Annotated in this window: 55 protein-coding genes and 1 other RNA gene (2 of these 56 cut by a window edge); 27 read left to right on the top strand and 29 right to left on the bottom strand. The window is 71.3% G+C overall.

The window, feature by feature from the left end:
• The 3 genes from ICW72_RS16375 to ICW72_RS16365 form a co-directional block, all read right to left on the bottom strand.
• Window positions 1-556 carry the 5' portion of a sigma-70 family RNA polymerase sigma factor gene (locus ICW72_RS16375; RefSeq protein ID WP_223880638.1) on the bottom strand. Its footprint begins 14 nt before the window's first position, so the window shows 556 of its 570 coding nt (coding positions 1-556); its start codon is at window positions 554-556; the stop codon falls past the left edge of the window.
• 107 nt (window positions 557-663) lie between these two features.
• The gene (locus ICW72_RS16370; protein ID WP_191083684.1) at window positions 664-1452 is read right to left on the bottom strand and encodes an enoyl-CoA hydratase/isomerase family protein; all 789 of its coding nucleotides are present in this window, start codon (window positions 1450-1452) and stop codon (window positions 664-666) included.
• Window positions 1449-4397 carry an Rne/Rng family ribonuclease gene (locus tag ICW72_RS16365; RefSeq protein ID WP_191083683.1) on the bottom strand — a complete coding sequence of 983 codons (2949 nt, stop codon included), beginning with the start codon at window positions 4395-4397 and terminating at the stop codon, window positions 1449-1451. Before ICW72_RS16365 ends, ICW72_RS16370 begins: the two co-directional genes overlap by 4 nt.
• 653 nt (window positions 4398-5050) lie before the next feature.
• Between ICW72_RS16365 and ICW72_RS16360 the strand changes: the two genes are divergently transcribed.
• Together ICW72_RS16360 and ICW72_RS16355 are read left to right on the top strand one after the other, a co-directional pair.
• A complete protein-coding gene (locus tag ICW72_RS16360; RefSeq protein WP_223880637.1) occupies window positions 5051-5866 on the top strand; it encodes an N-acetylmuramoyl-L-alanine amidase family protein in 816 nt (271 codons plus the stop codon).
• Window positions 5867-5898: 32 nt separating this feature from the next.
• Window positions 5899-7074 (top strand): sodium/glutamate symporter, encoded by a 1176-nt coding sequence (locus ICW72_RS16355; protein ID WP_191083681.1) that lies wholly within the window; start codon window positions 5899-5901, stop codon window positions 7072-7074.
• Between the two features lie 64 nt (window positions 7075-7138).
• Here ICW72_RS16355 and ICW72_RS16350 read toward each other — a convergent pair whose 3' ends face one another.
• Complete coding sequence (locus tag ICW72_RS16350) at window positions 7139-7924, bottom strand: DUF2189 domain-containing protein (RefSeq protein ID WP_191083680.1); 786 nt, start codon at window positions 7922-7924, stop codon at window positions 7139-7141.
• A gap of 251 nt (window positions 7925-8175) precedes the next feature.
• On the opposite strand from ICW72_RS16350, the gene ccoN reads away from it, so the two are divergent.
• From ccoN to ICW72_RS16300, 10 genes are all read left to right on the top strand, one after another.
• The gene (gene ccoN / locus ICW72_RS16345) at window positions 8176-9615 is read left to right on the top strand and encodes a cytochrome-c oxidase, cbb3-type subunit I (RefSeq protein ID WP_223880636.1); all 1440 of its coding nucleotides are present in this window, start codon (window positions 8176-8178) and stop codon (window positions 9613-9615) included.
• A 14-nt stretch (window positions 9616-9629) separates the two neighbouring features.
• Window positions 9630-10361 carry a cytochrome-c oxidase, cbb3-type subunit II gene (gene ccoO, locus ICW72_RS16340; RefSeq protein WP_191083678.1) on the top strand — a complete coding sequence of 244 codons (732 nt, stop codon included), beginning with the start codon at window positions 9630-9632 and terminating at the stop codon, window positions 10359-10361.
• Window positions 10362-10375: 14 nt separating this feature from the next.
• A complete protein-coding gene (locus ICW72_RS16335) occupies window positions 10376-10531 on the top strand; it encodes a cbb3-type cytochrome c oxidase subunit 3 (protein WP_191083677.1) in 156 nt (51 codons plus the stop codon).
• A 4-nt stretch (window positions 10532-10535) separates the two neighbouring features.
• On the top strand, window positions 10536-11405 hold the full coding sequence (gene ccoP / locus ICW72_RS16330) for a cytochrome-c oxidase, cbb3-type subunit III (protein ID WP_191083676.1): 870 nt from the start codon (window positions 10536-10538) through the stop codon (window positions 11403-11405).
• A 7-nt stretch (window positions 11406-11412) separates the two neighbouring features.
• Window positions 11413-12903: a cytochrome c oxidase accessory protein CcoG gene (gene ccoG / locus ICW72_RS16325; protein WP_191083675.1), complete on the top strand. Its 1491-nt coding sequence runs from the start codon at window positions 11413-11415 to the stop codon at window positions 12901-12903.
• A 67-nt stretch (window positions 12904-12970) separates the two neighbouring features.
• Window positions 12971-13372 (top strand): FixH family protein, encoded by a 402-nt coding sequence (locus tag ICW72_RS16320; protein ID WP_191083674.1) that lies wholly within the window; start codon window positions 12971-12973, stop codon window positions 13370-13372.
• Window positions 13369-15696: a heavy metal translocating P-type ATPase gene (locus ICW72_RS16315; protein ID WP_191083673.1), complete on the top strand. Its 2328-nt coding sequence runs from the start codon at window positions 13369-13371 to the stop codon at window positions 15694-15696. Before ICW72_RS16320 ends, ICW72_RS16315 begins: the two co-directional genes overlap by 4 nt.
• Window positions 15696-15857, top strand: a complete 162-nt coding sequence (gene ccoS / locus ICW72_RS16310) for a cbb3-type cytochrome oxidase assembly protein CcoS (protein ID WP_184382752.1) — start codon at window positions 15696-15698, stop codon at window positions 15855-15857. Before ICW72_RS16315 ends, ccoS begins: the two co-directional genes overlap by 1 nt.
• Window positions 15857-16042, top strand: coding sequence for a hypothetical protein (locus ICW72_RS16305; RefSeq protein WP_191083672.1), 186 nt, complete (start codon window positions 15857-15859; stop codon window positions 16040-16042). Before ccoS ends, ICW72_RS16305 begins: the two co-directional genes overlap by 1 nt.
• A gap of 42 nt (window positions 16043-16084) precedes the next feature.
• Window positions 16085-16282: a hypothetical protein gene (locus ICW72_RS16300; protein ID WP_191083671.1), complete on the top strand. Its 198-nt coding sequence runs from the start codon at window positions 16085-16087 to the stop codon at window positions 16280-16282.
• Here ICW72_RS16300 and ICW72_RS16295 read toward each other — a convergent pair.
• Window positions 16263-16718: an Lrp/AsnC family transcriptional regulator gene (locus ICW72_RS16295; protein ID WP_191083670.1), complete on the bottom strand. Its 456-nt coding sequence runs from the start codon at window positions 16716-16718 to the stop codon at window positions 16263-16265. The genes ICW72_RS16300 and ICW72_RS16295 overlap by 20 nt on opposite strands.
• A 104-nt stretch (window positions 16719-16822) precedes the next feature.
• Here ICW72_RS16295 and ICW72_RS16290 point away from each other — a divergent pair, with 104 nt between their 5' ends.
• Genes ICW72_RS16290 through ICW72_RS16280 form a run of 3 tightly spaced genes read left to right on the top strand, consistent with a single transcriptional unit; the run spans window position 16823 to window position 21694 of the window.
• A complete protein-coding gene (locus tag ICW72_RS16290; RefSeq protein ID WP_191083669.1) occupies window positions 16823-20164 on the top strand; it encodes an indolepyruvate ferredoxin oxidoreductase family protein in 3342 nt (1113 codons plus the stop codon).
• The gene (locus tag ICW72_RS16285; protein WP_191083668.1) at window positions 20164-21300 is read left to right on the top strand and encodes an acyl-CoA dehydrogenase family protein; all 1137 of its coding nucleotides are present in this window, start codon (window positions 20164-20166) and stop codon (window positions 21298-21300) included. The genes ICW72_RS16290 and ICW72_RS16285 overlap by 1 nt, the downstream gene beginning before the upstream one ends.
• A gap of 52 nt (window positions 21301-21352) precedes the next feature.
• Window positions 21353-21694 carry a hypothetical protein gene (locus tag ICW72_RS16280; RefSeq protein ID WP_191083667.1) on the top strand — a complete coding sequence of 114 codons (342 nt, stop codon included), beginning with the start codon at window positions 21353-21355 and terminating at the stop codon, window positions 21692-21694.
• A 1-nt stretch (window position 21695) separates the two neighbouring features.
• Here ICW72_RS16280 and hisN read toward each other — a convergent pair whose 3' ends face one another.
• The gene (gene hisN, locus ICW72_RS16275; protein WP_191086297.1) at window positions 21696-22475 is read right to left on the bottom strand and encodes a histidinol-phosphatase; all 780 of its coding nucleotides are present in this window, start codon (window positions 22473-22475) and stop codon (window positions 21696-21698) included.
• The gene (locus tag ICW72_RS16270) at window positions 22472-23023 is read right to left on the bottom strand and encodes a c-type cytochrome (protein WP_191083666.1); all 552 of its coding nucleotides are present in this window, start codon (window positions 23021-23023) and stop codon (window positions 22472-22474) included. Before ICW72_RS16270 ends, hisN begins: the two co-directional genes overlap by 4 nt.
• A gap of 169 nt (window positions 23024-23192) precedes the next feature.
• On the opposite strand from ICW72_RS16270, the gene ICW72_RS16265 reads away from it, so the two are divergent.
• Window positions 23193-24041, top strand: coding sequence for a prephenate dehydratase (locus ICW72_RS16265; RefSeq protein ID WP_191083665.1), 849 nt, complete (start codon window positions 23193-23195; stop codon window positions 24039-24041).
• A gap of 8 nt (window positions 24042-24049) precedes the next feature.
• On the opposite strand, the gene ICW72_RS16260 is transcribed toward ICW72_RS16265, so the two are convergent.
• From ICW72_RS16260 to ICW72_RS16240, 5 genes are read right to left on the bottom strand one after another with little or no spacing between them, the layout of a single operon-like run.
• A complete protein-coding gene (locus ICW72_RS16260; RefSeq protein WP_191083664.1) occupies window positions 24050-24901 on the bottom strand; it encodes a hypothetical protein in 852 nt (283 codons plus the stop codon).
• Window positions 24902-24917: 16 nt separating this feature from the next.
• Window positions 24918-25199: a phosphoribosylamine--glycine ligase gene (locus ICW72_RS16255; RefSeq protein WP_191083663.1), complete on the bottom strand. Its 282-nt coding sequence runs from the start codon at window positions 25197-25199 to the stop codon at window positions 24918-24920.
• Entirely contained in the window at window positions 25196-26119 is a 924-nt protein-coding gene (gene nudC, locus ICW72_RS16250; protein ID WP_191083662.1) for an NAD(+) diphosphatase, read from the bottom strand. Before nudC ends, ICW72_RS16255 begins: the two co-directional genes overlap by 4 nt.
• 43 nt (window positions 26120-26162) lie before the next feature.
• Window positions 26163-26309: a hypothetical protein gene (locus ICW72_RS16245; RefSeq protein ID WP_191083661.1), complete on the bottom strand. Its 147-nt coding sequence runs from the start codon at window positions 26307-26309 to the stop codon at window positions 26163-26165.
• Window positions 26310-26350: 41 nt separating this feature from the next.
• On the bottom strand, window positions 26351-26491 hold the full coding sequence (locus ICW72_RS16240) for a hypothetical protein (protein WP_191083660.1): 141 nt from the start codon (window positions 26489-26491) through the stop codon (window positions 26351-26353).
• Window positions 26492-26824: 333 nt separating this feature from the next.
• Between ICW72_RS16240 and ffs the strand changes: the two genes are divergently transcribed.
• The 4 genes from ffs to recR all read left to right on the top strand — a co-directional run bounded on the left by ffs (window position 26825) and on the right by recR (window position 29732).
• Window positions 26825-26921: signal recognition particle sRNA small type (gene ffs, locus ICW72_RS16235), an RNA gene on the top strand.
• Window positions 26922-27034: 113 nt separating this feature from the next.
• A complete protein-coding gene (locus ICW72_RS16230) occupies window positions 27035-28822 on the top strand; it encodes a DNA polymerase III subunit gamma/tau (RefSeq protein WP_191083659.1) in 1788 nt (595 codons plus the stop codon).
• A complete protein-coding gene (locus ICW72_RS16225) occupies window positions 28823-29146 on the top strand; it encodes a YbaB/EbfC family nucleoid-associated protein (RefSeq protein WP_184382725.1) in 324 nt (107 codons plus the stop codon).
• Window positions 29147-29150: 4 nt separating this feature from the next.
• Window positions 29151-29732, top strand: coding sequence for a recombination mediator RecR (gene recR / locus ICW72_RS16220; RefSeq protein WP_191083658.1), 582 nt, complete (start codon window positions 29151-29153; stop codon window positions 29730-29732).
• A 97-nt stretch (window positions 29733-29829) separates the two neighbouring features.
• On the opposite strand, the gene ICW72_RS16215 is transcribed toward recR, so the two are convergent.
• The 9 genes from ICW72_RS16215 to rpe all read right to left on the bottom strand — a co-directional run bounded on the left by ICW72_RS16215 (window position 29830) and on the right by rpe (window position 40289).
• Window positions 29830-30801: a sulfotransferase family 2 domain-containing protein gene (locus ICW72_RS16215; protein ID WP_191083657.1), complete on the bottom strand. Its 972-nt coding sequence runs from the start codon at window positions 30799-30801 to the stop codon at window positions 29830-29832.
• A gap of 219 nt (window positions 30802-31020) precedes the next feature.
• The gene (locus ICW72_RS16210) at window positions 31021-32349 is read right to left on the bottom strand and encodes an aspartate aminotransferase family protein (protein WP_191083656.1); all 1329 of its coding nucleotides are present in this window, start codon (window positions 32347-32349) and stop codon (window positions 31021-31023) included.
• A 22-nt stretch (window positions 32350-32371) separates the two neighbouring features.
• Window positions 32372-33223 carry a nucleoside transporter C-terminal domain-containing protein gene (locus ICW72_RS16205; protein WP_223880635.1) on the bottom strand — a complete coding sequence of 284 codons (852 nt, stop codon included), beginning with the start codon at window positions 33221-33223 and terminating at the stop codon, window positions 32372-32374.
• Window positions 33118-33606, bottom strand: a complete 489-nt coding sequence (locus tag ICW72_RS20790) for a Na+ dependent nucleoside transporter N-terminal domain-containing protein (protein WP_223880634.1) — start codon at window positions 33604-33606, stop codon at window positions 33118-33120. The genes ICW72_RS16205 and ICW72_RS20790 overlap by 106 nt, the downstream gene beginning before the upstream one ends.
• Window positions 33603-35084 (bottom strand): DNA recombination protein RmuC, encoded by a 1482-nt coding sequence (gene rmuC, locus ICW72_RS16200; protein WP_191083655.1) that lies wholly within the window; start codon window positions 35082-35084, stop codon window positions 33603-33605. The genes ICW72_RS20790 and rmuC overlap by 4 nt, the downstream gene beginning before the upstream one ends.
• 219 nt (window positions 35085-35303) lie before the next feature.
• Window positions 35304-36881 (bottom strand): bifunctional phosphoribosylaminoimidazolecarboxamide formyltransferase/IMP cyclohydrolase, encoded by a 1578-nt coding sequence (gene purH / locus ICW72_RS16195; RefSeq protein ID WP_191083654.1) that lies wholly within the window; start codon window positions 36879-36881, stop codon window positions 35304-35306.
• A gap of 3 nt (window positions 36882-36884) precedes the next feature.
• The gene (locus ICW72_RS16190) at window positions 36885-37994 is read right to left on the bottom strand and encodes a glycosyltransferase family 4 protein (RefSeq protein ID WP_191083653.1); all 1110 of its coding nucleotides are present in this window, start codon (window positions 37992-37994) and stop codon (window positions 36885-36887) included.
• A gap of 4 nt (window positions 37995-37998) precedes the next feature.
• Complete coding sequence (locus ICW72_RS16185) at window positions 37999-39633, bottom strand: heparinase II/III family protein (RefSeq protein ID WP_191083652.1); 1635 nt, start codon at window positions 39631-39633, stop codon at window positions 37999-38001.
• Entirely contained in the window at window positions 39630-40289 is a 660-nt protein-coding gene (rpe, locus tag ICW72_RS16180) for a ribulose-phosphate 3-epimerase (RefSeq protein ID WP_191086296.1), read from the bottom strand. Before rpe ends, ICW72_RS16185 begins: the two co-directional genes overlap by 4 nt.
• A gap of 131 nt (window positions 40290-40420) precedes the next feature.
• Here rpe and atzD point away from each other — a divergent pair, with 131 nt between their 5' ends.
• Window positions 40421-41527 (top strand): cyanuric acid amidohydrolase, encoded by a 1107-nt coding sequence (atzD, locus tag ICW72_RS16175; protein WP_191083651.1) that lies wholly within the window; start codon window positions 40421-40423, stop codon window positions 41525-41527.
• On the opposite strand, the gene ICW72_RS16170 is transcribed toward atzD, so the two are convergent.
• The 7 genes from ICW72_RS16170 to ICW72_RS16140 all read right to left on the bottom strand — a co-directional run bounded on the left by ICW72_RS16170 (window position 41517) and on the right by ICW72_RS16140 (window position 49973).
• Window positions 41517-41963, bottom strand: coding sequence for a VOC family protein (locus tag ICW72_RS16170; RefSeq protein WP_191083650.1), 447 nt, complete (start codon window positions 41961-41963; stop codon window positions 41517-41519). The genes atzD and ICW72_RS16170 overlap by 11 nt on opposite strands.
• A 5-nt stretch (window positions 41964-41968) precedes the next feature.
• Window positions 41969-44395 carry a DNA topoisomerase (ATP-hydrolyzing) subunit B gene (gyrB, locus tag ICW72_RS16165; protein WP_191083649.1) on the bottom strand — a complete coding sequence of 809 codons (2427 nt, stop codon included), beginning with the start codon at window positions 44393-44395 and terminating at the stop codon, window positions 41969-41971.
• 131 nt (window positions 44396-44526) lie between these two features.
• Window positions 44527-45648, bottom strand: coding sequence for a DNA replication/repair protein RecF (recF, locus tag ICW72_RS16160; protein WP_191083648.1), 1122 nt, complete (start codon window positions 45646-45648; stop codon window positions 44527-44529).
• 220 nt (window positions 45649-45868) lie between these two features.
• A complete protein-coding gene (dnaN, locus tag ICW72_RS16155; protein ID WP_191083647.1) occupies window positions 45869-46999 on the bottom strand; it encodes a DNA polymerase III subunit beta in 1131 nt (376 codons plus the stop codon).
• A 485-nt stretch (window positions 47000-47484) separates the two neighbouring features.
• Window positions 47485-47988, bottom strand: a complete 504-nt coding sequence (locus ICW72_RS16150; protein WP_191083646.1) for a type III secretion system chaperone family protein — start codon at window positions 47986-47988, stop codon at window positions 47485-47487.
• Window positions 47989-48280: 292 nt separating this feature from the next.
• Window positions 48281-48637: a DMT family protein gene (locus tag ICW72_RS16145; RefSeq protein WP_191083645.1), complete on the bottom strand. Its 357-nt coding sequence runs from the start codon at window positions 48635-48637 to the stop codon at window positions 48281-48283.
• Between the two features lie 58 nt (window positions 48638-48695).
• Window positions 48696-49973: an AmpG family muropeptide MFS transporter gene (locus ICW72_RS16140; protein ID WP_191083644.1), complete on the bottom strand. Its 1278-nt coding sequence runs from the start codon at window positions 49971-49973 to the stop codon at window positions 48696-48698.
• A gap of 45 nt (window positions 49974-50018) precedes the next feature.
• On the opposite strand from ICW72_RS16140, the gene ICW72_RS16135 reads away from it, so the two are divergent.
• The 6 genes from ICW72_RS16135 to ICW72_RS16110 all read left to right on the top strand — a co-directional run bounded on the left by ICW72_RS16135 (window position 50019) and on the right by ICW72_RS16110 (window position 54433).
• A complete protein-coding gene (locus tag ICW72_RS16135; protein ID WP_191083643.1) occupies window positions 50019-50648 on the top strand; it encodes a histidine phosphatase family protein in 630 nt (209 codons plus the stop codon).
• Window positions 50649-50828: 180 nt separating this feature from the next.
• The gene (locus tag ICW72_RS16130; protein WP_191083642.1) at window positions 50829-51599 is read left to right on the top strand and encodes a lipid-binding SYLF domain-containing protein; all 771 of its coding nucleotides are present in this window, start codon (window positions 50829-50831) and stop codon (window positions 51597-51599) included.
• Window positions 51600-51695: 96 nt separating this feature from the next.
• Window positions 51696-52535, top strand: a complete 840-nt coding sequence (locus ICW72_RS16125; RefSeq protein WP_191083641.1) for a sugar phosphate isomerase/epimerase family protein — start codon at window positions 51696-51698, stop codon at window positions 52533-52535.
• A gap of 118 nt (window positions 52536-52653) precedes the next feature.
• The gene (locus ICW72_RS16120) at window positions 52654-53157 is read left to right on the top strand and encodes a YcgN family cysteine cluster protein (protein WP_191083640.1); all 504 of its coding nucleotides are present in this window, start codon (window positions 52654-52656) and stop codon (window positions 53155-53157) included.
• A complete protein-coding gene (locus tag ICW72_RS16115) occupies window positions 53154-54089 on the top strand; it encodes a dihydrodipicolinate synthase family protein (protein WP_191083639.1) in 936 nt (311 codons plus the stop codon). The genes ICW72_RS16120 and ICW72_RS16115 overlap by 4 nt, the downstream gene beginning before the upstream one ends.
• A 62-nt stretch (window positions 54090-54151) precedes the next feature.
• Complete coding sequence (locus tag ICW72_RS16110) at window positions 54152-54433, top strand: cupin domain-containing protein (RefSeq protein WP_269749821.1); 282 nt, start codon at window positions 54152-54154, stop codon at window positions 54431-54433.
• A 36-nt stretch (window positions 54434-54469) separates the two neighbouring features.
• Here the strand turns inward: ICW72_RS16110 and ICW72_RS16105 are convergent, their stop codons facing one another.
• Window positions 54470-55073: the 3' portion of a M35 family metallo-endopeptidase gene (locus tag ICW72_RS16105; protein ID WP_191083637.1), read on the bottom strand. It continues 53 nt past the right edge of the window; 604 of the gene's 657 nt are visible here — the last part of the coding sequence; the start codon falls outside the window, past its right edge — the gene reads right to left on this strand; the stop codon is at window positions 54470-54472.

The raw sequence follows: 55073 nt of genomic DNA, 5'->3' as shown, positions 1-55073 counted from the left end.
CGGTCAGCCGGCGCCGCAGACTGTGCAGGGCGCGGTGGGTGGCGACCTTCAGCGCGCCGATGCTCATGCCCGAACGCGCGCTCGCCTCCTGGAGCGAAAGCTGCTCGATCTTCGTGAGTTGCAGCGCGGTGCGCTGGGCCTGGGGCAGCCCGCCCACCGCCTCGCGCAGCTGGCGGGCGGCCAGGCGTTCCTCGGCCTCGCCTTCGGCGCCCAGCTCGGCCGCGTCGTCCAGCAGGGTCTCGCGCGCCACCTGACGGCCGCGCCGGCGTGCCCGGTCGAGCGCCCGGCGCTCCGCGATGGCGGCCACCCAGGGGCGGAAGGGGCGCGCGGGGTCATAGGTGTGGCGCACGCGGTGCAGGGTCAGCAGCGTGTCCTGCACGGCGTCCTCGGCCTCGGTCGCGTCGCGCAGCCGGGCGCGGCAGATGGCGCGCAGCAAGGGCAGGCATTCCGCCAGCAGCGTCGCATAGGCCGCCCCATCCCCCTCCTGGGCCGCGCCCATGAGGGCGGACCAGCGCAGGTCGCGCGCATCGCGCGCCGCCTGTCCGGAGGCCAGCATCAGACAAAGAGGTTGGGCATGGGACATGGAGCCTAGCCCGGTTTCGCGGCGTTCACGCCATGTTTTCGGCGCGGGCGCGGCGGAGGTTACACCCCCCGCCGAAGAATTCAGCCCGCCCAGGCGGGGCGGCGCTTCTCGCGGAAGGCGGCGATGCCTTCCTCGGCCTCGGGGCCGGCGGCGGTGCGGGCGAAGGCGGCCACACCCGCCTCGGCATAGCCCTCGGGCGAGATGGGGCCGAGGGCCGCCAGCAGCCCCTTGGTCTCGGCCAAGGCGCCGGGGGCGCCTTCGCGCAGGGCGGACAGCACCTCGGCCAGCAGGGCGTCGAGGGCCGCGCGGTCCGCCACCACCTCGTGCAGCAGCCCCATGCGGAAGGCGGCGGGCGCATCCACAACCCGGCCTTCCAGCACAAGCCGCGTGGCCTGGCTGCGGCCCATGCGGCGCACCAGCCAGGGCAGGATTTGCGCGGGCACCAGGCCGCGCCGCACCTCGGGCGCGGCGAAGCGCGCATCCGCCGTGGCGAAGGCCAGGTCGGCGGCGCAGACGAAGCCGAGGCCGCCGGCATGGGCCGCGCCCTCCACCGCCGCGATCACCACCTGCGGCAGGGCGGACAGCTTGCGGAAACGCTCGCCGATGGCGCGGTTGCGCGCCTGGCCACCGGCCAGCCGTTCCTCCGGGCTGCCCTGCCCGACCTCGGAGAGGTCGAGCCCGGCGCAGAAATGCCCGCCCGCGCCGCGCAGCACCACGGCGCGCGCGTCACGGTCGGTGGCGAGGGAGGCGATCACCTCGTCCAGCGCCTCGCCCATGCCGCCGCCGATGGCGTTGCGCCGCTCGGGCCGGTTGAGCGTGACATGCACGACCGGCCCCTCGCGCGAGACCAGGACGGGCGGCGCGCTCATTTCTTCCACCAGCCGCCACGACGCGGGGCGGCGGCGGCCACTTCCTCGACGGGCTTGGGCATGATGGCGGGGCCGATGACAGGGCCGGTGGGTTGTTCGGGCGCCGCGGGTTCGGGGGCGGGCGCCGCGACGGGTTCCGGAGCAGGCGCCGCCACGACCGGCGCTTCCGCCACGGGGCTCTCCACCGGGGCGGCCTCGGCCACCGGCGCCGTCTCGGGCGCTGCCTCGGCCACCACCTCTGCGGGTGCCACGTCAACGGGCGCCACCTCGGCGGCCGCGACGGCTTCCGCCTCGACCATCAGCGTCACCGTCTCAGGCGCCGCCGAGGGCTCAGGCGCCGCCGCGGGCTCAGGCGCCGACGCGGGGCGAGCCCGGGGCGCGCGCGCGGCGGCCAGCGCCGCCTCGGCCGCGGCTTCGGCCGCTTCCATCGCCGCCATCAGCCCGTCCGAGGTGCCCGCGAAGGGGTCGGCCGGGGTGGGGCCTTCGTAGCCCTTGGCCTCACGCGTGGCAGGGGCGGGGGAGCCACCCTCAGGCGCCTCGCCCTCGCGCCGGCGGCGACCGCCACGACGGCCGCGACGGCGGCGGTTGGCCTCCTCCTCGCCCTCGGCGGAGGGTTCGTCGGGCGTGGCCTCGGCGTCCGACGCCTCGGGGGCCGCCTTGGCCTCGGGGGCCTCGCCCTCGCCGTCCGCCTCGCCCTCACCTTCCGGGCTTCCTTCGGAGGCCTGCCCGGCATCGCCATTCTCGCGGCGGCCACGGCCACGGCGGCGACGGCGGCGGCGGCCGTTCTCCTCGCCATTGGCGGAGGTGGTGGCGGCTTCGGCCGGTGCTTCGGCCTCGCCCTCCTCGGCCTCTTCCTCGGCTTCCTCGGGCTGGGGCGCGAAATCCATCCGCAGCGCGCTGGGCCGCTCCTCGGCCGGCGGCGGCGGCGGGGCCTTGCTGCGCTCGATGCGCGTCTCGGCGCCCATCAGCGTGTCGTCGGGCTCGAACAGCACGGTGACACCCCAGCGCGCCTCGATATCGGCCAGGCGGTCGCGCTTGCGGTTCAGCAGATAGAGCGCCACGGCGCTGGTCACGCGCACCGTGATCTCGGCGGCGCGGCGCTTGGCGCACTCTTCCTCGACGGCGCGCAGCGCGGCCAGCGCGCTGCTCTCGATGTTGCGGACCACGCCGCGGCCCTGGCAATGCGGGCAGGTGATGAAGGTGGTCTCGGCCAGCGAGGGCCGCAGCCGCTGCCGCGACATCTCCAGCAGGCCGAAATGGCTGATGCGGCCCACCTGGATGCGCGCGCGGTCATGGCGCAGCGCGTCCTTCAGCTTCTTCTCGACCAGCGCGTTGGCGCGGTTGCTGTCCATGTCGATGAAGTCGATCACGATCAGCCCGGCGAGGTCGCGCAGGCGCAGCTGCCGCGCGATCTCCTCCGCCGCCTCGATGTTGGTCTTGAGCGCCGTGTCCTCGATGTTGCGCTCGCGCGTGGAGCGGCCGGAGTTCACGTCAATCGCCACCAGCGCCTCGGTCTGGTTGATGACGATGTAGCCGCCCGACTTCAGCTGCACATTCGGGTCGTGCATGGCATCCAGCTGCGCCTCGGCCTGGAAGCGCGAGAAGAGCGGCACGGCGCCGTCGCGATAGGCTTTGATCTTGCCCAGGTGCTCGGGCATCAGCATGCCCATGAATTCGCGCGCCTGGGCGTAGGCCTCGTCGCCCTCGACGAAGATCTCGTCCATGTCGCGGGCATAGCCGTCGCGGATGGAGCGCTTGATGAGGTCCGCTTCCTCATAGATCAGCGCGGGCGCGGTGCTGGCCAGCGTCCGTTCGCGGATGCCGTCCCACAGGCGCAGCAGGTATTCGCAGTCGCGCCGGATCTCGGGCTTGGGCCGCTGCGCGCCCGCGGTGCGGACGATGAGGGACATGCCCTTGGGCATCTCCAGCTCCTCGATCACCTCGCGCAGGCGGCGCCGGTCGGCGGCCGAGGTGATCTTGCGCGACACGCCGCCGCCGCGCGGGGAATTCGGCATCAGCACGGAGAAGCGCCCGGCCAGGGAGATATAGGTGGTGAGCGCCGCGCCCTTCGACCCGCGCTCCTCCTTCACCACCTGGATCAGCAGGATCTGGCGGCGACGGATGACCTCCTGGATCTTGTAGTTCCGCAGGAAGCGGGGGGAGGAGCGGCGCTCGCGCGCCTGTTCCTCGGCCTCGGCCTCCGCATCGCCCTCGGCATCGCCTTCGTTCACGCCGATGGTCTCGGGGCGCGGGCTGTCGGAGGGGGGCAGGATTTCCACGCGGCCGGAGGGCTCCTCGCCCTCCTCCTGGCCGTCGCCGCCCTCGCCCTCATCGGCGCCGGCCTCGGCCACCACGTCGTCGGGCAGGGTTTCCTCGCCGGCGGCCTCCTCGGCGTCGCGGGCGCGGGCGGCATCCTCGGCGGCGAGTTCGGCGGCCAGGGCCTCGGCCACCTCGCCCTCGGGCAGGTCCTCGACGGGCGCTTCGGAGCCCGGCGTCGCGTCCAGGATGGCCTGGGCGGCGGCGCGGCGCTGCTCGGCCATGGCCTTGGCGGCGGCGCGCTGGCCTTCCTTCTGGGCTTCCTTTTGCGCCTCGCGCTGGGTCTCCCTTTGGACGCGACGCTCTTCCTCGCGGGCCTCGGCCTCGGCTTCCTCGCGGGCCTCGGCCTCCTGCGCCTCGATCAGCTTCTGCCGGTCGGCGACGGGGATCTGGTAGTAGTCGGGGTGGATTTCGCCGAAGGCGAGGAAGCCGTGGCGGTTGCCGCCATATTCGACGAAGGCGGCCTGCAGGCTGGGTTCGACCCGGACCACCCGGGCCAGGTAGATATTGCCCTTCAGCGGGAGGCGATTGGCGGCCTCCAGGTCGAATTCGTCAACGCGGTGGCCATCCATGACGACCACCCGGGTCTCCTCCGGGTGGGCGGCGTCGATCAACATGCGCTTGGTCATGCGGGAAAAACTCCGCGCGCAGGCCCGCCCGGCGCAGGGCCAGGGCAGGGAGGGCGCGCAATGGGAAGGAAGGGACGGAGTCCGGGCGGGATTGGCCATCCGGCGATGTCGGGGACATCGGGCGTCTTTCCTCGCTCGGGGGCCTGCCGTTGGCGGTGCCGGCGCTGCGCGCGCGGCGGGCTGGCAGGCCCAATGGCTGCACCCCCACTCATGTGCGCCCGACACGGGCGGGCGATAGTGCGGCAGGCCCCGCCGCGGACGGCAGGACTCATGCACCGCGGATGAGACCGGCGGAACAGGTCACGGATTGTGGTGGATGCCTGCCCGGCCCGCCCCCCTTGTCAGGGATGGCGCCGCCGGTCTCCCTTCCGGGAGGGGGCATCGGACCAGGCCGCGACAGGGGTGGCGCGTCTGCCGCCTGCCCCGTTCCGCCCGCAACACCTATCGCTGGGGCGGTTCACCTTACGCGCCGCGCCCCCGTCCCACAAGGCGCCCATTGCCATCGCGCCCAGGTTTTCCCCTGGCCCTGCCCAGCCAACGGGCGGTTTGCCCGGCGCGAAGGCAGCCGAAGGTGGATTCCGGGGGCGCTTCAGGCTAGACTGCCCCCTGGCGTGATCGGGGGGTCACGCCGCCGCGCTGGGGGGCGCGACCATATGAAGGATATGCATCGGCGGGCCTGGCTCGCCGCCATGGCGGGGTTGGCATGGGGCGCCTCGCCCGCCGCGGCCCAGCGCCGCCCGGCCGCCAGGCTGCCCGTGGTGGTGCTCGATCCGGGCCATGGCGGGGCCGATCCGGGGGCCATCGGCCCCGGCGGCACCCAGGAAAAGCGCATCACGCTGGCGCTGGCCATCGAACTGCGCCGCCAGCTCCTGGCCGGCGGCCGCTGCCGCGTGGTGCTGACGCGCGGGCGCGACGTCTTCGTGCCGCTCGGCCGCCGCGTGCAGGTGGCGCGGGACCAGGAGGCCGCGCTGCTGGTCTCGCTGCACGCCGATGCCGCCCCGCCGGGCCAGGCCTCGGGGCTGCGCGGCGCCTCGGTCTACACCCTTTCGGAGGATGCCTCGGACGCGCTGGCCGCCGCACTCGCCCGGCGCGAGAACCTGGCCGACCGCGCGGGCGGGCTGCGCCTGCCCTCCGTCTCGCCCGAGGTGCAGCGCATCCTGCTCAGCCTCATGCGGCAGGAGACGCATGCCGCCTCCACCCGTGTCGCCCGGCTGGCGGTGAACGCGCTGGAAGGCGATTTCCAACTGCTGAACCAGCCGCACCGCCGCGCGGGCTTCGTGGTGCTGAAGGCGCCCGACGTGCCGGCCGTGCTGGTCGAGGGCGGGTTCCTCTCCCACCCGCGCGACGAGGCGCTGCTGAACACCCCGGCCCACCGCGCGCGCCTGGCCCGCGCCCTGGCCGGCGCGGTGAACCGCTATCTGGCCGGCCCGCGCGTGGCGGGTGTGGAGACGCTGGCCGCGCCGGTGTAAGTGCTCTCCCTGACAAGGGGTTGAGGAATTTCATGGCGCTGGACGCGGTGGGCAGCCTGGCGGTGGCCGCCCTGGTCATCCTGCTCGGCCGGGCGCTGCACCGGGGCTTTCCGGCGCTGACACGCTGGCACATCCCCGAACCCGTCTCGGGCGGCACGGCCTGGGCGCTGGGCGTGGCGCTGCTGCATCTGGCGGGCGCGCCCGTGCCCGAGACCAGCGCCGCCATCCGCGAGCCCATGCTGCTGGCCTTCTTCGCCACGGTGGGCCTCTCGGCCGACCTGCGGCAATTGCTGCAAGGCGGCGCGCTGCTGGCCCGCTTCGCCCTGCTGACCGTGGCGCTGATCCTGGCGCAGAACGCGCTGGGGGTGGGGCTGGCGCTGGCACTCGGCCTCGACCCGCTGATCGGGCTGCTGGCGGGCTCGGTCACGCTGGTGGGCGGGCATGGCACGGGGGCGGCCTTCGGGGCGCTCTTCGCGCGCGACTACGGCCTGCCGGCGGCGCTGGAACTGGCGGTGGCGGCCTCCACGCTTGGCATCGTCATCGGCGGGCTGCTGGCGGGGCCGGTGGCGCGCGGGCTGGGGGGCGGCGCTTTCGGCCCGGCCGGCGACGATTCGCCCCCGCCCCCGCCCCGCCGCCCGGATGAGGCCGCGCTGGCGCCGACCCTCGCCCTTGTGCTGCTCTGCGTGGCGGCCGCCCTGGCGCTGGTGCCGCTGGCGCGGAACTGGCCGGTGACTTTGCCCGATTTCCTCTGGGCGCTGCTGGCGGGCGTGCTGTTGCGGAACCTCATCCTGGCGCCACTGCGCCAACCGCCTCCGCCGCCCGCGCTGGAGGCGCTGTCGGGTGTCACGCTCGCGCTGTTCCTCGCACTCGCCATGGCGGCGCTGCGCCTGTGGGAGCTGGTGGCGCTGGCCGGCCCGCTGCTGCTGCTGCTGGCGGCGCAGACGCTGGCCACCGCCCTCTTCGCGCGCTGGCTGGTGTTCCACGTGATGGGCCGCGACGCCGAGGCCGCGGTCTGCGCCGCGGGCTTCTTCGGCTTCGCCATCGGCTCCACCGCGACCGCCGTGGCCACCATGCGCGAGATGGAGAACCGCCACGGCCCCATGCCGCGCGCCATCCTCATCGTCTCGCTCACGGCGGGGCTGTTCGTCACGCTGGCGAACGCCCTGCTGCTGAGCCTGATCCTGGTGCTGCCCCTGTTCGCCAGATAGCAGCAGGCGCCCGATCGTCCTCGGTGGCATCACCGAGGACGTGAATCGGCCGCCTGAACGGCTCCTACCGCGCGACGAGGTCCTTGTAGGCGTGCCAGGTGGCATGCCCGATCAACGGCATCACGATCACGAGGCCGAGGAAGAAGGGCACCAGCGCCAGCCCGGTGAACACCACGATCAGCCCGGCCCAGAGCGCCATGGCCCGCCAATTCTCCATCACCGCCTGGATGGAGACGGTGGCGGCCTCCAGGAAGCTCACCTCCGGCTTGTCCAGCAGCATCGGGATGGAGATGGCGGCCACCGCGAAGGTGACCGCGGCCAGCACGAAGCCGAAGCCCGTGCCCACCACCAGGAAGGGCAGCAGCTGATCGCTCTGCAGCATGGCCAGCGGCAGCTGCGCGAGGCTGGGCGCGAAGTTGATGCCGAAGAACAGCGCGAAGAGCAGCCCCGCGATGCGCGTCCAGAACAGGTGCAGGACCAGCAGCGTCACGCCCATCATCGCGATCTGCGTGGGGTTGCGGCGGAAGCCCGCGACGGCCTCGGCCAGCGTGACCGCCTCGCCCGCCGCGCGGCGGCGGCTCACCTCATAGAGGCCCGCGGCCAGGATCGGCGCCATGATGAAGAAGCCGGCCGTGGCGGGCAGGATGGCCCAGGCGGTGCCGATCTCGAACAGCAGCAGGGCCAGCACCCAGCCGGCCAGGGTCAGCACCGCCCCATAGGCGAGGCTGATGGGCTTGTTCGCCATCATGTCGCGCCAGCCCAGCGTCAGCCAGGTCCAGGGACGGTCGGTCGCGATACGTCGGATGCGGCCCGTGATGGGCATCACTTCGGCGGTGGTCTCGGTGCTCATGTCGGGTGGCCCTGCGCTGCTCGGCTTGCGCGCCGCTTATAGCATCGCCGCATCGCACCATGCGGTTGATCCAAATCAAGGACGTTGACGGAGTGGGATGCTTGTTTCCGGCCGCATGGAGAACAGCCCGGCCCGGTGGCCGCGCGCCTCCATCGCCCCGGCGGCCGAGACGCGCCGCCTGATGAGGAAGGACAGCAAGGATGGCCACGCTGAGCGCCACGCAACCAGGGGCCATGTCAGCCCCGAGACCCATGCCCGACTACGTGGACGGCCCCATCCGCGCTTTCGCCATCGCCACCATGTTCTGGGGCATCGTGGGCTTCCTGGTGGGCGTGGTCATCGCGTCCCAGCTGGCCTGGCCGCTGCTGAACCTCGACCTGGAATGGACGCATTTCGGCCGGCTGCGGCCGGTCCACACCAGCGCGGTGATCTTCGCCTTCGGCGGCAGCGCGTTGATCGGCACCAGCCTCTACATCGTGCAGCGCACCTGCCGCGCGCGGCTGTTCGGCGGCGAGGAGATGGGCTGGTTCATCTTCTGGGGCTACCAGTTCTTCATCGTCTCGGCCGCACTCAGCTACGTGCTGGGCTACAGCCAGGGCAAGGAATACGCCGAGCCCGAGTGGTTCATCGACATCTTCCTGACCGTGCTCTGGGTCACCTATCTGGTGGGCTTCGGCGGCACGCTGGTGAAGCGCGAGGAGCCGCATATCTACGTGGCCAACTGGTTCCTGCTCGCCTTCATCATCACGGTGGCGATGCTGCACATCGGCAACAACATCTCCCTGCCGATCCATTGGGGCAGCGGCTTCTCCTACTCGGCGCCGGCCGGCGTGCAGGGGGCGATGATCCAGTGGTGGTATGGCCACAACGCGGTGGGCTTCTTCCTGACCGCGGGCTTCCTCGGCATGATGTACTACTTCATCCCGAAGCAGGCGAACCGGCCGATCTACAGCTACCGGCTGTCCATCGTGCACTTCTGGTCCATCATCTTCCTCTACATCTGGGCCGGCCCGCACCACCTGCACTACACCGCCCTGCCCGACTGGGCGCAGACGCTGGGCATGGTGTTCTCGGTGATGCTGTGGATGCCCTCCTGGGGCGGCATGATCAACGGGATCATGACGCTGTCGGGCGCCTGGGACAAACTCCGCACCGATCCGGGGCTGCGCTTCTCCGTCACCGCCGTCGCCTTCTACGGCATGTCCACCTTCGAAGGCCCGGTCATGTCCATCCGCGCGGTGAACAGCCTGTCGCACTACACCGACTGGACCATCGGGCACGTGCATTCGGGCGCGCTCGGCTGGAACGGGCTGATCACCTTCGGCGCGCTCTACTGGCTGGTGCCGGCGCTGTGGTCGCGCGCGAAGATGTACAGCACCCGGCTGATCGAGTGGCACTTCTGGTTGGCCACGCTCGGCATCGTTCTCTACATCACCGCGATGTGGGTCTCGGGCATCATGCAGGGCCTCATGTGGCGCGCCTATGACGAGCTGGGCTTCCTTCAATACAGCTTCGTCGAGACGGTCGCCGCCATGCATCCCTACTACGTGATCCGCGTGCTGGGTGGCGTGCTCTACCTGACCGGCGCGCTGCTCATGGCCTGGAACGTCTACAAGACCATCACCGTGGCCGAGGCGCCCGAGGCGGAGCGCGACCTCGCGCCCGCGCCCGTCCGCATGGCCGCCGAGTAAGGAGAGCCCCCGCCATGCTCAAGAAATTCAGCCATGGCATGATCGAGCGGAACATCCTTCTGCTCGGCGTGCTCACCCTCATCACCGTCTCGATCGGCGGGCTCGCGCAGATCGTGCCGCTCTTCACGGTCGAGACCACGATCGAGCGCGTGCAGGGCATCCGCCCCTACACGCCGCTCGAACTGATGGGCCGCAACATCTATGTGCGCGAGGGCTGCTACGCCTGCCACAGCCAGATGATCCGCCCCTTCCGCGACGAGGCCGAGCGCTACGGCCACTACTCGCTGGCCGCCGAGAGCATGTATGACCGGCCCTTCCAGTGGGGCTCCAAGCGCACGGGGCCGGACCTCGCGCGCGTGGGCGGCCGCTATTCGGATGACTGGCAGGCGGCGCATCTGCGTGACCCGCGCGCGCTGGTGCCCGAGAGCATCATGCCGCCCTACGCCTTCCTCGACCGGCCGCTCGACACGCGCAACATCCAGCAGCACCTGCGCGCCCAGGCGGCGCTCGGCGTGCCCTACACCGCGGAGATGATCGCGAACGCGCGGGCCGACCTGGAAGCCCAGGCGCGCCCGGATCGCGACGCCACGGGCTTCCAGTCCCGCTACGCCCGCGCCCGCCAGGCGGCCTTCGACGGCAACCCCGCCGTGGTGACCGAGATGGATGCGCTGGTCGCCTACATGCAGATGCTCGGCACGCTCGTGGATTTCCGCGACGTGACGCCCGAGCAGCTGCGCCAGCAGTAGGAGGAGCGGCACCCATGCTCGTCGAGCTGCAATGGCTTTTCTCCACCCTCTGGGTCGTGTGGTTCTTCGTCCTCTTCGGCGGAATCCTGATCTGGACCCTCAAACCCTCGCGCCGCCAGGACTGGAAGCGGCATGGCGAGATGATCTTCCGCGACGGCGGGAAAGGCTGAACCGATGCCGACCAAGATCGAGAAGGACAGCATCACCGGCCAGGAGACCACCGGCCATGAGTGGGACGGGCTGAAGGAGCTGAACACGCCGCTGCCGAAGTGGTGGCTCTACACCTTCTACGCCACCATCCTCTTCGCAGCGGTCTGGGTGGTGCTCTATCCGGCCATCCCCGTGCAGGGCTGGACGGGGCTGACGGGCTGGACCGCGCGCGGCGCCCTGCCCGCGCAGATGGACGCCGAGCGCGCCCGCCAGGCCCCCATGCTGGCCCGCCTGCGTGAGGTGAGCGCCGAGCAGATCGCGGCCGACCCCGAGCTGCGCGGCTTCGCGCTGGCCGGTGGCCGCGTGGGCTTCGCCAACAACTGCGCCGGCTGCCATGGCGCGGGCGGCCAGGGTGCGAGCGGCGGCTTCCCCAGCCTCGCCGATGATGACTGGCTGTGGGGCGGCAGTTTCGAGGCCATCCACACCACCATCAGCCACGGCGTGCGCGCGGGCGAGAGCGACGAGGAACGCGGCATCGCCATGCCCGCCTTCCTCGCCACCGGCATGCTGACCCAGGCGCAGATCAACGACACGGCGGATTTCGTGCTGAGCCTTTCGGGCCGCAGCGCGGACCCCGCCGCCGTCACCCGCGGGCGCGAGCTCTATGCCGAGAACTGCGCGAGCTGCCACGGCGATGGCGGCGAGGGCAACCGCGACATGGGCGCGCCGCGTCTCAACGACCAGATCTGGCTCTATGGCGGCGACCGCGCCAGCGTGGTGCGCTCCATCGCCTACAGCCGCGCGGGCGTCATGCCGGCCTGGCGCGGGCGGCTCGACCCCGCGATGATCAACATGATCACCGTCTACGTCCACGCCCTCGGCGGGGGTGAGTGAGCACGCCATGAACCAGATCGCGCCGGAGCGGCCGAAGGTGGACAAGAAGCCCGAGCCCTCGCTCTACGCCAGCCACCAGAAGGTCCAGCCGCGCGCGGTCAAGGGGCGTGTGCGCAACATCAAATGGGCCGTGCTGGTCGTGCTGCTGGCCCTCTACTACGTCGTGCCCTGGTTCCGCTGGGACCGCGGGCCCGGCGTGCCGGACCAGGCGGTGCTGGTGGACATCTCCCATGCCCGCCTGTTCTTCCTCTGGATCGAGCTCTGGCCGCAGGAGGTCTATTTCCTGACTGGCGCCCTGGTGCTGGGCGCCATCGGCCTCTTCGCCGTCACCTCGCTCTATGGCCGCCTCTGGTGCGGCTTCACCTGCCCGCAGACGGTCTGGACCGACCTGTTCATGTGGGTGGAGCGCCGCATCGAGGGCGACCGCAACGCGCGCATCAAGCTGGACCAGGGCGCCAAGGATGGCCGCTGGTGGAAGCTGAAGCTCTCCAAGCACGCCGCCTGGCTGTTCATCGCGATGGCGACCGGCGGCGCCTGGATCATGTATTTCAACGACGCGCCAACCGTGACCTGGGCGATGCTGACGGGCCAGGCCTCGCTCACCGTCTATGGCTTCTTCGCCCTCTTCACCGCGACCACCTACGTGCTGGCGGGTGCGGCGCGTGAGCAGGTCTGCACCTATATGTGCCCCTGGCCGCGCTTCCAGGGCGCGATGCTGGACGACAACTCCCTGGTCGTGACCTATCGCGACTGGCGCGGCGAACCGCGCGGCAAGCCCGACGCGGCGCATGGCGACTGCGTGGATTGCAAGGCCTGCGTGCATGTCTGCCCCACGGGCATTGATATCCGCGACGGGCAGCAGCTCGAATGCATCGGCTGCGGCCTCTGCGTGGATGCCTGCGACGACGTGATGGCGAAGCTGGGCCGCGACAAGGGCCTCATCGCCTTCGAGACGCTGAAGAACCTGGCCGCCAGCCAGGCCGCCGTGGCCGGCATGGCCCCCGGCCCCGCGCGCAACGCCGCCGGCATGGCCGCCCGCGTGCCGCAGAAGAAGATCCGCCCCCGCACGCTGATCTATGCGGGCGTGATCATGGGCGTGGTGGCCCTCATGCTGGGCGCCTGGATGCTGCGCGCCACGCTCACCCTCTCGGTCGAGCGCGACCGCGCGCCGCTTTTCGTGCAGCTCTCCGATGGCGGCATCCGCAACGGCTACACGCTGAAGCTCGCCAACAAGACGCGCGGCGAGGATCTGCACCTGGCGCTGGTGCTGGATGGGCCGCAGGGCCTGAGCCTCACCGTGCAGGACGCGATGGAGGACGCCGCCGGCCGCCCCATCCTCACCACGCGCGATGACGGCATCACGCAATGGCGCGCGCTGGTCACCGCCCCGCCCGGCCTCAGGCTGCGCGACAGCACGCCCATCACCTTCCGCCTGGTGGACGGCTCCGGCCGCACGCTGGTGACGCAACACAGCGCCTTCATGGGACCCCGCCGATGAGCATGACGATGGAACGCCCCTCGGGGGAACGCAAAAGCCGCTGGATCCCCTGGGTCTTCGTGGGGGCATGCTGGTGGTGGTCGTGGTGAACGGCTTCATGGCCTACACCGCCATCAGCAGCTTCACCGGCCTCACCACCGGCCAGGCCTATGACCGCGGCCGCGCCTACAACCATGTGCTGGCCGAGGCCGCGCGGCAGGATGCCCTGGGCTGGACGGCGCGCGTGCGCCTGGCGGGCGGGCGCATCACGCTCGCCGTCACCGACCGCGAGGGCCGCCCGGTGCCGGGCGTGGTGGAGGCCTACCTCCAGCGCCCCATCGAGGGCACGCGCGTCGAACTCGGCACCACCACCCCGCGCGAGGGCTTCGCCGCCCCCGACATCGCCTCCGGCCAGTGGGAATTCCGCGGGCACATCCTGGACGGCCATGGCCAGCGCCTCGACATCCGCCACCGCCTGATCTTCCCATGAGCGTCCTCGGCCGCCCCGCGCCACAGGCCGCGCCGCAATCCTACGCCGCCTGCGCGCATTGCGGGGCGCCGAGCTCGACGCGCTTCTGCTGCACGGGCTGCGAGGGCGCGCACCATCTGGTGCAGGGCCTCGGCCTCGACGCCTTCTACCGCAAGCGCGAGGCGGCGGACGGCAACCTCAAGCCCGTGGACCCGCCCAACCTCGATTTCGCCGCGCACGCCGTGGCGCAGAAGGACGGCACGCACCGGCTGGAACTGGTGGTCTCGGGCCTCACCTGCGGCGCCTGCATCTGGCTGGTGGAACAGGCGCTGGCGGCCGAGCCCGATGTGCGGCGCGCCCGCGCCAACCTCTCCACGCGGCGCCTCGTCATCGGCTGGGAAGGCCCGGCCGAACGCGCCAATGATTTTTCCGCACTCATCGCGCGGCTCGGTTTTCGGGTGGCGCCCTTCTCGCCCGCCTGCCTGCGCGCCACCGAGGACGCCGAGGGCCGTGAACTCGCGCGCGCACTCGGCATCGCGGCCTTTGGCGCGATGAACGTCATGCTCGTTTCCGTGCCCGTCTGGGTGGGGGTGGAGCTGGGCGAGCAGTCGCGCCACCTCATGCACTGGCTGGCCGCGCTGATCGGCATGCCGACGGTGCTGATCGCGGGCATGCCGCTCTATCGCGGCGCCTGGCGCGGGTTGCAGGCCGGCCGGCTGAACATGGACAGCGCCGTCTCGCTCGGCGTCATCGCCACCACGCTGATGTCGCTCTCCGAGACCTTCCGCAACGGCGAATACACCTGGTTCGACGGCGCCACGGCGCTGCTGGCGCTGATGCTGGCCGGCCGCCTGCTGGACCGCGCGGCGCGGCGCCGCGCGCGGCAATCGGTGGCCGAACTGCTGGCCTTGCAGGAAGGCCAGGTGCAGGTGCTCGGCGCCCCCGCGCCCATCCCGGTCGAGCGCGTGGCCGTCGGCGCGCGCATCCTGGTCGCCAGCGGCGAACGCCTGCGGCTCGACGCGCGGCTGGACGATGCCGAGGCACTGCTCGACACCGCCAGCACCACCGGCGAAAGCCTGCCCCGCCGCTTCGCGCGCGGTGAGCAACTGGCGGCCGGCGGCGTGAACATGGGCGCGCCCTTCACCGCCACCGTGACGGCGACGGCCACCGACGGCTCGCTGGCCGCCATGGGCCGCTTCCTCGAACGCGCGGAACAGGCGCGCGGCCGCTTCCCCGCGCTCGCCGACCGCGCCGCGCGCATCTACATCCCCATCGCCCACGTCGTCGCGCTGCTGACCTTCCTGGGCTGGTGGCTGTGGGTGGGCGCGCCCTGGCAGGCAGCGCTGGTGCCGGCCGTGGCGGCGCTCATCATCACCTGTCCGTGTGGATTGGCCATCGCCGTGCCGGCCGTGCAGGTCGTCACCTCCGGCGCGCTGTTCCGGCGCGGCGTGCTGGTGGCGTCGAGCACCGGCATCGAGCGGCTGGCGAGCGCCGACCACGTCGTCCTCGACAAGACCGGCACCCTGACCGAAGGCCGCCCCCGCCTGCTGCCCGGCGCCTGGAATGACGAGGATCTGCGCGAGGCCGCCTCCCTCGCCCGCCGCAGCCGCCACCCGCTGGCCCAAGCACTGGTGCGCGCCTGCCCGGACGCGCCGGTGGCCGAGGGCGTGGAGGAATTCCCCGGGCAGGGCCTGCGCCAGGGCAAGACGCGCCTCGGCTCCGCCCGCTTCTGCGGGCTGGGCGAGGACCGCACGGGCATGGGGTTGCACCTCGCCCGCCCCGGCCAGGCGCCCGTCGCCTTCCGCTTCGCCGACGCGCTGCGCCCGGACGCCGCCGCCGCCATCGCGGCCTTCCAGCGCGCGGGGCTTTCGGTGGAACTGCTGTCGGGCGATGCGCCCGAGGTCGTGGCGCGCGTGGCGGCCGAGGCCGGCATCGAGGCCCATCGCGGCGGCGCCAGCCCCGAGGCCAAGGCCGCGCGCATCGCGGAACTCGCCGGCCAGGGCAAGCGCGTGCTGATGGTGGGCGATGGCGTGAATGACGCCGCCGCACTCGCCTCCGCCCATGTCTCCGCCGCCCCGGCCGAGGGCATGGACGTGGCCCAGGCCGCCTCCGACTTCGTGCTGCAAGGCGGCGGGCTGCTGCCGCTGGCCGAGGCCATTTCGCGCGCGCGCCTGGCGCAGCGCGTCGCCGCGCAGAACATCGGCTTCGCCTTCCTCTACAACATCGTGGCGGTGCCGGTGGCCATACTGGGCTTCGCCACGCCCCTGATCGCGGCGCTGGTGATGGCGAGTTCCTCGCTCGCCGTCATCGCCAATGCGCTGCGCCTGCAGAAGGAGATGCGCTGATGGACATCCTGGTGTGGCTGATCCCGCTGGCGCTGTTCCTGGGTGGCCTGGGGCTGCTGGGTTTCCTCTGGGCCATGCGCTCGGGGCAATACGAGGATCTGGACGGCGCCGCCGCCCGCATCCTCTTCGACGACGATGATGTCAGGAAGGACAAACGCTGATGCCTGTTTCCTCTTTCGTGTTCCTCGTGCTGGCCGCGCTGATGGTGCTGGCCGGCATGTTCGTGGTGACCGTGGCCGAGGGCTTCTTCTACGCCTGGGGCCTGATGCTGATCGCCTTTGGCCTGTTCTATGGCTACGGCATCGTGAAAAGGTATTTTGATGCGCAGGACCGCGCGCGGTCCTGATTTGTGCCCTCAAGCGCCTCGTGCCGGAGGCACGCCTTCGGCGTGACGCGCGCGCTCCGCGCGCTTGGCTTGCGCGCCGTGCGCTGGCGTGCCCGGCGCGAAGGTTGGTTTGGGCGCGCCGGCCGCGTCGCGGCCGGATTCGTCAAGGGCGGCGCGGTTTTGCAGAAGTCTCACATGCTGACCACGGCGCGCGGCCGCCCCACCAACCCCGCGCGCATGTTCACGCAGGCACCGGCGTGAACACCTGCTTCAGGCACCGAATGCCAAAGGCCGTGCGCGTGTGGCGCACGCCGGGCAGGCGGTAGATCTTCTCGCGCAGCAGGCGTTCATAGCCCGCCGTGCCGCCCACCGCGGCCTTCAGGATGTAGTCATATTCCCCCGTCACCAGCCAGGCCTCGATCACCTCGGGCATGGCGGCGATGGCCTGCTCGAAGTCGCGCAGCTGCGCCTCGTCATGCTTCTCGGTCATCACCTCGATGATGACGGTGTCGGGCAGGCCCAGCGCCGCCTGGTCCAGCTCTGCGCGATAGCCGCGGATCACCCCCGCCTGCTCCAGCTTCCGCACCCGCGCCCAGCAGGGTGAGGGCGAAAGCCCCACCCGTTCGGACAATTCCGCATTGCTCAGCCGCGCCTCGCCATGCAGCGCGCGAAGAATACGGCGGTCAATCGCGTCCATGGCAGCAGATCCTTCCAGGATTTCGGCAGTGCACAACAGGATACGGCAGGAAATCTTGCGCGAACCCGCGCAAGCTTCCAAGCTTCAAGGCCCGGGAGGCTTCCATGAACAGCATCATCCGCCCCGACATCACGCTCGAGGAACGCTGGGACGCCGCCGGCCGCGAAACCCTGCTGACCGGCACCCAGGCCCTGGTGCGCCTGCCCCTGATAGTGCGGCAGCTCGACGCCGCCGCGGGGCTGGACACCGCGGGCTTCATCAGCGGCTATCGCGGCTCGCCCCTCGGCGGCTTTGACCGGGAATTGGCGAAGCAGCACAAGCGCCTCCAGGCGCAGCAGATCCATTTCGAGCCGGGCCTCAACGAGGACCTGGCCGCCACCGCCTGCTGGGGCACGCAGCAGGTGGGGCTCTACCCCAACGCCAAGCACCAGGGCGTCTTCGCCATCTGGTATGGCAAGGGGCCGGGGCTGGACCGTTCGGGCGATGTGCTGCGCCACGCCAACGGCGCCGGCACCGCGCCGCTCGGCGGGGTGCTGGCCCTGGCGGGGGATGACCCGGCCTCCAAATCCTCCACCGTCACCTCGGGCTGCGAATACGCCTTCGCCGACCTCGAAATCCCGCTGCTCGACCCCGCCGATGTGGGGGAGGTGCTGGAGTATGGCGTGAAGGGCATCGCCCTCTCGCGCTTCTCCGGCCTCTGGGTCGGCCTCAAATGCGTGGCCGAGACCATGGACGCCACCATGAGCCTGACGGTGGACCCCGCCAGCTTCGCCACCGTGACGCCGGACATCCCCCTGCCCGAGGGCGGGCTGCACATCCGCCTGAAGGACGCGGCGCTGCCCATCGAGGAGCGTGTGCGCCATCACAAGCTGCCCGCCGCGCTGGAATTCGCCCGCGCCAACAACCTCAACCCCGTGATCTGGAACGCGCCCCATCCGCGCTTCGGCATCGCGGTGCGCGGCAAGGCCTGGTCCACGCTGAAGCAGGCCCTCGCCGATGCCGGCATCACGCCGGAGCTGGCGCGGATGATGGGCCTCGTCATCTGGAAGCCCGGCCTCGTCTGGCCGCTGGACGCGCTGGCGGCGCGCGACTTCGCGCGCGGCCTCGACACCATCCTGGTGGTGGAGGACCGCCGCGCCTTCCTCGAAACCCAGCTGCGCGAGGCGCTCTACGACCTTCCCACCCGCCCCAACATTCGCGGGAAGGACGTGCTGAGCGACCTCGCGGAACTCGACGCCGCGCAGATCCTCCGCGCGCTGGCCGCCACCCTGCCCGAGGGGCTGCGCACCGAACAGCTCACGGCGCGCGTGGCGGAGCTGGACGCGCTGGCGGCCCAGGCGGCGGAACCCCTCTCCCTCCGCCAGCCCTATTTCTGCCCAGGCTGCCCGCACAACAGCTCGACCAAGGTGCCCGAGGGCAGCCATGCGCTCGCCGGCATCGGCTGCCACTACCTCGCCAAGGACATGAACCGCGAAAGCGACCTCTTCACCCATATGGGCGGCGAGGGCGCGCCCTGGATCGGCCAGCACCTCTTCACCGAGACCCCGCACGTCTTCGCCAATATGGGCGACGGCACCTACGCCCATTCGGGCAGCATGGCCGTGCGCGCCGCCATCGCGGCCAAGGCGACCATGACCTACAAGATCCTGGTGAACTCCGCCGTCGCCATGACGGGCGGCCAGGCGCCGGAGGGCGAGGTGACCGTGCCCCGCATCGCCGCCCAGATGGTGGCGGAAGGGGCGGCGGCCGTCGTCATCGTGGGCGACGACCCCGACCGCCACCGCGGCGACCCGCTCATTCCCCGCTCCGTCACCTTCCACCCGCGCGCCGAACTCGACGCCGTGCAGCGGCGCCTGCGCGAGACGCCGGGCGTCACGGTCCTCATCTACGACCAGCAATGCGCCACCGAACGGCGGCGGCTGCGCAAGCGCGACCTCTCGCCGCGCGCCACCAAGCGCGCCGTCATCAATCCGCGCGTCTGCGAGGATTGCGGCGATTGCTCGCGCGTCTCCAACTGCATCGCGATCGAGCCCATCGAGACGGAATGGGGCCGCAAGCGCCGCATTGACCAGTCCGGCTGTAACCAGGATTTTTCCTGCGTGGAGGGCTTCTGCCCCTCCTTCCTGACGCTGGAGGGCGCGGAGCCCACGCGCCCGCCCGCCCCCACCCTGGAGGGCGAACCGCCCGAGCCCACCCTCCCCGAACCCCGCCGCGGCGAGGCCTGGAACCTGCTGCTGGCGGGCGTGGGTGGGCAGGGCGTCACGGCGCTTTCCGCCATCCTCGCCATGGCGGCGCATATGGAAGGCCGCCCGGTGCGGACGCTGGACATGCTGGGCCTCGCGCAGAAGGGGGGCGGCGTCTATGCCCAACTTCGCATCGGCCAGCCCGGCGGCAGCGTGGCCAATCCGCGCATCGGCCAGGGCCAGGCCGATGCCGTCATCGCGGCCGACCTGGTGGGCGCGCATGGCAAGGTGGCGCGCCCGCTGCTGGGCCCGGGCCGCACCCGCGTGGTGGTCAGCGCCAATGTCTCGCCCACCGGCCGCTTCGTGCTGGACCCCGAGACGCGCGAGGACGCGCCCGCCATGCTGGAAAGCGTCCGCGCGGTGGCGCGCGAGGTGGTGGCGCTGGACGGCGCCCGCCTCGTGGAGCGCGACTTCGGTGACCTCATCTTCCTCAACATCTGGCTGCTGGGTGCGGCCTGGCAGCGCGGCCTGGTGCCCATGGGGCGCGAGGCGCTGCGCCAGGCCATCACCCTGAACGGTGCCGCGGTGGAGCGGAACCTCACTGCCTTCGAGGCCGGCCGCCGCGCGGCCGAGGCCGCGCCCCGTACGCCCGAAAGCCTGGAGAGCCTGATCGCGCGCCGCGTGGCGGACCTGACGGACTACCAATCCGCCCGCTACGCCCGCGCCTATGCCGAGTTCGTGGCGCGCGTGCGCGAAACCGAGAGCGGCGTGATCCCGGGCGAGGAACGCCTCTCCCGCGCCGTCGCCACGCAGCTCTACCGCCTCATGGCCTACAAGGATGAATACGAGGTGGCGCGGCTGCACACGGACCCCGCCTGGCAGGCGGAACTCGGCCGCCGCTTCACGGGCACCACGCGCATCAACATGCACCTGGCGCCGCCCCTGCTCTCCAAGGGCGAGCGCCCCGCCAAGCGCGCATTCGGCCCCTGGATGCTGCGCGCCATGGGGCTGCTGCGCCACGGCAAGGCGCTGCGCGGCACCCCGCTGGACCCCTTCGGCCGCACCACCGAACGCCGGATGGAACGCGCGCTCATCGCGGAGTATCGTGCGGGCATCGAGCGCGCCTTGGCGCAACTGACGCCCGCGAGCCACGCCCGTGCCTGCGACTGGGCCGAGGCCGCCGCGGGCATCAAGGGCTTCGGCCCCATCAAGGCCGCGAATGTGGAGAAGGTCCGCGCCCGCTGGGCCGAACTGGAGGCCTGATGTTCAACCTGCCCGAGGCCACGCGCGAACTCCGCGCCACCGCGCTGGACTTCGCCCGCGACCGCATCGCCCCCCATGCGCAAGCCTGGGACGAGGCGCGGCATTTCCCGGTGGAGGTGCTGCGGGAGGCGGCGGGCCTCGGCATGGCCGGCCTCTATGTGCGCGAGGAGAGCGGTGGCGCCGGCCTCACCCGCCTCGATGCCGCCGTGGTCTTCGAGGCGCTGGCCACCAGCTGCCCCACCACCAGCGCCTTCCTCTCCATCCACAACATGGTCGCCTGGATGGTGGACCGCTGGGGCAGTGACGCCCAGCGCGCCGAATGGCTGCCCGCGCTGCTGACCATGGAGAAGGTCGCCAGCTACTGCCTGACCGAGCCCGGCTCCGGCAGCGACGCCGCCGCCCTTTCCACCCGCGCCGCGCGCGACAATGAAGGCTATGTGCTGAACGGCACCAAGCAGTTCATCAGCGGGGCGGGTGCCGCGGACCTCTACCTGACCATGGTCCGCACCGGCGGTGCTGGCGCGGATGGCGTGTCCGCGCTGCTGATCCCGGCCGGCACGCCCGGCCTCTCCTTCGGGGCCAACGAGAAGAAGATGGGCTGGAACGCTCAGCCCACCCGCCAGGTCATCCTGGAAGATGCCCGCGTGCCCGCCGCCGCCCTGCTGGGCGAGGAAGGCCAGGGCTTCCGCTACGCCATGGCGGGCCTCGATGGCGGACGGCTCAACATCGCCGCCTGTTCGCTGGGGGGTGCCCAGGCCGCGCTCGACATCGCGCTCGCCTATGTGAAGGAACGCCGCGCCTTCGGCCGCCCCGTGGCGGATTTCCAGGCCACCCAGTTCAAGCTGGCCGACATGGCGACCGAGCTGGAGGCGGCCCGCACCCTGCTCTGGCGCGCCTGCGCCAAGCTGGACGAAAAGGCGCCCGATGCCGGCGCCTTCTGCGCCATGGCCAAGCGCTTCGTCACCGACACCGGCCACCGCGTGGCCGATGACGCGCTGCAATTGCTGGGCGGCTATGGCTATCTCGCCGATTACGGCATCGAGAAGATCGTCCGTGACCTGCGGGTGCATCGCATCCTGGAGGGCACCAACGAGATCATGCGCGTCATCATCGCCCGCCACCTGTTGCGGGGCTGATCCGCGCGGATTTCGCTTGCCGCCGGTTGCCCCGCGGCGCTACCTCGCCACCATGCGTAGCTTCGTGGTGGCGCTGGCCGCCCTCGCCCTTCCTGCCCTGCCCGCCGCCGCGCAGCCCGCGCTGGTGATCCCGCCTGGCGAACAGGTGGTGGTGCCGCCGCGCGGCGCCCCCGTCGTCTCGCGGCCCCGCCCCGTGCTGCCGCCGGCCGGCGCGCCGCAAGCGACAGTCACGGCACCGATGCAGGCCGCCCCCCCGGCGCTGGGCACCGTCACGGGCGGCACGGGGCTGACGGCGCCGGCGCTGATCGTGCCCCTGGCCGCGCTGGGCGCGATCGCGGCGGGCAGCCTGCCCGGCGGCGGCGGCGGCACCACGGCGCCGGCGCGCACACGCTGAATCAGGCCAGTAGCGAAACGATCTCCGGCAGCAGCGCGGCATCGCCCACGGCGATGACATCGCCCGCGCTGTCCAGCGTCAGCGCGTGCCCCCGCCAATCCGTCATGCGGCCGCCCACGCCTTCCACCACCGGCACCAGCGCCGCCCAGTCCCAGGGCTTGAGCGTGGCCTCGACCACCGCATCCACCAGCCCCAGCGCCACCAGCCCATAGGCGTAGCAATCCCCGCCCCAGGTCACGCGGCGGGCCGCCTGGCGCACCCGCTCGAAGCCCGGGCGCTGCGCGGCATCGAAGATGTCGGGGGAGGTGACGGAGAGTTCCGCCTCGGCCAGCCGCGCGCAGGGGCGCACCCGCGCCGCGCCGCCCAGGGGCGAGGTGAAGCGCGTGCCCTCGCCCGCCACACCCACCCAGCGCTCGCCCGTCACGGGCTGGTCAATCAGCCCCAGCACGGGCACGCCCCGGTGCAGCAGGCCGATCAGCGTGCCGAAGAGGGGGCGTCCGGTCAGGAAGGCGCGGGTGCCGTCAATCGGGTCCAGCACCCAGAGGTATTCGGCATCGCCGCGTTCGGTGCCGTATTCCTCGCCCATGATGCCATGGCTGGGGAAGCGCTCGGCCAGGAAGGCGCGCAGGGCGCGTTCGGCGGCGCGGTCGGCCTCGGTGACAGGCGAGGCATCGCCCTTCGCCTCCACCAGCAGGGCGGAGCGGAACAGCGGGCGAATCGCCTCCCCCGCCAGATCCGCCGCCGCCTCCGCCGCGGCGACGAGCGCCGGGTCGAGCCTCAGGGCAGCGGCACCGGGCTGTTGGACAGGCTGCGCAGGTAGGCGATGATGTCCGCCCGCTGCTGCGTGTTGGCAATGCCGGCGAAGGCCATGCGCGTGCCGGGCATGGCGCGGGCCGGGGCGGCGATGAACTGGTTCAGCGCCTCGAAATCCCAGGGCTTGTCGGCCAGGGCCCGGTTGGCGGCGGAGTAGTTGAAGCCCTCCACCCGTGCATGGTTGGCGCCCACGATGCCCCAGAGGTTCGGGCCCACGCCGTTGCGCCCACCCTCATTGAAGCTGTGGCAGGCGGCGCAGGCGCGGCGGGCGGCGGCGGCGCCATTGTCCACATTGGCCTCGGCCAGCAGGGGCCCGATGGGCTCGACCGTCGGGGCGGCGGCGGTGGGCGCCGGGGCGGCCGCGGCCTGCACCGCCGCCGGGTCGCGACCCAGGCTGATGGCGGGCTCGGCCAGGCGCTTGGGGTGGATCAGCACCTCAGCCACGATGCCGGCGCCCATGAAGGCCACACCCGCGGTCAGCACGGCCGCGGCGATCTTGTTGAACTCAAGGCTCATGCCGAGCTCACCCTTCCTCGTTCCCGGCGGCCGTTGCGCGGATTTGCGCGAAGGCCAGCCCTGACTTATGCGTTCGGGACCACATAGCTGCCACCCGCCGCCGCATCAACCGCCCAAGGCACGGGTTTCGTCTCCGGAACGCCCGCAACCCCTTCTTGAACACGAGACCATGAGCCAGACCATCGCCTTCCAGGGTGTCCCCGGCGCCTATTCCGATCTCGCCTGCCGCCAGGCCTATCCGGGCTGGGCCACCCTGCCCTGCCCCAGCTTCGAGGCCGCGATGGAAGCGGTGCGCGAGGGCCACGCCCAATTGGCCATGCTGCCCTGCGAGAATTCCCTGGCCGGCCGCGTGCCCGACATCCACCGCCTGCTGCCCGAATCCGGCCTCTCGGTGGTGGGCGAGCATTTCGAGCGCGTGGAGCACTGCCTGCTGGCCCGCCCCGGCGCGACGCTCGCCACCATCCGCCGCGCCCACAGCCACCCGATGGCCCTGGGGCAGGTGCTGAAGGTGATGAAGGAGCTGAACCTCACCCCCGTCATCCAGGCCGACACGGCGGGCGCCGCCGAACTCATCGCGCGCGAGGGCACGGTGGAGGACGCGGCGGTGGCGAGCGAACTGGCCGCCGAGGTCTATGGCCTCGACATCCTGCGCCGCAACGTTGAGGACGCCTCCCACAACACCACCCGCTTCTACGTGATGGCGCGCGAGCGGAAGATGCCCGCGCTGGGCACGCCGCACACGCTGACCACCTTCGTCTTCCGGGTGCGGAACATGCCGGCCGCGCTCTACAAGGCGCTGGGCGGCTTCGCCACCAACGGCGTGAACATGACGAAGCTCGAAAGCTACATGCTGGACGGCGCCTTCACCGCGACCCAGTTCCTCTGCGACGTGGACGGCCACCCGGACGACCCCGCCCTCTTCCGCGCCTTCGAGGAGCTGCGCTTCTTCTCGCGCGAGGTGAAGGTGCTGGGCTGCTACACGGCGCACCCCTTCCGGGTGGCGCATGAGGGGCGGTAGAGCCGGCCTTATCTGAGCCTGAGGCACCGCCCCAACGCCTGCCGCAGCGCGGCCTCCGCGCCGCCCATGCCCAGCGCGCCCTGGGGCATGCCATCCACGGCCAGCTCCACCGGCGTCGCGGCATGGGCCAGCAGGCGTGCCACCTCGGGCGCGCCATGCACATCGGCGCGCCACAAGGCCTCCAGGGGCGAGTGGCGCAGGAAGCTCACCTGCAGGCGCTGCCCACCCGTCTCCAGCGTGATGTCCACGCGCGGCGGCATGGGGCCCATGAAGGCGGCCTCCGCCACCGGGTTCAGCGGCCCGTCGCAATAGAGGTTCAGCCCCCGCACCATCCCCAGCGGCGGGCTGGCCGCCGTGGCGCGCGGCGCCGTCTCCAGCCGCCAGGCGGGGCCGGTGGCCACCGGCGTGGCGGCGACGGCCGGCGCGGGCGGCATGGGGACGGCGACGAAGAGGTTGCCATCCCAGGCCAGCGCCTCATGCCCCAGGACCAGCACGTCGCGGTCGGCGCCGGGGCGGATGTCCACGCCTTCCGCCAGGCGCTCCAGCACCCGCCGCGTGCCGCCCGGGAAGCTCACAATCACATGCACCGGGCATTCGCGGCCCCGGCAGAAGGCCCCCGTCGCCCCCGGGCAGGTCATGGCCGAGACATCCACCACGAAATCCGGCCGCCCATCGGGCGTCAGATTGGCCACGCGGACGAAATTCGGCCCGAAGCTCGGCACCTGGCCCGAACGGGCGCGGCAACCGGCGGTCAGTTCGCCGCGGATCTGGGCGATTTCAGGCGGCTCGGCCGGGGTGGGCTGGGCGAAAGCCGGAGGCGCCAGCAGCAGAGCGGCCAGGAAAAGCGCACGAACGCCCATGGCCGGCGCCGCCCGGTCAGGGTCGCAGCCGCTCGACCCCACCCGGCGCGGGCAGGTTCCGGCGGCGCAGGCAATCGCGATAGGCCTGGGACAGAGCCTCCTGCCGGGCGGCCTCGGCGCGGGGGCTCGGGCCATAGGCGGCAGGGCCGGCCTGGGCACCCCAGTTGCGCACCGCCGGCGTGGCCTCGGCCTCGGCACGGCACTCGGCATTGGTCATGGGGGCGCCGCCGCGCAAGGGCTCATTCGGCTGGGCGCAGGCCGCGAGCACGAACAGCATCAGGAAGGGCGCATGCCTCATGCCGACATCCAGTCCTCGATCAGGCGGCGCGCGATCGAATCGGCGCGCGGCAGGGAAAAACCATGGGAAGCGGGGTCGCGAATCTGCTCGCGGGTGAACCAGCGGGCGTCCTGCAATTCCTCGTCGTCCAGCGTGATGGCATCGCTCAGCCCTTCGGCGTGGAAGCCGATCATGATGGAGGAGGGGAAGGGCCAGGGCTGCGAGGAATGGTAGGTCACGTCGCCCACCTCCACGCCCGTTTCCTCCATCACCTCGCGGCGCACCGCCTCTTCGAAGCTTTCGCCGGGTTCCACGAAGCCCGCCAGGGTCGAATACATCACGCTGTTGGGGAAGCGGCGCGAATGGCCCAGCAGGCAGGCATCGCCGCGCACCACCAGCATGATCACGGCCGGGTCGGTCCGGGGGAAATGCTGGGCGCCGCAGGCGGTGCAGACCATGGCGTGGCCGGCGCTGCGCGCCTCGCACACCCCGCCGCAGACGCCGCAAAACCGGTGCTTCACGCGCCAATGCATCATGCCGCGCGCATGGGCCAGTACGCTGGCCTCGCCGGGCGGCAGCAGGCCGGCCACGGCGCGCAGATCGGTGAAGGCGCCCATCTCGGGCGGCAGCAGGGGCAGGGGGTCATCGGCGGTGGAGCAGTCCACGGCGAAGACGGGGCGCTTTTCCCACAGGCCCAGGAAGGCCCAGGGGCCGCCCGCCATCCGCACCGCCTCCGCACCCGGGCGGGAGAGCAGCACAGCCTCCGGCCGGCCCTCCTCCACGCCGCGCATCAGGTTGCGGGCGCGCCAGACCGGCACGAACAGGGTGGCGTCATCGGCCAGCGCGGCCTCGATGAAAGCCGGGTCGTCGCGCAGCTTGCCCGCACGGTCGAGCGGGCTGCCGGTGTAGGCGTTGGCGCGTTGGGCGGGAATGGCGAGCATGGAGCGACACTAGGCCGCCCCCGCACGCCCGCCAACTGTCCGGTCAGACCAGCATCCAGGCCACGGCGAAGCCGACCACCACCAGCACAAGGCTCGTGATCAGGATACGGCGGATGCGGCCATTGCCGACAATGCGGCCCTGACGCGCTTCCTGCCCGCTCAGATTCCGGTTGGGGTCGAGGTCGCTCATGTCGGGTCTCCTCCCTATGCGGCCGCGGCCTGAAGCCGGGCTCAGGCCATCAGCCGGGCGAGCACGAAGCCGAGCACGACCAGGATCAGGCTGGCCAACAACACCCAGCGCATCACACCCAGCGTCTTGCCCTGGCGGGCTTCCTGGGCATCAAGGTTCTTGTCAGGGTCCATCTTTTCCATGTCAGGCCAACGCGAACCACGCCCCCTGGTTGCGCGCGCCCGCCGATGAGGGGTGCCGCGGAGAGGGCGCCGCCCTCCCCGCACCCCTCCCGCCGAGGGCCCAGGCCCTCGGAACCCGTTTGGCTTTTTTGAATGGGGATTTGGAGGGAGGGGCATGGCCTGCGCGTGACGACGCGCGCTCCCGCGACGCCCCTCCCTCCAAATCCCCACTGAAGCGAAAGGGGGTCAGGGGCCCATGGCCCCTGGCGGGGGCGCGGGGGCGGCAGCCCCCGCCACGCGCATCCTCACCGGGGGCGGGTGCCAAAGCGGGGGGCGCGTGCTATATGTGGTCGCGGAAGGTCGGTGCGGACGGGCTCCTCGCCAACCCGGTCAGGTCCGGAAGGAAGCAGCCGTAACGGGTTCTTGCCCGGGTCGTGTCCGGCCTTCCACCGTCTTTTCGCCACCAGGACCCATGCCCAGCGATCTCGAGCGCGACATGAGCCCGGCGGAGGCCGAAGCCGGCCTCCCCGAGCCCCCCCGCCCGAGGGCCCCGGCCTGTTCGGCATGGAAGAGGTGCCCGTCGCGGCGCCCCTGGCACCGGCGGCGGCCAAGCCCACGCCCTATCGCGTGCTGGCCCGGAAATACCGCCCCCAGGCGCTGGATGATCTGATCGGCCAGGAGGCCCTGGTCCGCACGCTCCGCAACGCCTTCGCGCGCGGCCGCGTGCACCATGCCTTCCTGATGACCGGCGTGCGCGGCGTGGGAAAGACCACCACGGCCCGCATCATCGCCCGCGCGCTGAACTGCGTGGGCGTGGATGGGAAGGGCGGCCCGACGGCGGACCCTTGCGGCGTCTGCCCCGAATGCGTGGCCATCCTGGCGGACCGCCACCCCGACGTGATCGAGATGGACGCGGCCTCCAACCGCGGCATTGATGACGTGCGCGAGCTGCGCGAGGCGCTGCGCTTCCGCCCCGCCCAGGGCCGCCAGAAGGTCTTCATCCTGGACGAGGTCCACATGCTGACGGAGCAGGCCTTCAACGCCCTGCTCAAGTCGCTCGAGGAACCGCCACCCGCCATCACCTTCATCCTGGCCACGACGGAATTGCGGAAGGTGCCCATCACCATCCGCAGCCGCTGCCAGACCTTCGCGCTGAAGCGCGTGCCCGAGGACCGGCTGCGTGCCCATTTCGCCCGCATCGCGGGGCTGGAAGGCAGCGCGGCGGAGGAATCGGCCCTGGCCCTGCTGGCCCGCGCCGCCGATGGCTCCGTGCGTGATGGGCTGTCGCTGCTGGACCAGGCCATCGCGCTGGCCGGCGATGGCGGCCAGGTCACGGCCGAGAGCGTGCGCGACATGCTGGGCCTCGCCGATCGCGGCCTGGTGCTGGACATCCTGGAAGCCGTGCTGCGCGGCGACCTGCCGCCCGCCCTGGCCCGCATGGCCGAGGCGCATGAGCGCGGCGCGGACGCCGCCAACATCCTCTCCGACATGCTGGAGCAGGTGCATATCCTGACCCGCTTCGCCGCCATCCCCGCGCTGCGCGAGGACCAGGGCCTGCCGGAGAATGAGCGCGTGCGCGGCGCGGCCCTGGCGGCCACCCTCTCCGTCCCCGCTTTGGCCCGGGCCTGGCAGATGCTGCTGAAGGGGCTGGAGGAGGTGCAGCAGGCCCCCGACCGCCGCGCGGCGGCCGAGATGGTGCTGATCCGCCTCGCCCATGTGGCGGACATGCCGACGCCGGGTGATATCCTGAAGCGGCTCGAATCGGGCGGCGCCGTGCCGGTGTCCGGCGGCGCGCCCGTGCCGTCCAATGGCGGCGGCGGGCTGCGCGCGGTGGCGGGCGGCGGCGCCGTCATGGCGGCGGCCGCCCCTGCCCCGGCCCCGCTGCCCCAGCCCTCCGCCTGGCGCGAGGTGGTGGCGCTGGCCAGCGGCACCCACCCCCTGCTGCACGCCCATCTGCTGCATGACGTGCACCCCGTGCGGATCGCGCGCGGGCAGGTCGAGATCCGCGTGCGGCCCCAGGCCCCGCGCGACTTGGCCGCGCAACTCACGCGCCTGCTGGAGGAAAAGACGGGCGCGCGCTGGACCATCGCGCTCTCCAACGCGCCCGGCGAACCCACCCTGGCCGAGCAATCCCAGGCCGCCGAGCAGGACCGCCGCGCCGCCGCCGCCACGCATCCGCTGGTGGTCGCCATCCTGACGGCCTTTCCGGGGGCCACGCTGGACGCGGTGCGCGACACGAATCTGGACGCCTATGGCCTCGCCCCCGTGGCGTCGGTGGAGGAGGAGCTGCCCGAATTCGCGCCCCCCGACGCCGAACCCGCCTATGACGACGAATTCCCCGAGGAGGATTGAGTGAAGAATCTTGGCAACATGCTGAAGCAGGCCCAGCAGATGCAGACCCGCATGGCGGAGATGCAGGCGAAGCTGGAAGCCACCGAGGTCGAGGGCCAGGCCGGTGCGGGCATGGTGAAGGTGAAGCTGACCGGCAAGGGCGATCTGCGCCGCGTCACCATAGACCCCTCACTGATGACCGCCGAGGACCGCGAGGTGCTGGAAGACCTGCTGGTGGCCGCCCATGCCGATGCCAAGCAGAAGGTGGAGGCCACCATGGCCGAGGAAATGCAGAAGGCCACCGCCGGCATGGGCCTGCCGCCCGGGCTGAAGCTGCCCTTCTGACCGCTTGGACCCCGTCGAGCACCTGATCGCGCTGCTCTCGCGCCTGCCCGGCCTTGGCCGGCGCAGCGCGCGGCGGGCGGCGCTGCGCATGCTGGCGGACCCGCAGGCGCTGATGCTGCCGCTCTCCGACGCGCTCAGGGCGGCGGCCGAGGCGGTCACCCCCTGCGGCATCTGCGGCAACCTCGACGCCACGGACCCCTGCCGCATCTGCGCCAACCCCGAGCGTGACCAGGGCCTGGTCTGCGTGGTGGAGGGTGTGGCCGACCTCTGGGCGCTGGAACGCGCGCATGCCCATCCCGGCGTCTATCACGTGCTGGGCGGCACGCTCTCCGCGCTGTCGGGCACGGGGCCGGAGGAATTGCGCGTGGCGCCCCTGCTGCGCCGCGCGGAAGGCGGTGTGGTACGGGAAGTAATCCTGGCCCTGCCCGCCACGGTGGAGGGCGCCAGCACCGCGCATTACCTCCAGGACCGGCTGGCGGGCGCGCCCGTTACCGTCACGCGGCTGGCGCAGGGGGTGCCCATCGGCGGCAGCCTCGATGCGCTGGATGACGGCACGCTGGCCGCGGCGCTCCGGGCGCGGCGCTAGAGCGGGATGCGTTGAGGTGGAATCACCGAAAACGCTGAATCCCGCTCTCCACAAAGGTTGGAGCAGGCTGCGTGAACGCATGTGAACGCAGCATGCTCTAGGCTCCTTCGTCCGCGGCGGCGCCCGTTGACACCGTCACCCGAACAGGGCCCATCGCCTCGTAGAAGGCGATCTCGGCGGCGTTGCGCCGGCGCAGCTCCTCGGCCACCGCCGCGAAATCCGGCTGGTCGGCGCCGCTTTCCATGCCATTCGGCATCCGCTTCACATTGGTCGTGATCAGCTCGGAGCAGCGCTTCAGCCCCGTCACATTCTCCACCGCCTCGATGAAGCGCGGCAATTCGTCGAAGCGGCCGATGACGTAGTTGTTCTCGGTCAGCATCCGGCGAATGCCGCGCTCCTCCACCGTGCCGAAGAGCTGGCGCAGCTGGTAATTGTTCACCTGGTCGGCGAATTCCGGGAATTCGGCGAGGGCGCGGGAGAAGCTGACATCCCGGATGCGCTCATGCAGGGGGTGGTCGGCGCGGGACCGCACATGGTCGTAGAAGGACACCGCGCGCTCCACCGGCTCGCGCAGGACCGACAGCAGCACCTTGCGCCGCGGCGCGTGCCGCACCAGCGGGTGCGTCACCGGGAAATGCCCGCAGACCAGCAGCTTGCCTTGCAGCAATTGCGGCTCCTTGGCCAGGCGCTCGGCCAGTTGCGCCTCGCCCCCCGCCTCGGCCAGCAGCAGGTGATAGAAATGCACGAAGGGGTGGAACATGTCGCCGAGAAGCTTCCACATCGCCGTTCCCGCCGTCTTCGGGATATGGACGAAGTAGTAGATCGGCATCGCGTCCAGCGCCCGGCCGCGCGGCATGGCATGCACGCCCGCAGGTGGCGGTGGCGGCAGGGCGCCCACCAGCCCCGTCGCATCGCGCATGCGCATGCGGAATTCCTGGCTCTGCATGAGGAGCCAGCCGAACTGCTCGACCGTGCGGCCGGAATTCACATGGATTTCGATCACCTGGGGGCGCTCGGGCCGGCGGCCCAGCAGCAGCCTGTATCCCAGCTCGACCTGTTCGGGCGTCATGCGCCTGGTTGGGGCGGCCGGCGGCGACGATGGCGGGGCGTCAGTCACGGTGCGGGCACGGGCGGGCTGACGAGGCGGCGCGCGCCTCCACGAAAGTCATCATGACCTGCTTTTCATGCGATTTCAGGGCAAGAGTCCAGCCTCCGCGCGGAGGTGGAGCAGCCTTCGTTGAGAGCGGGATTCAACGTTTTCGGTGATTCCACCTCAACGCATCCCGCTCTAGCTGCCCAGAGCCTCGCGCAGCGCGGCGGCGAAACGGTCGAGGATCATCTCCATCTCCTCGGCCGTCACATTGTAGGGCGGGGCAAGGATCACGTGGTCGCCCTGGCGGCCGTCAATGGTGCCGCCCATGGGGTAGCAGCCCAGGCCCCGCGCATAGGCCGCCTGCTTCACGCGCTCATTCATCCGCAGGGCCGGGTCGAAGACGGCCTTGCTGGCACGGTCGGCCACCAGTTCCACCGCCCAGAAGAGGCCGCGCCCGCGGATGTCGCCCACATGGGCGTGGTTGCCCAGGCGCTCGGTCAGGCCCTGTTCCAGCTTCGCCCCCATGGCCTGGACATTGGCCAGAAGGTTTTCCGCGCGGATCACCTCCTGCACCGCGACAGCCGCCGCGCAGGCCAGCGGGTGCGCCTGGTAGGTGTGGCCGTGCATGAAGCCGCCCGTGCCATCCCGCAGCGGCGCCAGCACGCGGTCATTCACCAATATGCCGCCGATGGGCTGGTAGCCCCCGCCCAGCCCCTTGGCGATGACCTGGATGTCGGGTGCCACGCCCTCCGCCTCCCAGGCGTGCTGGGTGCCGGTGCGGCCCATGCCGGACATGACCTCGTCCAGGATGAGCAGCGCGCCGTGGCGGTCGCAGACCTCGCGCATCTTTTCGAAATAGCCCGGCAGGGCCGTCACGCAGCCGAGTGTCGCGCCCACCACGGTCTCCGCGCAGAAGGCGATGACGGTGTCGGGGCCGAGGCGCTGGAACTCGGCTTCGAGTTCGTCCGCCAGGCGCTGCACATAGTCGGCGTCGCTCTCGTCATCGCGCCGGTCGCGATAGGCGTAGCAGGGAGAGACATGGTGGAAGGCGTCGCTGAGAATGGGCAGGTAAGTCGCGCGCCGCATCATGTTGCCGCCGGCCGCCAGCGCGCCGAGCGTGTTGCCGTGGTAGCTCTGCCGGCGCGCGATGAAGTTGCGGCGCTGCGGCTGCCCGGCCTCCACGAAATGCTGCCGCGCCATCTTGAGCGCGGCCTCCATCCCCTCGCTGCCGGAGGAGCAGAAATAGGCATGGGTCAGCCCGCCCGGGGCATGGCCCACCAGCATGTCGGCGAGCTGCTCCGCGCTCTCGCAGGAGAAGAGCGCCGTGTGCGCGTAGGTCAGCTGTTCCAGCTGCGCGCGCATGGCCCCCAGCACATGCGGGTGGCCATGGCCGAGGCAGGCCACGGCCGCGCCCCCGCTCGCATCCATCACGGCATGTCCGCCCTTCTCGCGCAGCCAGATGCCCTGGCCCGAGACGGCGATGGGGGGTGCGGCGCGCAGGCTGCGATGGACGAGATGGGTCATGGGGCGAAAGCGTATCTCGCGTTTAAGGTGCCGTCAGCACCCCGACCGCCGCCCCGGTGAGGCAGCAGGCGATGGTGCCCGCCGCCAGGGCGGGGAAACCCAGCCGCGCGATTTCCGCCCGGCGTTCCGGCACCATGGCCGACATGCCGCCCAGCATGATGCCGACCGAGCCCAGATTGGCGAAGCCGCACATGGCATAGGCCAGGATCAACCGGGTGCGGGGGTCCATCGCCGCCCCCTCCTGCGCCAGCGCCAGGTAGGAGACGAATTCGTTGACCACCACCTTCACGCCCAGCAACTCGCCAGCCCGCGCCGCATGCTCGGGCGCGACACCCATGGCCCAGGCGAGCGGGCGGAACAGCCAGCCCGCCATCTCCTGCAGCGTCACGCCCAGCAGCGGCTGCAGCACCTCATTGGCCAGCGCCACCAGCGCCACAAAGACGATCAGCGCGGCCATGACGCCGAGCATGAGCTGCAAACCGTCGCCGATTCCCTGCACCAGCGCCTCCATGGTGCTGGAATAGCGCAGCACGGGGGCTTCCTCGGCGGTGGTGGAGGTGTCGCCCGGGCGCATCAGCAGCGCCACCAGCACGGCCGCGGGGGCGGAAATCAGCGAGGCCGTCAGCAGCTGCCCCGCCGCATCCGGCACCACGGGCGCGATGACCAGCGCATAGACCACGAACATGTTGCCCGCGATGGTGGCCATGCCCGCGACCATCACCACGAACAATTCGGTGGAGTTCATCCGCGCCAGCCAGGGGCGGATCATCAGCGGCGCCTCGACCATGCCCACGAAGACATTGGCGCCCACGCCGAAGCCGCTGGCCCCGCCCAGGCCGAAGACGCGCCGCAGCCCGCGCGCCAGCAGCCGCACGCAGAAGCCCAGCACCCCCAATGGAACAGCACGGCCGAGAGCGCGCCCACCACCAGCACCAGCGGCAGCGCCTGGAAGAAGAGGATGAAGCCGGCACCCGGGAAAGGCTCCGGAAAGGGCAGCGGCCCGCCGCCCAGATAGCCGAACACAAGCGAGGTGCCCGCCCGCGTGGCCCGCGCCAGCGCCTCCACCCCCTGCCCGATCCAGCCAAAGCCCGTCCGCAGCCAGGCGATGTTCAACAGCAGCGCCGCCAGGCCCAGCACCGAGGCCAGCCCCGCCACCACCACCCGCGCCGAGACACCCCGCCGGCAGCCTCCCAGCACCCAGGCCAGCAGGCAGAGCGCGCCCATGCCGGCGAGCGACTGCCATTGCAGCGCGCTCAAGCGGGTTCGTCCTCGTCGGGCTCCGGCATGTCGAGGCCGAGGGCGGCGGCCGATTGCTCGCCCGGCATGGCCTCCACGCCCTTCAGCTTGCGCGCGATGGCGCGGGTGCGCGTGCGCGCATCGCCGATCGTGTTGTTCACCGTGCCCACCTGCTTGCCCAGCTTCTCCAGAACGCCATCCATCTTGGCCATCTCGGCCTTGGTGGCGGCAAGCAAATCCCGCACGCCTTCCGCATTCTTGGACAGCGCGAGCGTGACATGGCCGAGCTGGATGGTCCGCAGCATGGCCGGCAACAAGGAAGGGCCGGCGATGAAGACGCGCGCGTTGCGCCCCACCTCGTCAATCAGGCCCGGGATGCGCGCGACCTCGGCATAGAGGCCTTCGGTGGGCAGGTAGAGGACGGCGAATTCCGTGGTCAGCGGCGGGTGGACGTATTTCTGCCGGATCTTCTGGGCCTCGGCGCGGATGCGGGTTTCCAGGGCGCGGCGGGCCTGGGCCTCGGCCGCCACGTCGCCCGCGTCATGCGCGGCCAGCAGGCGTTCGTAATCCTCCACGGGGAACTTCGCGTCCACGGGCAGGCGCACGATGGACTCGCCGCTGGTCGGCATGCGGATGGCGAATTCCACCACCTCGTTGCTGTCCTCGCGCAGCTTGATGTTGGTGTCGTAGCTGCCCTCGGGCAGGAAATCGTCCAGCATGGCCTTCACCTGGGCCTCGCCCCAGCCGCCGCGCGTCTTCACATTGGAGAAGAGGCGCTTCAGGTCCCCCACCTGCGTCGCCACCGACTGCACATTGCCCATCATGGCCTGGATGGCGTTGAACTGGTCAATGACGCGGGTGAAGCTTTCCGTCATCTGCTTCTCGACCGCCTCGCCCAGCTTCTCATTCACGCTGGCCTGGATGTCGGTGAGGCGCTTGTCATTCGCCTCGCGCATTTCCTTGAGGCGGGCCTCGATCTCGGCGCGGGCTTCGAGGGCCTTGCGATCAATCAGGTCACGCGCCGTGGTCATCTCCAGGGCGATGGCGGCGCGCATGGCGGCCTGGGATTCCGTAAGTGCCGCGCGCACCTGCTCGACCATCACGTTCATGGCGGCCAGCTTTTCGGACATCTCGGCGCGCAGGGCCTTGGCCGCTTCCGCCTGGCCTTCCGCGAGGCCCGCGCGCATCGCCTCCAGCTTGCCGGCGAGGTCGGTCTGGAGCGTGCCGGTGCCCTGGGCGAGGCGCGTCAGGCCCTCGCTGAGCACCTTCGTCTGCTCGACGGAAAAGCCCTGGATTTCGCGGCCCAACGCGGCCTCGCTGGCGGAGAGCGCGGCCTTCACCTCACCCGCCAGCGCGCCCAGCCGCTCCCCCTGCCGTTCCTGCGCCGCCTGGAGCAGCGCCACGCCGGGATCAGCGCCGGGCTTGCGCGCCAACAGCACGGCCAGCACCCCGAGCAGCAGCAGGACCACCAGCCCCAGCAGAACCACTTCCACCGACATCACCCACGCCCCCCAACAGGAAAATCCGCCCCCCGGTGCCCTGCCGTGGCTTCGCCACGGCAGGCGGAGCCCACCCAGCCGGACACGGCGCCAAACCGGGGCCCCCGCGAGAACGCCGAAGGCGATTTCGTGGGAAACTCACCGGGGCCCCCGCGAAGGTTTCGCCGCCGTCCACGCCGGAACGGCGTGCACGGCGGCGAAAACTTCGTGGGGAACACGTCAGTGCCGGAAGTGCCGCATCCCCGTGAACACCATGGCCAGCCCGGCGGCATCGGCGGCGGCAATCACCTCGTTGTCGCGCATCGAACCCCCCGGCTGGATCACCGCCGTGGCCCCCGCCGCCGCCGCCGCCTCCAGCCCATCGGCGAAGGGGAAGAAGGCGTCGGACGCCACGACCGAACCCTGCGCCAGGGGCGTGTCGGAACCGGACGCACGCGCGGCTTCCGCGGATTTCCATGCGGCGATGCGCGCCGAATCCACCCGGCTCATCTGCCCCGCGCCGATGCCGACCGTGGCGCCGCCCTTGGCGTAGATGATGGCGTTGGACTTCACATGCTTGCAGACGCGGAAGGCAAAGAGCAGGTCCGCCATTTCCTGCGCGGTCGGCGCCCGCTGCGTGACCACGCGCAGCCCCGCCTCCGCCACGCGCCCCGCATCGCGCGACTGCGCGAGGAAGCCGCCGCCCACGCTGCGGAACACCATGCCCGGCGCGGCCGGGTCCGGCAGCCCGCCCGTCAGCAGCAGGCGTAGGTTCTTCTTGCGGGCGAAGATGGCACGCGCGGCCTCATCGGCATCGGGCGCGATGACGACCTCGGTGAAGATGGCGCTGATGCGCTCCGCCGCTGCGGCATCCAGCACGCGGTTGGCGGCGACGATGCCCCCGAAGGCCGAGACCGGATCACAACGCAAAGCCGCATCCCAGGCCGAAGCGAGGTCCTCGCCCTCCGCCACGCCGCAGGGGTTGGCGTGCTTCACGATGACGATGGCCGGGCGCTCGAACTCCGCCACGCATTCGAAGGCGGCGTCCGTGTCGTTCAGATTGTTGAAGCTCAGCTCCTTGCCCTGCGCCTGGCGCGCGGTGGCGATGCCGGGCCGCCCCGTGCCGTCCAGGTAGAAGCCTGCCTTCTGGTGCGGGTTCTCGCCATAGCGCAGCGTCTGCGCGAGTTGCCCCGCGAAAGCCAGGCGCGGCGGGAATTCCTGCCCCACCTGCCCCGCGAACCAGGTGCTGATGGCCGCGTCATAGGACGCGGTGCGCGCATAGGCGGCGGCCGCCAATTCGCGCCGCAGCGCGAGGCTGGTGCCGCCCTGCGTCGCCAGCTCCTCGGTGACGCGCAGCAGGTGCAGGGGCTCGGTGCAGACGACCACATGGGCGTGGTTCTTGGCGGCGGAGCGGATCATGGCCGGCCCGCCGATATCAATGTTCTCGATGCAGTCGTCGAACTCGGCGCCCTTCGCCACGGTGGCCTCGAAGGGGTAGAGGCTCACCGCCAGCAGATCGATGGGCGCCAGCCCGTGCTGCTCCATCTGCTGGAGATGCGCCGACAGGTCGCGCCGCCCCAGCAGCCCGCCATGCACCTGCGGCACCAGCGTCTTCACGCGGCCGTCCAGCACCTCGGGGAAGCCCGTGTGCTCCGAGACATCCTTCACGGGGATGCCGGCCGCGCGGATGGCCTGGGCGGTGCCGCCGGTGGAGAGGATCTCGGCCCCCATCCCCGCCAGCATCCGGGCGAAATCCACGATGCCCGTCTTGTCCGAGACGGAGAGCAGGGCGCGGCGAATGGGCAGGCGGTCGGTCATGCGTCAAAGTCCCAGATGGTCGAGGGTGCGCGCCAGCACGCGGGCCTCGGTGTAGTGCGAAAGGGCGCGGGCCAGGCCCGCCTGCCCCATGCTGTGGCGCAGTTGCGCGTCGGCGGCCAGACGCGAAAGCGCATCGGCCAGCGGCGCGGCCTGCATGGGCGGGACCAGCAGGCCGCTCTCGCCATCCCGCACCAGCTCGCGGCAGCCGCGGATGTCGGTGGCGACCACGGGCAGGCCGGTCAGCATGGCCTCGATGCCGCTCATCGGCAGGCCCTCGAAATGGCTGGGCAGGCAGAAGATGTCGGCCGCCGCCATGACCCGCGCCACGTCGCGCCGATAGCCCAGGCGGTGCAGGCGCGGGCCCATCGCGGCCTCGGCCCGGGCGAAATGCGGCTCCATGTCCGCGCCATGGTCGGAGGGCAGGCGTTCCCCCACCACCCAGAGATGGGCGCCGGGCACGCGCGCCATGGCCTCCAGCAATTCCGGCCAGCCCTTGTGGCGCACCAGCCGCGCCACGGCCACCACCACCACGGCCTCCTCCGGCACGCCCAGCTCCGCGCGGATCGTGGCGCGCGCGGCAGGGTCCGGGTGGAAGATCGCCGGGTCCCGCCCATTGCCGAAGGCGACCGCGCCGCGATGGATGAAGAGGCGCCGCGCATCCGCCGCCTCCTCCTCGCTGACGGTGAGGAAGCGGTCGGTCATCCGCCCGCCCAGCCACTCCATGCCGAGCGAAAGCCCCCGCCGCCACAGCGGCCCCGGCTGGTTGAACAGGAAACCGTGGCAGGTATAGGCCACGCGCGGCACGCCGGCCGCCCGCGCCGCCAGCCGCGCCAGCATGCCCGAGATGGGCATGTGCGCGTGCACCAGGTCGAAGCGTTCATCGCGCAGGGCGGCACGGATGGCGCGCCAGGCGGCGAGGTTCGCGCGGGGCGACAGGCTGCGCGCCATGGGCACGGGAATGATGCGGAACCCCTCGGCCCGCGCCACCTCCAGCAGCGGGCCCTCCGCGCACATCCCCACCACCTCATGCCCGCGCGCGCGGGCCGCGCGCATCAGCGGCAGCAGGAAGTGCCGCAGCGAGAAATCCACATTGGTGACTTCCAGGACCCGCACGCCATCAGGCGGGGGGTGCCGCGGGCTCGGCCGGGGCCACGCGGGTGATGGCCCATTGGATGCCCTCCGGCTCGCCCTGCGAGGTGAGGACGATCTGGCTGGTCCGCCGCGCCTCGACGCCGAGGCCGAGATAGACGCTGTCCTCCAGCGCGATGGCCGCACCCCGCGCGCGCAGGCGCCAGCCCTGGCCGGTGGGCAGGCGCATGAGCACCCCGCCCTCCTCCTCCTGCAGCACGGCCTTCACGCCGGGGTGGAGGTGGAAGCGCACCACGCAGGGCTGGTCCACCGTGCCCTGCGGTTCCAGCACATCCTCGCCGCGCAGGTCGTCGCCATTCTCGGAGAGGTAGAGGCGGCGCTTGTGGATGGCGTTGTGCGTGCGGCGATAGCCGTCATGCGTGGCTTCCAGCCATTGCGCGCCATTGGCCTCGAAGCGTTCCACCTCCACGCGCTCCGGCCGGCGGCCCAGGCCTTCGGGGCGGAGTTCGGCGCTGTTGGTGTCGGCCAGCGTGAGGGTGGAATGCGCGGCGGTGGAACGCAGCGCGTCCCGCCAGGCCGGATCACCGGCGGGCGAGGCGCCGCAATTCACGATCAGCCGGTCGCGCCCCACGGACATCTCGAAGGAAAGCGCGCCGGCATGGGCGAAGCGGTCCGCGCCGCGCGGGGCGCCCGTGGCGGGGTCGGCGCCGCGGCCCGGCGGCGGCGCGCCGCAATCGGCGATGACCAGGGTGCGGCTCGCGGCCAGCCGATGGAACCCCGTCTCCTGCAGCAGCAGTGGCGCGCGGCCCTTGGCCTGGCCCTGGGTCAGCACCAGGTCCACCAGCGAGGCCGGCTCCTCCCGGGTGCCGTTGAACAGCGCGAGCGTGCCATCGCCATGGCGGAACAGCCGCAACGCCTGCCCCGCGCGATCAATCACGGTGGCGAGCTGCGGCGGCGCCGTGACGCCGCTGCCGTTCAGCAGGTTCCTGAGCTCGATCAGATCCTGGAAGGCCAGGAGCTGCACGGCGGGGCTGCGCTCCACATGGCCGCCATCGGGGTGGAATTGGCGCTCCAGCTCGGCCGGCAGGAATTTCAGGGCGCGGACCATCCAGGCCTCCTCGCCCAGGGCCACGGCGGCGGCGATGGTGCCCTTCAGCACCATCAGCGCGCCACGATGCGCGGCCTCGTCCGGCAGGGAGGCGGCGAGCCTGCGCCCGTCATGCGCCAGGCGCTGCATCAGCGCGCGGCGAAACCCCTCCTCGGCCGAGGCGGCGAAGAAATCCCAATGCCCCAGCCAGGCGGAGACGCGCGCGGCCGCCACCTCGGGCAGGTTCGCCAGCGGCTCATTGGCCCCCTGGCCGAGCCAGGCTTCCGTCAAATCCCGCGCCTCGACGCGCGCCGCGTCGCTGCCCAGGCTGCGGAGGTCGCGCAGCCAGGCGAAGCCATGCGCGGCCTGGCGCCACAACAACGGCCCGGATTCGGGGCTCCAGCCATCGAGCATGCGGGTGCTGCCCAGCACCTCCATCTCACCGCGCAGCAGGGCGGCGCCGCGATTGGCATCGCCCGGCCAGAGGTCGCGGAAGGAACGCGCCGGCGCCTCCGGCACCCGCACGGGCTTGATGCGCGAGAAGAGGCGGCGGGCGTTGCGGAACACGTCGCTCATGCCGGCTCGCCCCGCAGGCCGCGGATGGCCGCGGCATAGTCCTTGGCACCAAAGACCGCCGTGCCCGCCACCAGCACATCCGCCCCCGCCGCCACGCAGCGCGGCGCGGTGGCGGCCGTCACGCCGCCATCCACCTGCAGCGCGATGTCACGCCCGCTCTCGTTGATCATGCCGCGCAGCGCCGTGATCTTGGCCAATTGGCTGTCCAGGAAGGATTGCCCGCCGAAACCCGGGTTCACCGCCATGACGAGGATCAGGTCCACCAAATCCATCACATGGGCCACGGATTGCACGGGCGTGGCGGGGTTCAGCACCACGCCGCACTTCTTCCCCAGCGCCTTGATCGTCTGCAGCGAGCGATGAAGATGCGGCCCGGCCTCCGGATGCAGGCTGATGAGGTCGGCACCCGCCTCCGCGAAGGCGGCGAGGTAGGGGTCGGCCGGGGCGATCATCAGATGGACGTCGAAGAACAGCCCGCAATGCGGCTTCAGCGCGCGCACCAGGCCCGGCCCGAAGCTGATATTGGGCACGAAATGCCCGTCCATGATGTCGAGGTGCAGCCAGTCGGCGCCCGCGGCCTCGATGGCGCGCACCTCCTCGCCCAGGCGCGAGAAATCGGCGGCGAGCAGCGAGGGGGCGATCCTGACGGGGCGCATGGCATCCTTATCTGTCACGGCCCTGCCTCATCGGGCCAAGGGGCTTCGGTTAGCCGATCCATGCCGCGTTGAAAACCTCGCAAGGGCGTGGCAGGGGGCATCTCCCGCCCCGCCGCAACCCATGGTGATCCATGCCCCGTCAGGCCCTCGCCTTCCTCGTCCCCGCCCGCCACCCCGGTGACGCCGCCGCCGTGGCCGCACTGTTCGACCAGGTGATGATCCGACCGGAGGAGGTGGTGGCCATCCTGGGCAAGACCGAGGGCAATGGCTGCGTGAACGACTTCACCCGCGCCTATGCCGTGGAGGCGCTGGGCCACATGCTGGCCGCGCGGCTGGGCACCGACCTGCCCACCGTGCTGGGCCGCGTCGCCATGGTCATGTCGGGCGGCACCGAGGGCGGGCTGTCGCCGCATTTCCTCGTGCTGGGGGTGCGCGAGGGTGCGGCACCCGCCCCTGCCCCCGCCCTGGCGCTGGGCGTGGCCTTCACCCCCGAATTCCCGCCCGAGGCGCTGGGCCGCATGGCGCAGGTGGACGCCACCGCCGCCGCCCTGCGCGAGGCGATGGCGCAGGCCGGCATCCGCGACCCGCGTGATGTCCACTACGTCCAGGTCAAATGCCCGCTCCTGACCAGCGAGCGCATGGCCGAGGCCCGCGCGCGGGGTGCGACCTGCGCCACCGACGACACCTATGCCTCCATGGGCCTCTCGCGCGGGGCCTCGGCGCTGGGGGTGGCGCTGGCGCTGGGCGAGGTGCCGCGCGCGGCGCTGGATGACGGCGTGGTGGGGCGCGACTGGAGCCTGTTTTCCGGCCGCGCGAGCTGTTCGGCGGGCGTGGAACTGACGCGCAACGAGGTGGTGGTGCTGGGCAATTCTCCTGACTGGGGCGGCGACCTGACCATCGCGCATGCCGTGATGCGCGACGCCATTGATCTCCCGGCCGTGCAGCGTGCGCTGTCCGCCGCCGGGCTGGATGCTTCGGCTGGCCAGTTGCCGGCCGAGGACGCCGCGCGCCTTGTCGCCCTGCTGTGCAAGGCCGAGCCCAGCGCCACCGGCCTGATCCGCGGCCGCCGCCACATCATGTGGGATGACAGCGACATCAACGCGACCCGCCACGCCCGCGCGCTGGTGGGCGGCGTGGTGGCGGCGGCCACGGGGCGGACGGACCTCTTTGTGTCGGGCGGGGCGGAGCACCAGGGGCCCGATGGCGGCGGGCCCGTGGCCGTGATCGTCAGGCGGTGATCTGTCGCGTGCCGATATTCTGCGCCAGCATCAGCAGGTAGCCATCCGGGTCCTGCACGAAGATTTCGCGCTGGCCGAGTTCCACATCCCCGGTGCGGCGCCAGATGTCGCGCAGCGCCGTATGGACGGGCCAGGACCGCGCCGCCAGCGCGTCCAGCACCGGGGCCAGGCTGTCGAAATAGAGCTGGAACATCGCTCCCTGGCCGAGCGGCGCCTGCATCGGCCCTGTCTCGAAGCGGCCATTGCGGCGGCAGAGCATCACCTGCATCCCCGCCGCGTGTTCGAGGTAGTGAAAGCCCTCGGACGGCCGCGCATAGGCGGTGGTGAAGCCCAGCACGCCGCGCCAGAAATCCAGACTGGCGTCGAGGTCGTTCACATGGAGTTCCACGATGAAGCGCGCCCAGCCGCCGCGCGGGGGCGCGCCGTATTCAGACATCAGCGTCAGACATCCAAATTCGCCACCTTCAGCGCGTTCCCCACGATGAACTCCCGTCGCGGCTCCACCACATCGCCCATCAGGGTGGAGAACACCGTCTCCGCATCCTCCGCATCGTCCACGCGCACCTGCAGCAGGGTCCGCACGGCGGGGTCCAGCGTCGTTTTCCAAAGCTGGTCGGGGTTCATCTCGCCCAGCCCTTTGAAGCGCTGGAAGCTCAGCCCCTTGCGGCCCTGGGCCAGCAGCCGGTCATAGGCGGCGAGCGGCCCGCGCACCGGGGCCTCATTGCCCTCGAAGGCCAGCGTGGCGCCCTCCGCGAAGTTCGCGCGCAGCAGATCCCGCCGCTCATCCAGCCAGCGCGCCTCGGCGCTGCGCAGGGCGGCCGCCGTCAGCGTGTGGCGCTCGGCCACGCCGCGCACCATGCGGTGCATGTGCACGCCGGCCTCGTCCACCGTCACCACCCAGCCGCGCTCGGAGGGCGGCGCCATGGCGTCCAGCCGCGCGGCCAATTCGGGCGCGTTCTCCAGCGCGCGCTGCGCGTCGGGCGTCAGCGTGGCGGCAAGTGCGGCCTGTTCCAGCACCTCCACCGGGACATTGGCCGCCATGCGGCGGATGCGGCCGGTGATTTGCCGCAGCGTCTCCACGAAGGTGGCGAGTTCCTCGCCCTCCAGTGCCCGCCCATCGGCCAGCAGCATGCGGGCGTTGGAGAGCGCCTTCTCCAGGAGAAAATCCTCCAGCGCGCGGTCGTCCTTGAGGTAGCGCTCCTCATTGCCGCGCTTGGCCCGGTAGAGCGGCGGCTGCGCGATGTAGAGGTGCCCGCGCTCGATCAGTTCCGGCATCTGGCGGAAGAAGAAGGTCAGCAGCAGGGTGCGGATGTGTGAACCGTCCACATCCGCGTCCGTCATGATGATGATGCGGTGGTAGCGCAGCTTGTTCGCGTCGAAGCCGCCCTTGGCCGGGTCGCCCGCGCCGATGCCGGTGCCGAGCGCCGTGATCAGCGTGCCGATCTCGGCGCTGCCCAGCATCTTGTCGATGCGCGCGCGCTCCACGTTCAGGATTTTTCCCTTGAGCGGCAGGATGGCCTGGTTGGCCCTGTTCCTGCCCTGCTTCGCCGAACCACCCGCCGAGTCACCCTCGACGATGAACAGTTCCGACTTCGCCGGGTCCTTCTCCTGGCAATCCGCCAGCTTGCCGGGGAGCGTGCTGATGTCGAGCGCGTTCTTCCGCCCCACCTTCTCCCGCGCCAGCTGCGCCGCCTTCCGCGCCACGGCGGAGAGCACCACCTGGTCCAGCACCTGGCGGGTTTCCTTGGGGTGCGTCTCGAACCAATGGGTCAGCGCATCGGCCACGGCCACCTGCACCACCGGCTGCACCTCGGAGCTGACGAGCTTGTCCTTGGTCTGGCTGCTGAACTTCGGGTCCGGCACCTTCACGGACAGCACGCAGGTCAGCCCCTCGCGCATGTCCTCGCCGGCCAGCTCCACCTTTTCCTTCTTCGCCAGATCCTCGGCGAATTTCCCCACCACGCGCGTCAGCGCCTGGCGGAAGCCCGCCTGGTGCGTGCCGCCATCGCGCTGCGGGATATTGTTGGTGAAGCAGAGCATCACCTCGCGCGGGGAGCTGGTCCACCACATGGCCAGCTCGACGCGGATGCCGTCGCCTTCCTTGGCGATGACGCTGATGGGCGGCTTGAAGATCGGGTCCTTGCCCTTGTCCAGCCACTCCACGAAGGCCACGAGGCCACCGTCGAACTTGAATTCCGCCGTCTGCGCCGGGACATGCCGGTCATCGCGCAGGGTGATGGCGAGGCCGGAATTCAGGAAGGCCAGCTCCCGCAGCCGGCGTTCCAGGATGGCGAAGTCATATTCGGTCTTGGTGAAGGTCAGCGCGGAGGGCTTGAACGTCACCTCCGTGCCCTTGGCCCGCGTGGCCGGGCCCACGATGCGCAGCGGCTGCACCGTGTCACCATGCTCGAAGCGGATGAAGTGCTCGCTCCCCTCGCGCCAGATCTTCACTTCCATCCATTCGGACAGCGCGTTGACCACGGCGGCCCCCACGCCGTGCAGCCCGCCCGAGACCTTGTAGGAATTCTGGTTGAACTTGCCGCCGGCATGCAGCCGCGTCAGCACCACCTCGGCGGCGCTCACACCTTCCTCGGCATGGATGTCCACCGGGATGCCGCGGCCGTCATCGGTGACGGTCACGCTGCCATCGCCGTTCAGCACCACGTCCACGCGGCTGGCATAGCCGGCCTGGGCCTCGTCCACCGCGTTGTCAATGATCTCGAAGGCCATGTGGTGCAGGCCCGAGCCGTCATCGGTGTCGCCGATATACATGCCGGGGCGCTTGCGGACGGCCTCCAGGCCCCGCAGCACGGTGATGGAGGCGCCCGTGTAGTCATCGCCATTGGGCAGCATGGGTTCATCCGTCATGGCGCGGGAAACATCATGGGTGGGCAGACACCTCGGCTCTTGGGGCCCCATCCGGCCGCGTGGGCGGCCAGGGGCGATGCGCGCGGACGCGCGACGGGGAGAAGCCCCGCATTATGGCATTTTTCCGCGCCTCAGCCCAAGGGGGCGGGGCGGATTTCGCTCTCTTCCAGGGTGAAATATTCGCCCCCCGCCAGGGGCGCGAACAGCGCCGCATCGGTGCCCGTCAGGAAGGCCTGGCCCGGCAGGGCGGCCAGGGCCTCGAACAGCGCCGCGCGGCGGGCGGCGTCCAGATGCGCCGGCACCTCATCCAGCAGCAGCAGCGGCGCGAAGCCCCGCGCGCGGGCGATCAGCGCCGCATGGGCCAGCACGGTCGAGACCAGCAGCGCCTTCTGCTCCCCGGTCGAGCATTGGGCGGCGGGCATGCCCTTGGCCGCGTGGGTGAACAGCAGATCGGCGCGGTGGGGCCCCGACAGGCTGGCGCCCGCCGCCGCATCGCGCGGGCGGGCGGCGCGCAGGGCCTGGCGCAACGCCTCCTCCGCCGCCAGCGCGGGCATGGTGTCGAGCAGCGCATTCGCCGGGCATTGCAGGGCCAGTTGCGCCGCGGGGAAGGCCCCGGCCACGCCGCCCTCCAGCGCCGCATTCAGCCGCGCCAGCAGCGCGCGGCGGGAGGCGGCGGCCGCGATCCCGTGCCGCGCCATCGCGTCCTCCACCGCGTTGAGCCAGGCGGGGTCGGCGCGGCGGGCATCGGCCAGCAGGCGGTTGCGGTGGGCCATGGCGGTCTCATAGGCCGCCACTTCGCGCGCGTGGTGGGGTTCGAGGGCCAGCACCAGCCGGTCCAGGAAGCGCCGCCGCCCGCCCGCGCTGTCCTGGAACAGCCGGTCCATCTGCGGGGTGATCCAGACGGTGGCCACGCGCTCGGCCAGTTCCGCCTGGCCGCGCAGCTTCTCGCCATCCAGGCGCCAGGCGCGGCGGTCGGGGTTGCCCTCCTCGCTGCCGGTGCCGATCTCGAAGCCGCCCGCGCCATCCTCGAAATGGCCCGAGACGGCCCAGGGCGGCGCGCCCTCCATGGCCATCTCCGCCCCCCGCGCCCCGCGCAGGCCGCGCCCGGCGCCGAGCAGCGAGATGGCCTCCAGCACATTGGTCTTGCCCGCGCCATTGGGCCCCGTGAGCACGACGGCCCGCCCGCCAAAGCGCAGATCGAGCGCCGCGTGGTTGCGAAAGCGGGTGAGGCGAAGGCGCGAGAGACGCAGCACCGGAAACCCCTACCCCGCCCCCGCGAGGAGGGAAACCGGCTCAACCCGCCCAAGCGCGAAGCGCCCTCAGCCCCCCGGTGCCCTCGCGGGGCTTTGCCCTGCGAGGCGGAGCCCCGCGCGCGGGATCAACACCAAACCGGGGCCCCCGCAAAACTGCGAAGCGGTTTTGTGGGGATTAATCGGGGCCCCCGCGAAAGCGCCGCAGGCGATTTCGTGGGGATCAAACCCGCATCGGCATCAGGACGTAGAGCGCACCCTCATCGCCCGCATCCTGCACCACGGTCGGCGCGCTGCCGTCCGAGAACTTGAACCGCAGCATGTCGCCCACCTGGTCGGTGATGTCCGCCAGGTAGCGCGCCTGGAAGCCGATCTCGATGGGGGCGGCGGCGTAGGTCACCACATCCTCGTCCAGCTCCTCCTGCGCGGAGCCCTGCTCGGCCGAGGAGGCCGTCAGCAGCAGATGGTTCCGCCCGATGGAGAGCTTCACCGGCCGCGACCGCTCCGAGGAAATGGCCGCCACGCGCCCCACCGCATCGGCGAAGGCCTGGCGCGCCACCTCCATCACCTTGTCGTTCCCGCGCGGGATCACGCGCTCATAATCCGGGAAGGTGCCGTCAATCAGCTTGGAGGTGAGGGAGACGGGCCCGATGCGGAAGCTGACCTTGGTGTCGGACAGCCGCATCTCAATCTCGTCGCGCGTCTCCTCGGCCAGCTTGCGCAGCTCGTTGATGGTCTTGCGCGGGATGATGACGCCGGGCATCCCGGCCGCCCCGTCCGGCAGGTCCTCCTCCACGCGGGCCAGGCGGTGGCCGTCCGTGGCGGCGGCGCGCATCACCTTCCGGCCGTCATGTTCCGCGACGTGGAAATAGATGCCGTTGAGGTAGTAGCGCGTCTCCTCGGTGGAGATGGCGAAGCGCGTGCGGTCGATCATGCCGCGCAGGCGGGCGGCCTCGATCTTGAACTGGTGCGGCAGGCTGCCCTCGGTCATCGAGGGGAAGTCCTCCACCGGCAGCACCTGGAGCGTGGTGTTGAACTTGCCGGCGCGCAGCGCCAGGGGCGCGTCGCCGCCCTTGTGGTCCAGCTCGATGGTGGCGCCGTCGGGCAGCTTGCGGACGATCTCATACAGCGTCGCGGCCGGCGCCGTGGTGCGGCCGGGGCGGGCCACCTGCACGCCGGGCACTTCCTCGACGATGGCGATTTCCATGTCGGTGGCGGTCAGGCGCAGCACGCCCTCGGCCGAGGCGTCGAGCAGGATATTGGCCAGGATGGGGATGGTGTTGCGCCGCTCCACCACGGATTGCGTATGGGCCAGGGCCTTGAGCAGGATGGCGCGCTCGACGCTGAACTTCATCTCTCTGGTCCCCAAAACGTCCGGCCTCCGCGGCGATTCGCGCCGCGGGCAAACCTGTCCCTAGCATTGCGGGGCGTTGGGGCAAAGCGGGTTGCGAACGGGCACCGTTTCTGACCGGTGGCGGCGGTTGGGCCCCGCAATGCTAGTTTTTTTCGCCCTCAGGCGCCGGGCGCGCGCTCCGCGCGCTTGGCTGCGGCGCGCGACGGATGCGCAGGTGGGAAGGGAGCATGGGCGCCGCCGGCCGCTTTGCGGCCGGAGCGTGGGGAAGGCGCGCGGGCCATGCCCGGTTGCGTCGGATGGACGGGCAGCAGGCGGTCCCTCACCAAGCTGGCGTCGGGCAAGCACGCCCCGGGAGCATCAGCGCCCCCTCACAGCATCCGGCCGCAACGCGGCCGGCGGCGCCCACTCACCCGCGCAGCCAGCACTCCCGCCGCGCGCCGCAAGCCAAGCGGCCGGAGGCCGCGCCCGGCGTTTGAGGGCGTAAACTAAGCCTCTCCGACGCAGTCCAGCATGGCCGCATCCAGCGCCTCGCCGGGCTTCTTCCCGCCCCAGAGCACGAACTGGAAGGCCGGAAAGAACCGCTCGCATTCGGTCAGCGCGATGTCCACCATGTCCTCCAGGCTTTCCGCGCTGGCGCCCGGCGCGCCGCGCAGCAGCACGGCGTGGCGGAAGACGGGTACGCCCTCCTCCACCTCCAGCCCGAAATGGCCGATCCAGAGGCGCTCATTCGCCATGGCCAGCAATTCGAACAGTGGTGCGCGATGGCCGGTGGGCACCTTCACGTCGAAGGCGCAGGAAAAGTGCATGGCGCTGATCTCCGGCGCCCAGGAAAAGAACAGGGTGTAGTTGCACCATTTCCCCGGCGCCTCGGCGGCCATCTCGTGGTCGGAACGGCGCTCGAAGGTCCAGTCATGGGCGTTGACGATCTGTTCCAGAACATCGAGCGGGTTTGTCGCGCGCTCGGTCACCTCGGCCAGCATTCCGGACATGTGGCACTCCCCCTGGAACCCGGTCAGGAACGCACCTCCGGCCCGGGCGGCGCGGCGGTGCGGGTGGGGGCCTCATCGTGCCCGTGGGCGGCCTGGCCCCGTGACGAACCCTCCCCCGTGGGTCCGGCCCGGCCACCGCGCCCTTGACGCAAGCGGTGGGGGTCCAGGCGGCGCAGCGCCACCACGGATAGGGTATGGCACCGGATTCCCGCGCCGCAACCCCTTACGGGGCCCGGGTGGGGCCGCCATGCGTCCGCCAGGGGGTTTTCCCCAGGAATTTCACGCCGCTGACCTAATCCACCGGCAAAAAGATGAAGATGACGGCCGCGACCAGGCAGGCCATGGCCGCGAAATAGGTCCAGCGCAGCGCCTCGCCCAGGAACATCACGCTGAACACGGCGAAGACGGAGAGGGTGATCACCTCCTGCATCACCTTCAGCTGCTGCCCGGTGAAGGTGCCGTAGCCGATGCGGTTGGCCGGCACCGCCAGCCAGTATTCGAAGAAGGCGATGCCCCAGGACACCATCACCGCCACCCAGAGCGGCCAGTGCGGCGCCTTCAAATGCCCATACCAGGCGAAGGTCATCATGATGTTGCTCGCCACCAGCAGCAGCGGGGTGGCGAGGAAGGGGGAGGTCAGCAGGGACATGCGGCGGGCTCCGAAACGCCCGCCCACTCTCTCACCCCCGGCCGCGCCGAGGCCAGCCTCACCCCGTCGCGACGGCGGCCGGGGCGCGCGACGGCGGCGGCAGGCGCTTCAGCAGGAACAGCATGATGCACAGCGCGGGCAGCGCGGCCACCGTGGTCAGCAGGAAGAAGGGCGTCCAGCCCATGCTTTCCGCCAGCTGGCCCGACCAGCCGCCCAGGAAGCGCAGCGGCACCGCCGCCAGCGAGGAGAGCAGCGCGTATTGCGTGGCGCTGAAGGCGCGGTTGGTCAGGCTGGTCAGGTAGGCCACGAAGGCGGCGTCGGCCAGGCCATCCGTGAAGTTCTCGACGCCGACCTGGGCGTAGAGCATGCCCATGTCGCGCCCCACCTCGTTCAGCGCCACATACATCAGGTTCGAGACCATCTGCAGGATGCCGGTGATGATCAGCGCCCGCCCCACGCCAATCTTCGCCACGAACCAGCCGCCGGCCAGCACGCCGAGCAGCGTCATCATCAGCCCGAAGACGCTGGCCACGGCGGCCACTTCGCCCCGCGTGAAGCCGAGGGAGCGGTAGAAGGGCGCGGTCATGATGCCCGCCAGCGCCTCGCCCAGCTTGAACAGTGCGATGAAGAGCAGGATGGCCAGCCAGTACCGGCGCTGCATGAAGTCGCGGAACGGGTCCACGACGGCGAGCTTGAGGCGCGCGCCCCAGGTATTTGAAAGAGGGGCCAGCTTCACGCGCGGCGGCGCCTCCGGCTCCGGCGCCAGCAGCGCGGCGATGAGGCCCACCCCCACCAGCGCCGCGCAATAGAGGAAGGCGCCGTCCCACCCCACCAGCCCCACCATGCCCAGCGCGCCGGCATTGGCCGCCAGCATGGCGAAGCGATAGCCCCAGACATAGCAGGCGAAGCCATAGCCCTGCTCCTCCTCGCCCAGGATCTCGATGCGGTAGGCATCAATCACGATGTCCTGGCTGGCCGAGAGGAAGGCCACCACCACCGCCACCGCCGCCGTCACCGCCGCGGCGGTCGCCGGGTTGGTCCAGCCCAGCGCCACGATGGCCAGCATCAGCGGCGGCTGGATGGAGAGCAGCCAGCCCCGCCGCCGCCCCAGCCAGGCGAAGAAGGGCGGCGGCGCATGGTCCAGCACCGGCGCCCAGAGGAATTTCAGCGAATAGGACAGGCCGATCAGCGCCGTGAAGCCGATGGCGGCCAGCGGGATCTCCGCCTCCGCGAACCATTGCCGCAGCACGAAGCCCGTCAGCGGCAGGGGCACCCCGGCCGAGAAGCCCAGGGCCAGCATCACGAGGAATCGGCGGTCACGGAGCAAGGCGCGCATCCGCCCTGGCTATCAGGCGCGCGGCCGCTCCGCTACATCGCGCGCATGTCCGTCTCGCGCCTCTTCCTCGTCCGCCATGCCCTGGTGGAGCCCTCGGCCCGCGCCATCCTCTATGGCGACATGGATGTGCGCCTGTGCGAGGCGCAGCTGGCGGCGGAAGCCGCGCTCTACCGCTGGCTCGCCGCCCGCCTGCCCCGCCCGGCGCGCTGGGTGGCCACGCCGCTGGCCCGCACGCGCGCCACGGCGGCCGCCATCTTCGCCGCCGGCTATCCGGAACAGGAGGTGGCGGTGGAGCCCGACCTCGCGGAACAGCATCTCGGCGAATGGCAGGGCATCACGCATGAGGCGCTGACCGAACGCCTGCGGGAACCGCCCCACCCCTTCTGGCCCCACGCCGCCGACACCCGCCCACCGGGCGGCGAGAGCCTCGATGATGTGCGCGGCCGCGTCGGCCCCGTCATCGAGCGCCTGGCGGCGGAGGCGAGCGACGCGGTGGTGGTGGCCCATGGCGGCAGCATCCGCGCGGCCATCATGCATGCCATGGGGCTCTCGGCGCAGCAGGCGCTGGCCTTCTCGGTGAAGAACCTTTCCCTCACCACGCTGGAGAAGCATGGGGCGCATTGGCGCGTCGCGGGGGTGAATGAGGAGCCCTGGCCCTTCCCCGGCGTCTCCTGATCGCCGCGAAACGGCTTTCGTGCCGCCATGTTTGCGGTTAGGAATGCTGATCGCAGCACGGGTTATCGGGGGAAACTCATGCGGAACCTCATCTGGCGGAACCTGGTTTCGCCGTGCCTTCAGGGCCGGAATATCCTGCATAAGCTGGGGCTTGGCCCCAAGCTTGCGACGGTGGGCTTGATGGCGCTTGCCGCCTGCGCCGGCCCGCCCGGCGCCACCGGGCCGCAGCGCCTCGTGGACAATTCGGCCCTGTCCGTGCAGGACATCCTCTCATCCGAGAATGACCGGCTGAACGCCGCGACCCTGCTGCCGCGCGCCCGCGGCGCCGTGGTCTGCCCGCGCCGCTTCCGCGCCGCCTTCTTCGCGGGCGGCGAGGGCGGGGGCTGCGTGCTGCTGGGGCGTGACGCCGCGGGGTCCTGGTCCTCGCCCGCCTTCTATGTGCTCGGCTCGGCCAGCTTCGGCCTCCAGGCCGGCATCCGCGACAGCCAGACGCTGATCCTGGTGATGAACGACCGCGCGCTGGACGCCATGATCAACCGGCAATTCACGCTGGGCGCCGATGCCTCGCTGGCCGTGCTGCATGTGGGCGGCGCGGTGGAAGGCGCCATCACCACGGCGCTGGGGGCGGACCTCGTGGCCTTCTCCCGCTCGCGCGGGCTCTATGCCGGCGTGGCGCTGGACGGCACGGTGCTGCAGCCCCAGCCCGAATGGGACCAGGCCTATTACGGCCGCGCCGTGGTGGCGCGCGACATCGTGCGGAACATGACGGTGCACAATCCGGGCGCCGACCCGCTGCGGGCCGCGCTGCTGCGCGCGGGCAGCCAGACCCGCGCCCCCGCGCCCAGCCCGGGCTTCACCCCGCCGCCGACCGATCCCGGCTTCGTGAACCCCGCCCCCGGCCCCGCGCCGAGCGGGGTGGGCCGCGCGCCGCTGGCGCCCATCGCGCGGTGATCTGTCTGGTCGGCTGATCCGATCAGGCGCGGATTTCATCCCCCCGTCACGCCCCCCGCCTTGCGCGGCGGGCGAGGGTGACGGAGGCTCGGCGGCATGTCGAACACGCCCGCCCTTCCCCTCCTCGGCGCCTGCCTCAACGTCGAGGACCTGCCCGACCACCGCGACTGGCTGCTGGAGCAGCCACGCGACCTCGAACTCCAGGATTTCTGCCGCAGCGAGGTGCTGGACAGCGACTGGCGCGCCCGCGCCGCCCGCGCCAAGGCGCTGCTGGAGGGACACAAGGGCCGGCTCGGCATCCATGGCCCCTTCTGGGGCTTCACCATCGCCTCCAAGGACCCCGAGATCCGCGCCGTGGTGCGGCGACGGCTGGACCAGGGCCTCGATGCCTGCGCCGAACTGGGTGCGACCATGATGGTGGTCCACAGCCCCTACACCACCTGGGGCTACAACAATCTCGGCCATGACCAGGCGGCGCGGCAGCAGGTGCTGGACCTTTGCCACGACACCATGGGCGCCGCCGTACGGCGCGCGGAAAGCCTGGGCGTCGTCCTCGTCATCGAGAATATCGAGGACAAGGACCCGATGGAGCGCGTGCTCCTCGCCCGCAGCTTCGCCAGCGCCCAGGTGCGCGTCTCGGTGGACACGGGCCATGCCAACTACGCCCATGGCAGCACCGGCGCGCCCCCGGTGGACCACTACATCACCGCCGCCGGCGAGCTGCTGGACCATGTCCACCTCCAGGACACGGACGGCTATGGCGACCGCCACTGGGTGCCGGGCGAGGGCAACATCGCCTGGCCCGCCGTCTTCCGCGCCATCGCGGGCGTCATGGCAGCCCACGGCACCACGCCCCGCCTGAAGCTGGAACTGAAGGAGAATGCCCGCATCCGCGAGGGCGCGGCCTTCCTCGCGGCGGCAGGGCTGGCGCGCTGAATCGTGACCGAGCCAGCTCGGTCACGATCCAGCTGCCTTTGGGCGGCAGATTCACGCCCTCGGTGATTCCACCGAGGGCGATCTGACGCCGGCCCGCATTCTGATCTACAAAGGGGGCGTGGCCTCCGAACCGCCTTTCTGGAAGACCGTCCCGCTGGAGCGCATGACGCGCGCCCAGTGGGAAAGCCTGTGCGATGGCTGCGGCCGCTGCTGCCTGCACAAGCTGCGCGACGCCGACACGGAGGAACTCCACCACACCGACGTGGCCTGCCGGCTGCTGGACCGCGCCACGGCCCGCTGCACCGACTACGCCAACCGCCGCGCCCGCGTGCCGGATTGCATCCGCCTCACGCCCAAGCGGCTGGCGGGCATGGACTGGCTGCCGCCCACCTGCGCCTACCGCCTGCTGGCCGAGGGGCGGGATTTGCCGGACTGGCACCCGCTCCGCTCCGGCGACCCGGAGAGCGTGGTGCGGGCCGGCGTCTCCGTGCGCGGCCGCACGGTGGCGGAGCGCGAGGCGGGCGCGCTCGAGGACCACATCACCACCTGGCCGGGCGACTGGCCACGCCGGGCGGGGCCAAGGCCCCTGCCCGGCTCACTCACAGAGGAAACTGCCCCATGAAGGATGCCCTGTTCGGCGGCGTGAACGCCGCGGTGCTGACCGCGATGCGCGAGGATTTCTCGCCCGACCTCGACCGCATGGCCGCGCATGCCAAGTGGCTGCTGGCCAATGGCTGCAATGGCCTCGGCATCCTCGGCACCACGGGCGAGGCCAACAGCTTCTCCGCGAAGGAGCGCATGGCCATCCTGGAAGGGCTGATCGCGCGCGGCGTGCCGGCCTCCACCATGATGCCGGGGGCCGGCGTCTCCTCCATCACCGAGACGGTGGAGCTGACCCAGCATGCCCGCGCCCAGGGCTGCCGCGGCGTGCTGCTGCTGCCGCCCTTCTACTACAAGAACCCCTCCGATGACGGCATCTTCGCCTTCTTCGACGAGGTGGCGAAGCGCGTGGGCGGCGGCATCGCGCTCTATCTCTACAACTTCCCGCAGCAATCGGCCGTGCCCTTCAGCCTGAACGTGATCGGCCGCCTGCTGGACGCGCATCCGGGCGTGTTCAAGGGCGTGAAGGACAGCTCGGGCGACTACGCGAACATGAAGGCCATGATTGATGCCTTCGCGTCGCGCGGCTTCGAGGTCTATTCGGGCAGCGACGAATTCCTGCAGAAGATCCTGGCCGAGGGCGGGGCGGGCTGCATCACCGCCGCCTCCAACGGCAATTCCCATTGGGGTGGCATCGTCTACGCCAAGCGCACGGGGCCCGAGGCCGACGCGGCCCAGGCCATGCTGACCGCCACCCGCAAGGCCGCGACCAGCGTGGCCCTCATCCCGGGCCTGCGCGAAATCATCGCGCGCAGCACCGGCGATGCCGGCTGGCGCACCATCCGCCCGCCGCACCTGCCGCTGTCCCAGGCCGATGCCGACAAGGCCTGGGCCGCCTGGGAAGCCGCCGGCGCCCTGCCCCTGCCGGGGCTGATGAAGCAGGCGGCGGAGTGAACACCGGAGGCGTGAATCCGATGGCGAAATCAGGCGAACCTCTGCGCTGCCGCCCCCCGGCCGTGCCCGTGCCCCAGCTGGATGACGACAAGGTCCGCGTCATCCGCTGGGATTTCGAGCCCGGCGCGGAAACGGGCTTCCACCGCCATGGCTGGCTTTATGTCGTGGTGCCGATGATGGATGGCACGCTGCACATCGAATTCCCCGATGGCAGCACCACCGAGGCGCAGCTCAAGGCCGGGGTGGCCTATAGCCGCCCGGCCGGGGTGGAGCACAATGTGGTCAATGCCGGCCCCGGCCCGCTGAGCTTCGTGGAGACCGAGGTCAAGGCCTGGCCGGGCTAGGTCCCTTCATCGGTAGCGGGGTGGCGCCACGCCCCGCTACCCCTTCAGGCTGCTGCCGAGCTGCACCGTGAACCAGGCGTAGCTGTCGGCATTGATCAGGGCCTGTGCCTGGCTGTTGAACGGGCCATCCGGCGTCACCCCGTCATCCTTGAAATAGCAGTAGTCGTCCGTGCCGGCATATTTGTGCGTGGCCTCATGGATCAGCGTCTTCACGCCGAACTTGCCCGACATCAGCCGCGCATCCTCGATCTTGATGGCGCCCATCAGGTCGCTCGTGCCGGTGCTGAGGTCGGTCACGGTGTTGTGGTAGGGCTTGGTGGCGACGCCGCCGGTCAGGGCGCTCACCTCGCCATTCACGTCATCATCGCCGCTGCCCACCAGGTCGCCGGTCTTGATGGTGACGTCCGCCGCCAGCCCCGTCTTCGTCTGGGTCAGGATCTGCAGGATGGTGCCGAGCGAAGCGGCGTCGATCCGCGTGGGCGGCGTCAGGAAATACCGCGCGGCCAGCGCCGCATGGTCACGCGGGCCGTTGGTGGTCTGCAGCGCCGCCGTGGTGCGTCGCAGGAAGGTGCGGGCCAGGCTCAGCGCCGTCTTCGCGCTGGCAAAGACGGCGATGGGGGTCGAGGGCCGCGTCATGACC

It is taken from the genome of Roseococcus microcysteis, from assembly GCF_014764365.1.
GTDB classification, from domain to species: Bacteria; Pseudomonadota; Alphaproteobacteria; order Acetobacterales; family Acetobacteraceae; genus Roseococcus; species Roseococcus microcysteis.
This window is presented reverse-complemented; position numbering and strand designations above follow the sequence as displayed.

Excerpts from the sequence above, each read along its gene's own strand:
- ICW72_RS16320 (WP_191083674.1), top strand. The coding sequence starts at position 12,971 with ATGCTGGTGGTGGTCGTGGTGAACGGCTTCATGGCCTACACCGCCATC.
- ccoO (WP_191083678.1), top strand. The coding sequence starts at position 9,630 with ATGCTCAAGAAATTCAGCCATGGCATGATCGAGCGGAACATCCTTCTG.
- ICW72_RS16260 (WP_191083664.1), bottom strand. The coding sequence starts at position 24,901 with ATGGGCGTTCGTGCGCTTTTCCTGGCCGCTCTGCTGCTGGCGCCTCCG.
- ICW72_RS16265 (WP_191083665.1), top strand. The coding sequence starts at position 23,193 with ATGAGCCAGACCATCGCCTTCCAGGGTGTCCCCGGCGCCTATTCCGAT.
- ICW72_RS16335 (WP_191083677.1), top strand. The coding sequence starts at position 10,376 with ATGCTCGTCGAGCTGCAATGGCTTTTCTCCACCCTCTGGGTCGTGTGG.
- rpe (WP_191086296.1), bottom strand. The coding sequence starts at position 40,289 with ATGCGCCCCGTCAGGATCGCCCCCTCGCTGCTCGCCGCCGATTTCTCG.
- ICW72_RS16145 (WP_191083645.1), bottom strand. The coding sequence starts at position 48,637 with ATGTCCCTGCTGACCTCCCCCTTCCTCGCCACCCCGCTGCTGCTGGTG.
- gyrB (WP_191083649.1), bottom strand. The coding sequence starts at position 44,395 with ATGACGGATGAACCCATGCTGCCCAATGGCGATGACTACACGGGCGCC.
- nudC (WP_191083662.1), bottom strand. The coding sequence starts at position 26,119 with ATGCTCGCCATTCCCGCCCAACGCGCCAACGCCTACACCGGCAGCCCG.
- ICW72_RS16125 (WP_191083641.1), top strand. The coding sequence starts at position 51,696 with ATGTCGAACACGCCCGCCCTTCCCCTCCTCGGCGCCTGCCTCAACGTC.
- ICW72_RS16240 (WP_191083660.1), bottom strand. The coding sequence starts at position 26,491 with ATGGAAAAGATGGACCCTGACAAGAACCTTGATGCCCAGGAAGCCCGC.
- ICW72_RS16230 (WP_191083659.1), top strand. The coding sequence starts at position 27,035 with ATGGAAGAGGTGCCCGTCGCGGCGCCCCTGGCACCGGCGGCGGCCAAG.
- ICW72_RS16170 (WP_191083650.1), bottom strand. The coding sequence starts at position 41,963 with ATGTCTGAATACGGCGCGCCCCCGCGCGGCGGCTGGGCGCGCTTCATC.
- ICW72_RS16245 (WP_191083661.1), bottom strand. The coding sequence starts at position 26,309 with ATGAGCGACCTCGACCCCAACCGGAATCTGAGCGGGCAGGAAGCGCGT.
- ICW72_RS16135 (WP_191083643.1), top strand. The coding sequence starts at position 50,019 with ATGTCCGTCTCGCGCCTCTTCCTCGTCCGCCATGCCCTGGTGGAGCCC.
- ICW72_RS16215 (WP_191083657.1), bottom strand. The coding sequence starts at position 30,801 with ATGACGCCCGAACAGGTCGAGCTGGGATACAGGCTGCTGCTGGGCCGC.
- ICW72_RS16360 (WP_223880637.1), top strand. The coding sequence starts at position 5,051 with ATGAAGGATATGCATCGGCGGGCCTGGCTCGCCGCCATGGCGGGGTTG.
- ICW72_RS16140 (WP_191083644.1), bottom strand. The coding sequence starts at position 49,973 with ATGCGCGCCTTGCTCCGTGACCGCCGATTCCTCGTGATGCTGGCCCTG.
- ICW72_RS16365 (WP_191083683.1), bottom strand. The coding sequence starts at position 4,397 with ATGACCAAGCGCATGTTGATCGACGCCGCCCACCCGGAGGAGACCCGG.
- ccoS (WP_184382752.1), top strand. The coding sequence starts at position 15,696 with ATGGACATCCTGGTGTGGCTGATCCCGCTGGCGCTGTTCCTGGGTGGC.
- ICW72_RS16370 (WP_191083684.1), bottom strand. The coding sequence starts at position 1,452 with ATGAGCGCGCCGCCCGTCCTGGTCTCGCGCGAGGGGCCGGTCGTGCAT.
- ICW72_RS16280 (WP_191083667.1), top strand. The coding sequence starts at position 21,353 with ATGCGTAGCTTCGTGGTGGCGCTGGCCGCCCTCGCCCTTCCTGCCCTG.
- ICW72_RS16115 (WP_191083639.1), top strand. The coding sequence starts at position 53,154 with ATGAAGGATGCCCTGTTCGGCGGCGTGAACGCCGCGGTGCTGACCGCG.
- ccoP (WP_191083676.1), top strand. The coding sequence starts at position 10,536 with ATGCCGACCAAGATCGAGAAGGACAGCATCACCGGCCAGGAGACCACC.
- ICW72_RS16130 (WP_191083642.1), top strand. The coding sequence starts at position 50,829 with ATGGCGCTTGCCGCCTGCGCCGGCCCGCCCGGCGCCACCGGGCCGCAG.
- purH (WP_191083654.1), bottom strand. The coding sequence starts at position 36,881 with ATGACCGACCGCCTGCCCATTCGCCGCGCCCTGCTCTCCGTCTCGGAC.
- rmuC (WP_191083655.1), bottom strand. The coding sequence starts at position 35,084 with ATGTCGGTGGAAGTGGTTCTGCTGGGGCTGGTGGTCCTGCTGCTGCTC.
- ccoN (WP_223880636.1), top strand. The coding sequence starts at position 8,176 with ATGCCCGACTACGTGGACGGCCCCATCCGCGCTTTCGCCATCGCCACC.
- ICW72_RS16315 (WP_191083673.1), top strand. The coding sequence starts at position 13,369 with ATGAGCGTCCTCGGCCGCCCCGCGCCACAGGCCGCGCCGCAATCCTAC.
- ICW72_RS16350 (WP_191083680.1), bottom strand. The coding sequence starts at position 7,924 with ATGAGCACCGAGACCACCGCCGAAGTGATGCCCATCACGGGCCGCATC.
- atzD (WP_191083651.1), top strand. The coding sequence starts at position 40,421 with ATGCCCCGTCAGGCCCTCGCCTTCCTCGTCCCCGCCCGCCACCCCGGT.
- dnaN (WP_191083647.1), bottom strand. The coding sequence starts at position 46,999 with ATGAAGTTCAGCGTCGAGCGCGCCATCCTGCTCAAGGCCCTGGCCCAT.
- ICW72_RS16185 (WP_191083652.1), bottom strand. The coding sequence starts at position 39,633 with ATGAGCGACGTGTTCCGCAACGCCCGCCGCCTCTTCTCGCGCATCAAG.
- ICW72_RS16355 (WP_191083681.1), top strand. The coding sequence starts at position 5,899 with ATGGCGCTGGACGCGGTGGGCAGCCTGGCGGTGGCCGCCCTGGTCATC.
- ICW72_RS16295 (WP_191083670.1), bottom strand. The coding sequence starts at position 16,718 with ATGGACGCGATTGACCGCCGTATTCTTCGCGCGCTGCATGGCGAGGCG.
- ccoG (WP_191083675.1), top strand. The coding sequence starts at position 11,413 with ATGAACCAGATCGCGCCGGAGCGGCCGAAGGTGGACAAGAAGCCCGAG.
- ICW72_RS16270 (WP_191083666.1), bottom strand. The coding sequence starts at position 23,023 with ATGAGCCTTGAGTTCAACAAGATCGCCGCGGCCGTGCTGACCGCGGGT.
- ICW72_RS16285 (WP_191083668.1), top strand. The coding sequence starts at position 20,164 with ATGTTCAACCTGCCCGAGGCCACGCGCGAACTCCGCGCCACCGCGCTG.
- ICW72_RS16290 (WP_191083669.1), top strand. The coding sequence starts at position 16,823 with ATGAACAGCATCATCCGCCCCGACATCACGCTCGAGGAACGCTGGGAC.
- ICW72_RS16150 (WP_191083646.1), bottom strand. The coding sequence starts at position 47,988 with ATGTCCGGAATGCTGGCCGAGGTGACCGAGCGCGCGACAAACCCGCTC.
- ICW72_RS16305 (WP_191083672.1), top strand. The coding sequence starts at position 15,857 with ATGCCTGTTTCCTCTTTCGTGTTCCTCGTGCTGGCCGCGCTGATGGTG.
- ICW72_RS16255 (WP_191083663.1), bottom strand. The coding sequence starts at position 25,199 with ATGAGGCATGCGCCCTTCCTGATGCTGTTCGTGCTCGCGGCCTGCGCC.
- ICW72_RS16210 (WP_191083656.1), bottom strand. The coding sequence starts at position 32,349 with ATGACCCATCTCGTCCATCGCAGCCTGCGCGCCGCACCCCCCATCGCC.